Below are 57,671 nucleotides of genomic sequence, written 5' to 3'. Positions count from 1 at the left end.
CCCAAAGCGATGCAGATATCACCTTATCTGTAACGGCAACAAACTCAGCGGGTAAAACGTTCGACGTTGACAATTTCAGTATTTACTACGAAAACTTTAACTCAACGAGCACTCTTGAAAAGCTTGCTATTGCAGAAGTTGAAAACAATATAAACAACGTCATTCGATGGAAAAAAGCGGATACCGTGACCATCAATAAGCAGTTCATTATTGATGCTACTGGCGACAAATTTAATATCGATCAAATGAGACCGATGAACCTTTACGTTCGTGTTGGTAACACGCTTAGTAACGGTATTCAATTTGTTCCATCCTTCGCGCAAAGTACGTCAGGGGCGTTTGCAATAGTCCCAACGAGTGATTGCTCTGTTATCTCAAACACGACAGGTGATTTGCTCGACAATGGCATCAAACAACGCACCTGCGTAGAAGCACACGGTTATAAAATTCCATTGTTGATTGAAGATAAAACTGTAAACAATTCGGAAGCAAAGGTCGCACACGTTAAGAACATCATGCAGTATTACCTTGATAGCTTCCCTGCAGAAGTCACCAAGGCCATTTACGATAGTAAAGCTGCGATGGCATTCTTTTACGATGAAGATTGGGCTGATGGCCCGAATAGAGATGCAGGCGAATATTTAGATGAGAATTACCGTTTCCAAGATTTGTTCGCGACTGAAACCACAACCACGACAACAGGCGAGAACAAGCCGGACTTGGCAATGAAAAGAGACGCTGCGTTTGAAGAGATCATCCACTTTGTACACGATTACGGTGTGATGAATTTAGCGGTACAGTCATCTTCATCGAAATGGGGTGTGATGCAGAAAGAGTTAGATGAACTGAATGAGAAAGCGATTCTTGCAGGCTCTTACTTTCCAAACGGTAAAGACTCAACAATTGTCGAAGCTGATCTAGATGCTGAGTCTTACGATCAAGAGTACTTAGCTTACTCTCTGTATGCCTACTACGACGTGAACTATAAAGGCTACCGTGCTCAAGAGTTAAGTTCTGCGACGTTCACAGAGCTACAAGCAAACGACCCAGAGATGGTGAAGTTTATGGAAAAATACTTCCCTACTCGCGCTAATCTTAAAGCTAAGTTCCCAGGTTACCCGAACAACTAGTTTGGGTTCATGACTCTAACTAGCACACACAAAAAAGCCGAATGTGGTATCCACATTCGGCTTTTAAATAACGTTCTCGCGGATTAACTTAGTACGTTTTAGGGACCAAATTAATCACTGTTCGCTAAGCGCTTACAGCTTGAAGCGGCTGATTTCGCTTTCTAGCTCGTGAGACAGTTCAGAAAGCTGCGCAGCTTGCTCTGCAGCTTGGTGTGCTTCGTCTGCTAGCTCGTTAGATACGTCACGGATTCCTTCAGTGTTACGAGTAATCTCAGACGTTACTGACGCTTGCTCTTCTGCAGCTGAAGCAATCTGTGTCGCCATATCGCTGATGCGTTCAACAGCAGCATGGATTTGCGTCAGGCTTGCAGCCGCTGAGTTAGCGTCATCAACACTTGTTTCAGCAAGTGTACGGCTATCGTTCATGATGTTAACCGCTTTGCCTGTTGTACCTTGTAGCAACTCAATCGTTTGTTGAATTTCTTGCGTTGAACCGTGTGTACGTTGGCTCAGAACACGAACTTCATCCGCTACTACCGCGAAACCACGACCTTGCTCACCAGCACGCGCTGCTTCAATAGCGGCGTTAAGTGCAAGTAGGTTCGTTTGTTCAGCAATACCTTGAATGTTAGACAGGATAGCGTTGATGCTGTTGCCGTGCTCTTCAAGTTCTAGAATCACGTTCGTTGCAATTTGAACTTCTTGAGCAAGGTTTTGGATAGAGCTTTGCGTCTGTGTCACCTGACCAGTACCGTGCTCACACGCGCCAACCGCTTCAGATGAGTTCTGTGCAGTATGGTCTGCGTTACCCGCGATCTCTTGTGTTGCTGCAGCCATTTCGTTAACGGCTGTTGCTACCATGTTGATCTCGTCTTGTTGCATTTGGATACGAGCACTACGTTCTTCAGCTTGAGAAGCCGTTTGACGTGCTTGGTTACCCAGCGCAGCAGATACTTCGCTTAGCTTGATCACCATGGTGTGCATATTGCCCACAAAACGGTTGAAGTTTGCAGCAAGCTGACCAATCTCGTCGTCGCTCTTAGGCTCAAGACGTTGAGTAAGGTCGCCCTCACCTGAAGCAATTTCTTCAAGAGCAGCTGAAACACGGTTTAGGTCGCGGAATAGGAAGCTCACTAACCAAGACACAAGTACGATTACGATTAGCGTGATAATTACAGCAGTGATGATCAGCTGAGTAAGTAGCGTTGAGTGGTTCGCTTCTTCTGTTGCTTTGTCCATCTGAACCGCGAAGATCCAGTTACTGTTAGGCACCTTCGTGAAGTAAAGCAGCTTCTCAGCACCGCGCTCTTTGATGATCTCGATACTACCCGTACGCACTGCGTTCTCGATAATAGGCATAGAGATGTCATTAGAAAGTTGGCTTACCGGCTTCAAGCTTAATGCTGAATCTGGGTGAGCTAGGAATGTGCCGTCAGAGGCATCAATTAGCATTGCGTATGCATTGTCACCAACATCAAGGCTGATTACATCGTTAACCAGTTGGTCGATAAGTACGTCTGCACCAACAACGCCAACAAGCTTACCGTTGTGGCGAACAGGTTCAGCAATCGTTACTAGAAGCGCTTTAGTAATCGCATCTTGGTAAGCAGTGGTGATGATTTGCTTACCTGCAGCGTTTGCTTCTTGGTACCAAGGACGTTGACGAGGATCGTAATCTGCACGATTACGTTCAGGGTGTGAACGGTACATCCCGCCTTCTGGAGTACCTAAAAAGATATCGTCAAAGCCACCCGCTACACGAGCTTGCTTGAGGAAAGGAACAACATCACTTTCTCGTGAAAACTCATTAAATGCTGATGCGATATCGGTACGGATATCAATCCAGTTCTTAATACCTTCAGATGCTGCTTCAGATACGCTTTCAGCTCGTAGGTATACGCCATTACGAGTCTGTTCAAATAATTGGTTTGCTGACAACCAAGTCAACGCTGTAGCCATAACGACAACAGCAGATAGGCTAGCACCTATCAACTTCTGCTTTAGTGTTAGTTTCATGTCAAAGTTTCACGAGTGGTGGGAAATCCCGCGCATACTACCCAATATCAGTATTAAATTCGAGCGATTTCACAATTTAATATCGGAATATAATTTTAAGCAAACCATAAGCTTACCTAATGTCAATTCCTTGGCTTGTCGCCAAATTTAAGGCGCTATTTACTATGTGATTATTAGAAATAATGTCAGATTTAGTACGGTAAAAAAACAAAAAGGCAGAAGAGTTTCCTCTTCTGCCTTCATATTATTTACCGCTCTACTGCGTATAAATTGCAGTAGATTTTAGCTTAGAAAGCCTAGCGTTTTTCTGTACGCATACCCATTAGCAAGCTCACACACATCAGTAATAGAATGATGGTGAATGGCAATGCCGTCGAGATTGCACCCGCTTGTAGAGCTTGTACTGCTTCAGTACCACCAACCCACAATAGAGCGACAGCAATCGCACCTTCAAGGAACGCCCAGAACACACGTTGAGGCACAGGCGTATCAACTTTACCACCCGCGGTGATGCTATCGATTACTAGAGAGCCTGAGTCAGACGATGTAATGAAGAAGACTAAAACCAATACAACCGCAATGATTGAAAGCAGAGTACCAAATGGTAATACATCAAACATTTGGAACATCGCTAGCGATACATCGGTTAAACCTTCTTGACCAAGAATACCAATGTTATTCACGATTTGGTCAATCGCCATACCACCAAACACTGACATCCAAATGATAGTCACGGTAGTCGGTACAATCAGTACTGCTGTGATGAACTCACGAACCGTACGACCTTTAGAAACACGAGCGATAAACATACCTACGAATGGTGACCATGAGATCCACCAAGCCCAGTAGAATACCGTCCAACCGTGTAGCCAAGCTTCATCTTCACGGCCGTGAGGGTTACTCAGCGGAATGATGTTTTCGATGTATGCCATCAATGTTGTTGGGATTGAACCCAGCGTCACTGCATAACCGATTAGCGCAACTAAGATCAGCAGTAAGAAAGCTACTAGCATATTGATATTACTGATAACTTTAACGCCACCATCAATACCACGAAGTACGGAGACAACCGCTAATAAAGTCACCACTGTAATAACAATGACTTGCAGCCCTAAGCCCGCTTCAATACCGAATACATGCTGAATACCACTTGCCGCTTGTTGTGCACCTAGGCCAAGCGATGTCGCCAAACCGAATAGGGTTGCAAGAACTGCAAGAATATCAACAATGTGACCTGCCCAGCCCCAAGCTCTATCACCTAAGATTGGGTAAAAGATAGAACGAATTGAAAGAGGTAATCCCTTGTTGTAAGAGAAGAAAGCAAGTGACAATGCCACTACACCATAAATCGCCCAAGGGTGCAGTCCCCAGTGATACATGGTTGCACCTAGTGCTAGCTTAGCCGCTTCTGGTGTATTCGCTTCAACACCTAACGGCGTTTCATACCAACCTGTGTAGTAAGCAGCTGGCTCCGCCACACTCCAGAACATCAAACCGATACCCATACCTGCAGCGAACAGCATGGACAACCAAGACATGAATGAGTAATCAGCGGTTGCATCAACGCCACCTAGGCGGATTTTACCAAATGGAGAAACAATCAAGCCCAAGCAAAAAATAACGAAAATGTTACCGGACCAGATGAACAGCCAATCAAATGAATTGATAATTTGCCATTTAACACCATCTAGTGCTGCCTTTACTGAAGCGGTATCTGTAAGTAGAACACCGATCAAGAATAAGGCGATAAGTCCCGCACTGATACCAAATACTGGGTTATGAACATCAAAACCCCATTTTTGGACGTTATCTTGACCAACAGTGTAATCCGTACTGTCGATACTGTATTTATCTATACCTTTAGTCATTATCCCTCTCTACGGAATACTAATAGGGTCTATTGACCTCGTATCCCTTACTTACCTGCGACTTAATTACAAACTCGAACATACAATCCAAGTAGTACAAGCTGTTGTCACAATAATTCAAATACTTGGATGTCTGAAGTTTAGCAGGTTAAGTTGTTGTTTTCAGTAAACCAGAATCGGTTCGATGAAATTACAAACAAAATCCACGTAATTACTCAAGTTTATGACGAAAAAAAGGTCGACCATGCCGACCTTTTTATCAAAAATACTTTCAACTCAAAGCATTTTGATGCTTAACCAATTGATTTTCAGTTCGTAAACCTAACAATAAGCTTAGGCACATAAGCAATAATATGAAGGCAAATGGTAGCGCCATTGATACCGTTCCAGCTTGTAATGCTTGAATAGATTCCGTACCACCAACCCACAATAGAACCGCTGCAATCGCACCGCCCATCAACGCCCAAAATACGCGTTGTGGAACAGGGGCATCGACTTTACCGCCAGAGGTAATACTATCGATAACCAATGAACCTGAATCAGACGAGGTGATAAAGAACACCATAATCAACCCAATCGATACCACTGAAAGCACAGAGCTCATTGGCAGTGCATCGTAAGTATGGAAAAGAGAAAGTGTAATATCTTGCAGACCATTCACACCAATCTCACCCACCTTGTTCGCCACTTGATCAATCGCGATACCACCAAAAATAGCCATCCAGATGATGATTACGGTCGTTGGGATGAACAATACAGCAACGATGAATTCACGAATCGTACGACCTTTAGAGATACGAGCGATGAACATGCCTACGAATGGAGACCAAGACATCCACCACGCCCAGTAGAATACCGTCCAACCTTGCATCCACGTTTCATCATCACGACCATGAGGATTACTTAAAGGAATGAAGTTTTCAATGTAGCCCATTAGAGCGGTTGGGATAGCTTTAATACCCGCCATGCCACCAGCGATGGTTACGAAGATAAGCAAGCCCAAAGCAACCAGCATGTTGACGTTACTTAGTACTTTTACGCCACCATTGATGCCACGAACAACGGACATTGTCGCTAAGAAAGTGACCACTGCGATAACAACCAGTTGCATGCCAATACCGCCATCGGTACCAAATACATGGTTAATACCACTTGTTGCTTGTTGAGCACCTAAACCCAGTGAAGTTGCAAGACCAAACAGTGTTGCAAGCACAGCAACGATATCAACAATATGACCAAACCAACCCCAAGTTCTATCACCCAATAGTGGGTAAAAGATTGAGCGAATTGAAAGCGGTAAGCCTTTATTGAATGTGAAGAAAGCGAGGGCTAGAGCAACAACAGCGTAAATCGACCAACCGTGAAGACCCCAGTTGTAGATGGTTGCACCTAATGCCAACTTAGCTGCTTCAGGAGAATAAGCTTCAACACCGAGCGGTGTTTCATACCAACCAGTAAAGTAAGCGACGGGTTCAGCTACACCCCAGAACATCAGGCCAATACCCATTCCTGCCGCGAATAACATCGACATCCAAGACAGGTTAGAGTGCTCTGCTTTGGCATCATTGCCACCAATACGTATCTTGCCATACGGGGAGACAATGAGGGCAAAACAGAAAATTACGAAGATGTTTGCTGCCCACATGAAGAAACCATCGAAGTTACCGATGACTTTCCATTTGATTCCATCAAGCGCCGCTTTTGCGGTTTCAGGGTCTGAGACTAGAAGTGCCAACAGGAAGATAATGATCGCTCCTGCACTGATTCCAAATACTGGGTTATGAACATCGAACCCCCATTTCTGAACGTTATCTTGTCCTACTGTATAATCGGTATTTTCAATACTATACCTATCTTTTACAGGCTCCATGCTTCCTCTCTAATTTGCAGCGCACTGTTTGCAACATTGCATTCGGCGCTTAAATTTCGAAAAGAAGAATATCAACCTGTCGCAAAAATACTAAAAATCCTCCATAAAGGAGGCCTAAATTACACATTTAGTAATTAAATTACACATTTAATGTAATTTAGCGTAAGATCAGTCCACAAGCCCGGAGCTGACTGCGTATTTAGCGAGCTCTGCTGTAGAGTGAATATCTAGCTTATGCTTAATATTTTGTCTATGGGTTTCGACCGTTCGATAGCTGATATTCAGTGCCTTCGCGACCTCTTTACTGCTCTCCCCTTTCGCGACTAATTTCAATACCGCTTCTTCACGTCTGCTCAATGGATTCTTCACAGATTGCGTCGGAGTAATTGGCTGAGTAAACAAATTCTGCGTTACTTTTTCACAGAAATAGGTCGAGCCTTGATTGACGGTTTTGATTGCCTGCACCATTTTTTCAGCCGAAATCTCTTTCAACATATAGCCGACCGCACCCGACTGCATCACCTTCATGATGTATTCACGGTTGTTATGCATGGTCAGCATCAACACCTTGGCTTCAGGGTCTTCTTCTTTAATCAGGTGGGTCGCATCAATACCATTCATGATAGGCATGCTAATATCCATCAGCACCACATCAGGGCGCAGCGTTTTCACTGTCTCAACCGCTTCTAATCCATTACTGGCTGTGCCTATCACGCTAATATCAGGCTCGAGTTCTAATCTCGCCATAAAGCCATCCAGTACGACTTGGTGATCGTCAGCAATCACAACTCGAATAACTTCACTCATTCACTAATCCTTCTAGTGTCAGTAACACTGTAATTTCCGTTCCGAAACCAATCTCACTCATCAACTCAAAATCACCGCCGATGAACTCCACTCGCTCTCTCATGTTACGCAGTCCGATCCCTCGTTTCTCCATCGCTTTATAGGTATTGAAACCAACACCGTTATCTTGGATAAGCAGTTGCAACACGTTGCCAATTTGCTGAGCGATAACCGTTACCTTGGTCGCTTGCGCGTGTTTCTCTATGTTGTTCAATGACTCTTGCACCACTCGATACAAGGTCGTTGCGGCTTCTGATTTTAACTTACCCGGTTGAGTGCTAAATAAAGTTTCCACCTCAATACCGGAGTGCGCCTGAAAATCTAATAACAACGAAGACAATGCCGCTTCTAAGCCTATGTCATCCAGTGAACTTGGGCGAAGTTGATGTGAAATGTGCCTCACCTCTTCAATCGCTCGCATCAGTGAATGCTGTGACTTATTCAAATGTGCTTTGAGATCCTCACTCTGTAGCTTATTACCGAGTAGCTCTAAGTGACAACGACTCGACACTAATAATTGGTTAATACCATCATGTAACTCACGTGCTAGGTGTTTCTTCTCGTCTTCTTGGAACATCACCGTCTTATGCGCCAGTTCTTTGAGGTTGTTATCGGCAATACGATGTTCATGCATGTTGATGGCTAAGGTAAGCACGATAATAACCGCCACCGTCACACTCAAAATCACCACAATAGAAAAGAACGTGGTTTCAATATTCTTGTTTATCTCAGCCTGCATTGAAGCCACTTCTTGGTGCACATCTTCAATATACAAACCGGTGCCAATCATCCAATCCCAGCGTTCTAGCCATGCGGCGTAACTCAACTTAGACACCACCTCACCCGTCGATGGCTTTTGCCACAAATATTGGTGAAAACCACCTCCGGTTTGCGCCTCTCTTAACAGAGCTTCTATCAGAAAGTCGCCATCCTCATCTTGCAGTTGCAGTAGGTTTTGACCTATCAACTCTGGCTGTATTGGATGAACCAAGTTGGTCCCGTGGCGATCATAGGCGAAGAAATACCCATCAGAGCCATATCTAAGTTTAGACAATATGGTTCGAACTTCTTTTTTGGCTTGAGCTTCTTGGATATTTGGATCGTTATAGATGTGTTCTATGGCATCGAACGCAAGGTCAACCGTGTCTTTGAGGGCGTTTTCGCGCGACTTGATTAGGCTATCTCTAAAGATCTCAACTTCTTTATCACCCAATGTCTTGGTTTGATGTAACGAGATCCAGCTGATACTCGCCGTTACGAGTAGCAACGGGAGCAGCGTCAGCAAAATCAGCTTGGCTTTTAGAGGCATTCCTTTCCCTCACAAAAAACGGCTTACTGAACATCAATAAGCCGTTTTACTTTATCAATTTATAGATAGTCGTTGAAACATATCATTCACATTCTAGGCTTCACTCACATTCCATAGAAAGAAGGGAAAGCGAGAAGTGATCCAAGTACGAGGATTTGAATCAGAATGAACGGCATCACGCCACGATAAATGTCCTTGGTCGTCACGCCTTTTGGTGCTACCCCTTTTAAATAGAACAGACTAAAACCAAATGGCGGCGTTAAGAAAGAGGTTTGTAGGTTCATCGCGATAAGGATAGCGAACCATGTCATGTTGATGCCCATCAGTTCAGCAACTGGCGCAATGATCGGCACGATGATGAAACAGATCTCTACGAAGTCGATAAAGAAACCCAAAATCAAAATCACCAACATAGTAATGATCAGGAAGCCCCATTTCTCACCTGGCAGTTGTAGCATCCACTCTTCAACCAGATAATCACCACCCGTGTAGGTAAACGCCATTGAGAATGCCGTCGCACCCAACAAGATAGCGAATACCATCGCTGTGACTTTCACCGTCTCTTTAGACGCGTCATACACCATCGACCAACTGAATTGACCGTATAGCAAAGCAAGTACCATCGCACCTGCACCACCGAGAGCAGCAGACTCTGTAGGCGTAGCAACACCCGCAAAGATTGAACCCAGTACCACTATGATTAACGCGAGAGGTGGAAGAATCGCTTTAAGTGCATCTAACACTTCTTGCTTACGGCTGATTGAATCATCTCGCTCAATCGGTTGAGCCGCTTCAGGGTGGAGCTTGGCGTATATCAAGATATAAAGGATGTACGCGCCAACTAACATCACGCCCGGCCAAATTGCGGCTTGGAACAAGTCACCAACAGGCACGCCAAGAACATCGCCTAATAGAATCAAAACGATAGATGGCGGGATGATTTGCCCTAACGTACCAGACGCACAAATAGTGCCGCAGGCTAAGCCTTTATCGTAATTGTATTTGAGCATTACCGGCAATGAGATAAGTCCCATTGCAACAACAGAAGCACCAACGACGCCAGTAGAAGCCGCAAGCAGTGAACCTACTAGTACGGTTGAAATCGCGATACCACCACGAACACCACCAAACAATCGCCCCATAGACTCAAGCAACTGCTCAGCAAGCTTGGTCTTTTGCAGAACAAGCCCCATGAAAACAAACAATGGAACGGCCATCAGCACCGTGTTTTCCATGATTGATTGAATTCGATATGGCATGAAGGCAAACATTTCGATGCCCTCAGCCCAAACACCAAAGATTAACGCGATACCACCAAAGGTAAACGCTACTGGGAAGCCAAGTAAAAGTGCAAACAAGGCTACGAAAAACATTACTATTCCAATCATGTTCAGCCTCTACTTGTTCTTTGTATGAATATTGTTTGCATGGATAAGGTGCGGATTAAAAATCTTGTTCAGTGAATGCAGGATCAAACCTACGCCACTGAGTGCCATTAAGAAGAATGACAACGGGATCATGGCTTTGATGATCCAGCGATACGGCAGGCCACCCGGATCGCCTGAGGTTTCACCAAGTTCATAGCTCTCTTTGGCCACATCAATACCAAACCAAGCTACCAGCAAACAAAACGGCAGTAGGAAGATAAGCGTACCTAACAGATCAATAATGGCTTGCGCTTTAAAGCTCAACTGCTCATAGAAGACGTCGACTCGAACATGACCACCCGCTTTGATGGCATATGGCACACCTAATAGGAAAACGGCAGAGAACAGATGCCATTCCATCTCTTGGAAGGCGATAGAGACATCGTTGAATGCATATCTCATGACAACGTCATACACGACGTTGGCGATCAGTAAAATAAACAACATACTGGAAAGCCATCCCAGTGCATCACCGATACGATTAAACAGGCGTTCAATATAAATTAGACTTCGCATTCCCGACTCCATGGAATTTGAAAAGACATCGCGCAGTACAGCTAACCCAACTAAAAACGATTCAGTTTATAGCTAGCAATAGGCACGACGTAGAAAGGGTTCTTGGGCATTTAATTATTATGTTTAAAATGAACCCTCGGCTTATTCGCTCTTAAATACTCAATAAGAAAAGCGTCGGGTTCATTTAAATTCAGTTCAACAAGGGGCGATTATTTCGCTTGGCTATTTAGGTAAGCTCTATGTGAAATATCCGTCCATGAGCGCACTTGCTCTAGGTAACTTGCTTGTGAAGCTTGGATCTCTTTCGCCAATTCATCTTTCTCAGCATGTGCAGCAAGTAGGCGATCATTCGCTTCTTTCAGTGCAGACATAACCGCTGGCGGGAAGTCTTTCACTTGTACATCTGGGTACTCAGTCTTCATTGAAACCCAGTTCTTACCACTTTCGTGCGTAGCTTGTGTGTACATGTCGTAAGCCGCGGTACGCATTGCAACACGTAAGATTTCTTGTAGATCTTCAGGCAGCTTGTTCCAAGTGCGCTTGTTCACTAGGAATTGAAGCTCTGAGCCCGGCTCATGCCAACCTGTGTAGTAGTACGGCGCGATTTTGTGGAAACCCATACGCAGATCAAGTGATGGACCTACCCACTCTAGTGCATCAATCGTGCGACGCTCTAGAGACGTGTAAAGTTCACCTGGGGCAATATTCGTCGGTTTAGCACCTAGCTCAGCAAGAATCTCGCCGGCAAAGCCTGGGATTCGCATTTTCAGACCTTGTAGATCTTCAACGCTGTTGATCTCTTTTTGAAACCAACCACCCATCTGAATATCTGTGTTACCACCTGGGAACGACATCAAGTTGTGTGGAGAGTAAACTTGCTCCATCAACTCCATACCACCACCGTGATAGAACCACGCGTATTGTTCTGCTGGCGTCATACCGAAAGGCATAGAAGTGAAGTAAAGAGTGTTTGGAACTTTACCTTTCCAGTAGTAAGAGCCTGAGTGACCCATGTCGTATTGACCAGACTTAACCATGTCAAAAACGCCTAGAGGGGCTTTGTGTTTGTTCGCTGAATCGATTCTGATTTGCAGTCGACCATTCGACATCTTCTCAGCCATCGCTGCCATGTTTTTCGTTGCATCACCGAAAACAGGGAAATTAGGTCCCCATGTTTCAGCAAGTTTCAAACGATAAACCTTATCCGCAGCTGTTGCACCGGTTGCGACCAAAGCTAAACAAGCCGCAGCAGTTACCGCTACGTTTTTAAAAACTCGTGTAAGGGAGTTAGAAATGAGACTCATGTTCACGTCCTTTGTTGGGTTAACACTCTTTCTTTGAGCATTTTTTATGATTCAACCTAAGAGTGCACCGCGATGAAGCAACAAGATATCAGGGAGAGCACGCACGCATGGCGTGAGCAAAGTTACGTATTAGACCAAAGGATTAAGTAGAACTACGTAGGAGATGATTGAATAGTGTCGATTTTAAAGGAGTTTGGATATTCACCAAGGGAATGCGTATTGATAAATACCTAAGTAGTTATAATGAACCGCGATTAACAATTGATTCCCATTTCGTGATGAAGCTCTATCCATTGCTGCATTTTAGGGAAAGTCACCCGCGCTTTTTAGTAAGGCGCCCTACTTTAGGGCTTGCTGATGAGAAGCAAAGCTAGAAGTTAAAGTGAACAAGTTAAACGGTAGATTGGAATGGGAATAACCGGTAAATGAGAATAAGCGATAAATGAAGTTTATGACAGATACAAAAAAGCCTCGAAAATCGAGGCTTAAAAACTTAACGAAGCGAATAGAATCCCAAAGGATTAGATAGCTTTGTAGATAACCTTGTTACCTGCTAGCTGCTCTTTCGCTACTAGGTTTTCTTCAAGAAGTTTTTTCAATGCGCCTGTTGCCCATGAAGCTGCTTTCGCGTCTTCTTGACCAGCTGCTAGGCCGATACCTTTAGGGTTAATGCCTTCAGCATTGCTAACAACGATGTCTAGAACTTGTTGTTGCTTAGGAGTCAGTGCTACTGCAACTTCTTTAGTTGCTGCTACTGCTTTTTCTACCGCTGGTTTTGCTGCTACAGTTTTTTCTGCTACAACTTTCTCTGCGACAGGCTTCGCTTTTTTCGGCGTTGCCACTGCTTTAACTACAGCCGCTTTAGTGCGTTTCTGCAGTTTAGCCTGCACCTTACGCTTATGAGCAAGTCTCATTGAATATTTCTCCAGTTCACTGCTCTTTTCGCAGTGGTGAAAATTTGAAGCGCGATTTATACCAAAAAACAGGAGCTATTTGTAGAGTGAAGCGTCGAAAGTCGACGAAAAATACCGATATTGTCTACTAGCGTCTATTATTTAAACATCGACTTATCAATTCAGGGTCATATACACTGGTTATCCATCCAGACAAAAATATGAAAACTTGGTGTTGCCTATGGACACTCGTCACCTTACTAATTTCTCTTTGCCTTCATTCACTCGCTCGTACCGTATCCTCGCCGTTATTTTAGGCTTCATTTGCTTGATCGTTGCGCTCTACAGTGACAACCCAAAGTTACTGATCGTGGGTGCTTTTTGCAGTATTGCCCTTCTGGGAACCGGCTACTATTTGATGCTGCGCAGCCGAGTGATGTTCACACTCACCCCGACTCATTTTCAACAACATTTTTATAAAGGGGGCTGGGTCTTAAAGTGGAACAACATCCAAAAAATTGGCCTTTGCACCTATGAACAAGATGGTTGGCACCAACCTCTGCCTTGGATTGGTATCAAGGTTAAAGATTACTCGCCCTACCTCGATTCGATCTGCCCCAAAATCACCTGTGAGTTATTGCTGAGCCAACGAGCACTTTTGTATCTAGGTGCTAAACAAGCGGGAAAAGAGTCAAACTTTGAAGATATGGTTTTAGACTCATCGCACTACCACACTCGTTGTACCGAAAACGGGTGTGTTGAATTGAGCCAATATAAAGAATCAAAGAGTAATGACGAGGTGCATTTCAACGCTCAACAAGCACAAATGGATGCGGATTCACACGATGAAGCAAATAATCAAAATGCGATAATCAAAGACTATTCAGGGTTACAGGCGATGCTCGCCAACAGGATGAAGTACCAAAGAGGCTTCCACGGTTATGACATTTTCATATCAACCCATGATTTGAATATTAGTGGAGAAGAGTTTGTTGGTCTGGCTCGACGCTACTTAGCCGCTGCCGAGCGCCTCTCTGATTAAAATCAAACCGGTTCATAAATAAACTCGCACCCAATAAAAAAGCTTAGCTTTCATAACAAAAGCTAAGCTTCATTTTCAATCGTTCTTTTACTAGGTCAGAGGCTTAGTAGAGTGGCATTTCATCTGCGACGAACGGGTTTGATGCACGCTCACGACCGAATGTCGATTCAGGGCCATGACCCGGAACGAATGTTACGTCACTGCCTAGCGGCCAAAGCTTAGTCTTGATTGAAGCGATAAGTGTATTGAAATCACCTTGTGGGAAATCAGTACGGCCAATTGCACCGTTAAACAACACGTCACCTACAAATGCTATACGTGCTTGCTCACTGAACAGTACAACGTGACCTGGCGTGTGGCCCGGCGTGTGAATCACATCGATAACTTGGTTACCAAAAGTCACTTTGTCGCCCTCTTCTAACCAAGTGTTTGGTTCAAAGGCTTTACACAGTGGGAAACCAAACATTTGGCTTTGATTCTCTAGGCCTTGCAACCAGAAATTATCAGCCTTATGTGGGCCAACAATTTCAACGTTCAACATCTCTGAAAGTGGCACCGTACCACCAACATGATCTAAGTGACCATGAGTCAGCACCAAGTTCACCACCTTCACACCTAGCTCTTCGATGATTGCAGCTAGCTGTTGGATGTCGCCACCTGGATCAACAACGATGCCTTCCATGGTTTCATCACACCACACAATCGAGCAGTTTTGAGCGAAAGAGGTAACAGGTACAACTTGATACTTAAGAGACATATACAAACCTTAGAGGGCAAACTGAAATTTGGGCAAACTATGACATTGGATGTCTACTTTGACAAGTGCCTACCGCTTCAGTTCACCACAGAGCCTAGAGCTACCAGCTTCGTACTGGACCAGTATCAATATGGATAAAGTTGCTACGCGCATAATAACCCACACCACCTGCGTTCAGGCTTTTAGCTACGTCTCTCAGCTCTTTCAGATCAACACCATCAATACGGAAGTCGATTGCTTTACCTAACATATGGTAACTCTTTTTAGCCACACCACTCGACTTAGAACGAAGTGCTTCATTGGTCGCTGGAGAACGGTAACCAGAGATGATCTGAACTTCTTTTTGAATACCCAACACGTTTTGAATCTGAGTGATCTGATCAAACAGGTTCTTGTCCATTGGGTGAATTTCATTACGACGGAAATCGCGACATAGTTTGCTAAGGCGTGCCATTTCGTCACCGACATAGTTAGTGCCATCGAAATAACAAGTCTCTAAACGTTCACCAGTGTGAAGATTGTTCATGCTAATCGTTCTTGGTTGATCAGGGTATGAAGCAAAAGCGATAGAAGGAGTAAGAGAGGCGACAACAGCAGTACCACCAGCGTAAGTCAGAAACTGACGGCGTGAAAATAAACTTTGAGACATACAGCAAAAAACCAATTAGATCGAACGAAAAATGCACGATACATAATGGCATTTGCTGCGTCAACGTACAAAAACCGCGCAAAACGTTAGTATTTGTAACCTTTGTACGGTTAGTTATTGATACTAATTATAATTTTATCAATAGAAGCTTGGTTGTCATTTTTTGGTCAAGATCACCTTAGTTGAACTCATTTCAATCAACCACCCTCTTTATCATATTGGTAGATATCACCGCGGTACTGTATGCCGCCCTCTTCAAACAACACGGTTTGATAGATGATATGCACTGGAATCCGCTTCTTGAGGCGAACCTTAGTATTCGGAGCGAGGTCAGCATTTTGGTTCGGGACTTTCCTTACCTTAGTGGCAAACAATAACTCAGCCAGTTCTTCTGCGTGTTCAACACGTATGCAACCTGAGCTATAAGCACGGAAGTCGTCATTAAACAGGCCTTTACTTGGTGTATCGTGCAGGTAAATGGCTCGCTTATTAGGTGTGTTGAACTTATACAAACCTAATGCATTTCGCGAGCCAGCCTGCTGACGCATCCGATATGGAAACGAATTGAAGTTGATTGTCTGCCAATCGATCTCTGTGGTGTCGACCGTTTCCATTGAACGCCAACCGTCAATCACTTGGAAGTTGTTCGTTTCAAGGTAGCTTTCGTCCGCTTTTACTTTAGGCAGTATGTCTTTGACCATGATTTTCCATGGCACATTCCAAGTCGGGTTTAGAATGACAGAATCTAGGTTTATCTCTAAAAGCGGTGTTTTTCGCGATTTTCTTCCCACGACGACTTTAGACTCAAACACCTCTTCGCCATCTTCCCAGTACTTCATGTCAAAACTCGGCACGTTAACGACGATGAGAGAATCTCGGTCTCTTGGCCACAAACGAACACGTTCAGCATTCAGAGCCAATGAGGTTAATCGATCATCAAAGCCCATGTTGACCCACTTTATCGTGTCAGGGCCGATGATCCCATCGTCTGTAAGACCGTGCATACGCTGGAAGGACTTAATCGCCGTTTGCAGATCTCGATCGAACTTAGGGAAATCGACCGCGATCATCGAAGTATCAACACCGACCAAGGCAATACGTTCAACAAGAATGGCTTTATCTGAAAGCTGGTCGCCCAAGCGTTTCAAGCCTTTATGTCTGTACCGATCAATCTTGAGCTCGGACGCGGTTTCTAATACTGAATAAGTCGCCTTGAATTGGTCGAAATCCCCCACTGGCGGTGCGTAAGACAACACCATCTCCAATAAGTAATCATTGGCGACACTGCTTTTCAGTCTCATCAGAATATGGGGCGAAGGCGCTGGTAATTTGGAATGTAGCTTACCCGAAAAGTACCACTCCTTACCGGCAAGTGGCGCATTTTCAACGTAGCTTAGGTAGTAGATAAAGGTATCGGTAAGTAATATGTCCAACTCTTGCCATTGAGCGTAGGATTGATAGTGACGGATTTGCTTAAGTTGTCGTTCAAAGAGCGGTGCCATTTGAGCTTGTTCGAGAAGCGACAATTGAAATTCAAACGCTTTAACCAGTTCTGGCGAATCCCAAAGGATAGGAAGAGAAGTGTCTTGATAAATACTCTGGGTAAGCTCTGGATAAATCAGCATAAAAGAGAGCTCTGAATCAGCCGGAATGAAACGGCTCTCGTCAGAACTCGTATAGCTCCATGCGTGCACAGAAACTAACACCAATAATCCACAGAAGTATTTCGCTAACATGCTTAACTCCATCCCCATAATCTAATAAGTATGGCAAAGAAATGGGAGTAAGCATGTTATTTTTAAGAGGCTTTATGAATCAGATTGAGCTCCAATGGTTATCCCATTGGATCGATGATTGCTGAGTTGATTTCTCATAAGGCTTGCGCTGACTAACCACACTTCCCGCCCCAGAGCTTAATCGAAACTCTCCATCAAGTAACACGGCACCAGAGGCATCAGATAGCGCAGAAAGTTCGACTAACTCTTTACTCTCTTTGGACCAAATACCGTAGCAGTTGCCTCTTGGCGAAGTCGCAATAATCCAATCATCTGACGCCGCAATACTGGCGATATAGTGATTGAACCTTGCCCATTGCTCTGGCTCTGCGTTCAGTGATTCAAACTGCCCGCCTTTAGTATGCATCGCCAATAGCGAAGGATACTCATCTGGTTCACCACGATATTGCTGGCCACAAAGCACGGTTTCAGCACCATCATGGGCTAAGTGTCGAATGCTCAGCTTCTTATCCAACAATTCAACCTGATCAAGCAGCGCGCCTTCAGGAGAAATATAACTCAAGCTCGGCTGCATCGAATCTAGGTTTTTCGGTGTTCTACCATCAGTATGAACGCCACCAACGCCGATCGCGAGATTACCATCCGGCATGATGATCACTTCATGAGGCCCAATACCAAAACCGCTGAACTCTTCGACCTTACGATAGCCTTGCGCGACATCGTAAACGCCAATCACACCTTGGCTGCTGTCCGTTTTCCCTTCAGTGGCATACAGTAACTTACCATCTAATGAGTAAACGCCATGACCATAGAAGTGACGGTTCTTACCTTTCACGACCATTTTGATCTGCTGACCGTTTTTATAGTCAAACACCATAAAATAGTCACCAGGACGACGAGCAAAAACCACCGCATGTGATGAGGTTGGGCAAATCGCGACGCCATGACCACGATCTGGAATCGGCAGTTGACTCAATGGCATTCCATATTCGTCAGCCACAACCGCTGAATATTGACCTCGCCCATTCAGCGCACATCCTATCAGCTGAGGATCATTAGATGAGCTCACAGCACCAGAGCGACTAGCGCAGCCAAACGGAAGCCATGGAACAGCTGCACAACCCAGTGCAGCCTTGAGTAGCGTTCTTCGCGTAGTATCAGTCACCATCGGTAGCATTAAATCCTATTACCACGCCAAGCTCTATCGCCACTTCTTCATGAATCAGGTACTTCAAACGTTCTAGTTTGTTGTATTGAGTCAGCACATCTCGGTAGCCCTCTTTACTCTGCAATAACTCAAACAAGCTTGAGTCTGTAGGCCAAGTATCTAGCGTCAATGTGAACTGGTCAGCAACACGGTCAGCAAGGTCGTTTAAGCCCTTCTCTCTCAACAAGCCGTCTAAGCCATTGCCATCGGCAAGGTACAAATTCTGAAGTGCTGCTACATTCGCTTTTAGTTGAGTCATCGAGGTTTGTGCACGCCATGATTCCGAGAAGTAAGGACGCGGATGACCAATTTTCGCCATCGGGCGACTCAGCTTTTTCATGCTGTAATCAAGTTGGTTGGTCAATAAAGCGATGTATTCAGACTCCCAACGAGTCTCGTCTAGCGCTAACCAAGGGTTAACCTGCCATGCCTCAGCAATAGAGGCCGATTTCATTGCCAAGTTTTGTGCGATCGCTGGTGAAGATAGACAACCAGACGCTTTGTCTTGCAGTAATGGAGATTGCTCGTCGTACAGAGACCACTCCAACGCACCTAGCCCTTGAACCGTCACACTCTGCTGCGCGATTTCGTCTTGAGTCCAAGCTTTGTTCTGCTGAGTTAACTGACGCATCTTAAGACCCGTCGTGTTCTTTTTGTCTGGCCAGAATTGAACATTCCAGCTCTCTTCAAGCGCTGCTGTTGGACCTCTTTCTTGGCCTTGTAGTGCCATCCAACTGTTCATTGTAAGCTGCCACTGAGCTTTCAACGTATCAAGCTCAACACTATTGGTTTGGCAGTAACCCTGCATCAAGACTTCTAGTTCACTGGCTTGCTTGGCAAATAGAACTGCAGAATCAAACTCTTGTTGATAGACACTGCGACTAATATGACTTGCCGTGTCGGCTTGATAGGACACACCGTTAACCTCAGATGAAGCAGTCTGCTCACCCGATGATTGACAGCCTGCCATGATTAATACCGACAAAGGCATTAACAAAAATTTATGTGTCATGCTGTTACCTTACTTCCTAATTTTTCTTTTAATTATATGAGTTCACTAAATATGAAACGACCGCTGAGCTCGTATTCCTACAAGTTCAGCGGTTGTGTTCTTTAGGTTAGCTGAGTAGTTAAACCGCTAAATCTCAGTCCGACTACAGCGAGTTCAAAAACGCCAGCAGTGCTTCACGCTCAGTCGCATTCAAAGACAGTACGTTTTGTTTTGCCATTTCTGCTTCACCGCCATGCCAAAGTACCGCCTCCATAACGTTTCTTGCACGACCATCATGAAGCAGGAACGTATGACCATTCACTTCTTTGGTATAACCTAACCCCCACAATGGCGTGGTGCGCCACTCTTGACCGTTAGCCAGATACTCTGGGCGATTATCCGCTAGGCCTTCCCCCATATCATGCAGCAGCATATCGGTGTATGGGCTAATTAACTGATTAGATAATGCTGGCAGACCTTCTCGCTCTGCCGTGCGGAACTCAGCTTGATGACAGCTTTGACAGCCAACGTCTTTGAACAGTTTTTTACCTTGCACGACAGCAGGGTTATCAACGTCACGACGAATAGGTACTGCTAAGTGCTGCGAATAGAACTCAACAAAATCTAGGATGTTGTCGCTGACTTCTGGCTCACCGCCATTTGGGAAATCATCACAAGTCGATTGTGCAGATGTGCAGTTTTCGTTCGGGAATAAGCTGCTTGTTAGGCCTAAGTCACCATTAAATGCCGCTGCATTTTGCTGCATTAGATTTGGCTGTCCGGCTTTCCAACCGAAACGACCCAGTGCTATTTCGTTTGTGCGAACATCAAGAACGTAATTGGCTTTACCCGATACGCCTTGGTTATCCGCTGCTTGTTGCTTAGCGAAACCAAGAATCGTCTCTTGAGGAATACTCTCGAGCAGACCCAAACCGATCATTGGCGGAGCAACACGAGCTGAGAATTCAGTTTTAGGGTGCATCTCACCGAACGCAAGCTCAGTAATTTTTAAAGTGGGTTTACGCAGAGTAACAACCGTGCCGTCTTTAAATTCAACAGGAACATCGGTATAACTGATGTTCACTTTCCCCTCAGGTTTAACACCTTGAAGTGCGAAATCTTGTAGCTGGCCACCGTAAGTCGGTTCTGGGATGCCACCATCGCGAATAAAGGCTTGTCTTTGCTCTGGCGTTTCAGCCGGAATGCTCAAGCGAACCAACATGGATACCGCGTTCTCATCGCCCTTTTCTGGCGCGTGACCACGACCATCTTTGATGTGGCAGTTTTGGCAGCCGTTGGTGTTAAATAGTGGTCCTAATCCATCACGAGCATCAGTTGATGACGGTGCGGGAACCCAAGGGTTTCTAAAGAAACTGTTGCCTACGCTGAAATCTAAGCGTTTACTCATTGGTAGGTTGGCTGCGGGAAGGGAAAAAGCGTTCGCCCCCTCTTTCTTAACGGTCGTTTTGCCGCCAGAGTAAGTTTCATGGGCATGTAATGGCGATAAGACAAACAGTGCGGTTAATAGTGAGGCTGATAGATACGACTTCATACATTGCCTTGCTGTGTTTTTTGGTTTTAGTTTTTATGTGGGTGTGGCTTTCTTGAGGATCAAACAATTAAGGGCTCAATGAGAGCCCTTATATTTATTTTTGGCTCAGGTTCTTAGAACTCGTGATCCGCTGTGTCTGGGTTCAGGCTATCAATGCCAATCACACCCGCAGCACGCTCAATTGCAGCTGTTTGAGACACTAGCGCAACAATCGTTTTGTTTACTAGTGCGTTACCCGCAGCGTTGTCAGCAGCAATTAGCTGATCGAAGTGCTGGTTGTTTTTCTCAGCAGACATTACCAGTTGGCCTACTTGTGCACGTGCTAGGTCAAACTGCTTTTGAATCTCTTTCGCAGCTTGCTCGTCTTTTTGCTCAACTAGGTCAAACAGGCTTGGACCTGAAAGCAGAGTGCCGTCTTCACGCTTATATAGACCCGTGTAAACGTTGTAGATGCCTTGCTCGTTGTAGTAGTGAGAGTTGTGCGTGTTATCAGAGAAACAATCGTGCTCGTCTTCAGTAGAGTTTGCTTCTAGTGCAACCTTCATACGCTCACCCGCTAGTTCACCTAGAGACAGTGAACCCATGCCGAATAGCATTTTACGTAGGCCATTTTCGCTAGATTCAGAAAGCAGTTCTTGACGGTAGTTACCTTTCTCACCTTCAGCCCACTGCTTTTCCATCCACTCTAGGTCTTGGATAAGCAGCTCAGCAGATGCTTTTAGGTATGCGCCACGACGGTCACAGTTACCGTTAGTACACTCAGCACCAACAACGAAATCAGTGTAAGCACGCTCACCTGCGCCGCTGTTTGTACCGTTTAAATCTTGGCCCCAAAGTAGGAATTCAATTGCGTGGTAGCCAGACGCTACGTTCGCTTCAGAACCGCCGATCTCGTTCAAGTCTGCGATTAGCTCTGGAGTAATGTTAGTTGCATCAACCGTAGTCTGACCGATTTGGAAAGTCTTATTAGCCACGATGTTTGCGCTAGCGCCTTCGTTACCAAGCTCATATTGGTAATCAGAAGAAACGTAGTCAATCAGACCTTCATCTAGTGGCCATGCGTTTAGTTGGCCTTCCCAATCATCAACAACAACGTTACCAAAGCGGAACACTTCAGACTGTTGGTAAGGAACACGAGACTCAAGCCAAGCTTGTTTTACTTGTTCGAAGTTGCTAGCAGAAGGAGAAGCTAAAAAGGTATCAATAGAAGAGTTCAACGCTTTTGCTGTAATTACTGAATCGGCAAACACGGCATGAGCAATATCTGCATAGTGTTCTACAACTTGATCTTGAGTTACTGCTGCAAAAGAAGAAGCAGAGGCAAAAATGAGTGACGAAGTTACTGCTTTTGTCACTAAAGATTTAATGGTCATGAAGCATCCTTGTTGAGCTTTAAATTATTATTCGTAGTAATAGTGCAAACCATTATCATTTGCACTACGGATTGGAATAATACAAACTTACAATTTTATTGCAAGATAAATACAAAAAAACCTCACATATGTGAGGTCTTTAAACATTTTTATGTTAAGCGCAACAAGTAAGCGAATCAGATATCCAGGTTATGCTTACCGTGTGAGACTTTCGCCTTCAGGTAGCTCTCATTACCCGATTTGATATGAGCAGAGGTATTCACCACTTCTTCAATCTCAATACCAAAGGATTTAAGTTCATTGATCTTCTTAGGGTTGTTGGTCACCAAACGGATTTTTGTGGTACCTAAAGCGCGTAACATTTCTGCTGCTTCAGTAAAATCACGTAAGTCATCACCAAAGCCTAGGTGGTTATTGGCTTCGTAAGTGTTCATACCTTCGCTTTGCAGGCGGTATGCATCGATTTTGTTGTATAAACCAATACCACGACCTTCTTGGCGTAAGTAAAGAATCACTCCACCCGTCTCACCCATAATTCTAATGGTTTCGTCTAGCTGCTCGCCACAGTCACAGCGAGATGAATGGAAAACATCACCAGTCAAGCACTCAGAGTGCATACGAACAAGAGGTATATCTTGTGTCTTATCTGCTGATTTAAATATCACAGCAACATGCTCTTTGTCTGTTTTCAATCCATGAAAAGACAGAAGTTCAGCATCAATACTGCTTGTTACCCCTACTTTGAAATCTATTCTGGCACGCACTTCCGCCATAACTATACTCACTTGAAAATTCGATGTATTTAACAACACTACATTATATGTCTAGGCAATATTTTGTAGCTAACTATCTAATGATAGACACTATGAGGCTGTTAACAATTTTTTTCAAGGTCGACCATGCTCAAATTGTTATATTATAACAATAATTTTCAGGTAACAAAAAACCCCACATTGGAATGACCAACATGGGGTTATAAATTAATCAGTTGCGGCTGAAGTTACGATTTTTACAGAACGTTCAGCTTACTTGGGTTTGCTTCCAGATGACAAGTTGAACCCAAGCGTTCTCTAATTCAGTTAACTCTTCTTGAGTAAGCGTAGAAATGCTCGATTTTGCACTGTATTTTTCTGCCCATTTGTCAGATCGGACATGAGTATGGAACTCTTTCTTTAAATTTGAGATTACGTTATCCACAGACACATCCTTATATAACAGTGCTTAGCCTTTATAATCCTTTAATGTTACAAAATACAGGTCAATTGGTAAACAGTAATACATAATTTTTATGAGCTCTTTCTAACACTTTTTACTGATAAATATATAAATAAGAGAAATAATAGGCTTGGAAGTAGCCAAAGTAATAAGTTTGAAACACTCATTGCAGGTTTATAGAGCACAAATTCGCCGAACCTTTCTGTCATATATTGAGTGATTTCATTATTACTCTGCCCTGCTTTCACCATTTTGAATACAACGAGACGTAAGTCTTTTGCTATCGGAGAGTTCGACTCAATCAGGTTTTGGTTCTGGCATTGCGGGCAACGTAGCGTTTTAGCCAATGTAATTGCGCGCTGCTGCTGTTCAGGGTTTTCAAACTCGAATAGTTCAACTTGAATACTGGTGTCTTTATTACTGGCTGTAAACAGGTCTTCCGCCAAAGTCGGAAAACTAACAAACATAAGCGTAGACAGCATAACGAGTGTTTGTATTAAAGACTTCATCATCCATTCGCACCATCAAAATACATCGCAAGTTCTTCTTGCCATACAGATTCATTGACCACGCCCAGTAACTTCTTAATGATTTGGCCATCAGCGTCGACCAGATACGTTTCAGGGGTGCCGATTACGCCCAACTCTAACGCTAGCTTACCTTGAGGATCACTGATCACAGTAGAGTACGGATTGCCATCGCTCAATAACACATTGATTGCTGCCGCAGAGTTATCTCGATAATTGAGCCCAATAATTGGAATACCTTTATCATTAAGTTTGAGTAAAAAAGCATGTTCGGTTTTGCAGATACCACACCACGACGCCCATACATTCACTAGTTGATAAGGGTGCTGAGTGACATCAGTCAACGTAATTTCCTGTTTGCTACTGATGCCTTCGCTATTGACTAACGCAGCAGACACGAATTCAGGAAATGCCCTCTTCTGCTCCGACACAGTCGTAGATTGCTGCTTATTATTGAGTGCAAAGGCAAAACCCAACACCATCACTAATGCCAAGACAATTAACGTGATGAGCTTGTTACGAACGCTGGTATGCATACTGTGACGCCTTAACGGTTTTCTTTTTACGATGAGTTAATGAGAGTAAAGCGCCGAGAATGGAGAACAACCCACCAAACCAAATCCAGCGTGCATACGCCTTGTACTGAACACGGAATGCATAGCCTGTTGAGTCTACTTTCTCTCCCATGGTGATATAAACATCGCCATGCCAGAACCACTTCATTGCGGGCTCACTCATGTTCATGACTCGAACTTGGTAGTGTCTTCTTTCCGGCGAAATAGGAAAGCTCTGCTCGCCAGACTCTAGATTGAGTATCGCCTTCTCTGCGGTAAAATTTGAAGCGACATACAGCTCAGTATCACGATGAGCAAGCGTCCAATCCATGAACTCGACTTCCGCTCCTGGGCTTAACTTATAACTGCGCTCAGACGAGTGGTAGCTATTCATGGCAGCACCTACCGCTAATACCGCAACCCCGACATGGGCAAAGGTCATCACCCAGACTTTGCGTTGGAACTTGGAACTGTGCGTTACTGCCAAGCCATAAACGTGAGTAAGTAAAACCCAAAATGCGAGTGACCATGTCATCAGAGCCATCACTTGAATCTTGTCTACTTGCAAAACGTAACAGGCGGACCCGAGACAAATAGATGCTAGAGCTATCAACATAATAACGCCTTTCGACGCTTGAGGCTTAATACTCAACAAAGGGGCTAAACCTACGACGGCCAACGCAAGCAACGCCAAAGGTGCAATCAATAGATTAAAGTAAGGCGCACCTACCGATATGTTACCCAGTCCAAGCAGTTCAAATACCATTGGATAAAATGTGCCGAAAACGACCACGGCTGTTGCGAGAACAAAAATGAGTACCGCGACTAAACTCAAAAAGCTCTTACTGGCGAAGCTGGTAATAGGGCTTGATTCAAAAGACTCCCCTCTAACGATAAGCAGAGAAAATGAGCTCACCAGTACCAAAACCAATATAAGCAGCAGTGCGATACCTTTGGTTGGGTCAACAGCAAAAGCGTGTACCGATGTAAGTACGCCAGAACGAACAATAAAGGTGCCTAAGATACTCAAACAAAACGTAATAAAAGCAAGACTGAGAGACCATTTCAGTAGTTGTTGTTTGCCCTTTGCAACGCCTAGGCTGTGCAGCAAAGCGGTCGAAGTAAGCCACGGCAACAAGCTGGCATTTTCAACAGGATCCCAGAACCACCAGCCGCCCCAACCTAATTCGTAATAAGCCCACCACGAACCAAGAATGATCCCTGCGGTTAAAAAGATCCAAGCAACCAAACACCAACTGCGACAATGGGCAACCCAATCAAACTCAATTGGATCTACCAGTAAGGCTGCAACGGCAAACGCCAACACCACAGAAAAGCCGACATAGCCAAGATAAAGTAATGGAGGGTGAAAAATCAGACCGACATCTTGCAGCATTGGGTTAAGGTCACGCCCTTCTAGCGGCAAAATCGAATTCATTTCAAATGGGTTTGATGCGAATAAGGTGAACCAAGCAAATATCGCGAGCAGTAGATTCATTACCCACAACACACGGCTTTGATATTCATTCGAATAGTGTTTTTGTAAGGCGATCACGCCAGACCAGACGCTGATCGTCAGCACCCAAAATAACAAGGAACCTTCATGGCCAGCCCATACGGCTGCGAGCTTAAAAAATGAGGGTAATTGAGTATTTGAATGCTCAGCGACATAGAGAATAGAGAAGTCATCACTGACAAAAGCATAGCCAAGCAATGCGACAGAAGTGAGAGAAAGCAATGCACTTGAAAGAGAGAAACTGCGGATTAAACTTATATTTTGCGTCCGTTTGTTTAGCATTTGATAAAACGAATGCACACCAATAATGCTACTGAGTACAGCAACCAACACTAAACTAAACAGCCCCAAAGAACCGACCATATCACCTCAATAAGGCTCCGCTAGAGCAGAGCCGATCTGAACACGCATCTCATGTTTACTAAAAACATGTTCATTAATAAGCAGATGTTTATTATCCGACATCTGCTCACTAATAAACTTGCGCGAAATTAAGCTATCGTTAACTGCCCTGCGTAAAGGACAAAAGTTCGCAGCATTAATACGCCCATTAGGCTTAGTGAAGTCACGGAGAAAATATACACCGAGCTATGGCGGATTGAGGTTGGTGTCACTGCATTCAGCAACAACGGTAAAACCATGCCGACACCGATGACGCCGTACCAGAACCAACTCGCCCAGAAACCACTGCCAATTGCGTTCCATACTGCTTGCTCACTTTGACCACCAGCGAAGATAAGCCCAGTAAAGAAAGTAATAAGAACAAACAACTCAAACATCACGACCGGACGTTCGAATCCGTGGATCCATGAAATACTCGGGCTATGAGGTGATTCCTTAAAGACCAACACACCAAATAAAATACACGCCGCCGCTCCTGAGGATAAGCTCGAGAATAAGAACAAAATCGGCAACACTGGGTTATTCAATAGTGGGAAAGTATTCAAAGCTGACAACAAGAATCCGGTATAAGCGGCAAGCATCAGAGCAAGAACAGCTAAGAAGATTTCCAAAGCATTCTCAAACACTTCCAATTTGCCAATCCAGTTACCTACGAAATCGAGTCGCCCTTTTAACCAAGCTTGGTCATTCAAGAACACGACAATTTGATCTCGGAATATAATGCCGATCCAAAGGAATAGGATCACCATATAAACTTGGAATAAGATCACACCCATCGACATCACAGACGTTGGGTTATAGAAGATCATGATCTTCCAAAAGGATAACGGTTTTGTCAGGTGGAAAACCAAAATAAGCAGACCTGAAATGATCCCAAATGGCGCGAGAAAAGCCGTGGCCTTTAACACCCCATTATGAGCAGGATCGCCTTCAATGACCTTACGTTTTAGGTAAATGGAGATCATTACGGCACCTGCCGACATCCCCGCGAGAAATAGATAGATTGCTATAATCCAGTCCCATACCACAGTACCAGACTGAAAAGCTGTGTCCCATGCACTCATAATCAAATCTCCCCTTTTTGGTGTGGCACTTTGTAGAGTTTTGGCTGAGTGCCTAGATAAGCTTTATCCCTGTAAACCACCTCAGATTTAAGCACCTGGTTTATCTCACTCTTAGGGTCATTTAGATCGCCAAATACTAGCGCCTTGGTCGGGCAAGATTCGACACAAGCAGGCAGCTTCCCTTGTGCAAGATTGGTATCACGACAGAAGTTACATTTATCAGCCGATTTGTTCTCAGGGTGGAAGAAGCGCACTTGATACGGGCACGCTAACAAACAGTAACCACAACCGACACACTTCTCTTTATGCACATCAACGATGCCAGTTTTTTCATCTTTGTAGGCCGCCCCTGTTGGGCAAACCATCACGCAGGGTGCATTATCACAATGTTGGCAAGAGTTACGAGTAAAACGGTAATCAACATTTGGATATTCGCCTTGGGGTTCGCTCTTAATAATTTCTAAGCGCGACACGCCTTCAGGCACTTTGTTTACTTCACGACATGCTTCTGTACAAGCGGTGCAACCAATACACGCGGTCTCGTCATGAATCATTCCATAACGTTTAGCCCCGTCCTCTTGAACATTGGCTAGCGTTTTACGGCTTGTTACCGCCGCCGTTCCCGCAACACCTGTAGTAAAAATAACGGCACCAGCGCCAGCTAAAAAGTTTCTTCTTGAGCAGCTCATAGATTACTCCTCTTCTTTCTTCTGGTTGAAGTCTGAATGGCAATCCACACACAGCTTGATGGTTTGCTTTTTATCTAAGCCCAGCACCTTTGCTTCAGTCGCATGAACATCATGACAGTTTGAACACGTTAAATTTTGCGCGTGAACATCGTGGGTCCAACTCGCTTCGCGCAGATCATCCGGTTTGTGACAATCTATACATTGGCTATTGGCATCTAAAATTAAGCTAGGGTCTAGGAAAACCTTCTCGGTTCCCGGTTGTGATTGAGCCGCGCGATACTTCACCACTTCAGGTGCACCTTCACGGTGATCGGGGCTAATAGAACTATGACAGTCGGTACAATTTACTTCACGACCAAGTAAAGCGTGTGCACTTTCACCATGTGAACCCAATACCGTTTCTTTTGAATCTTTATGGCATTGAACACACTTGTAGTCTTTGTCACGTATTAATTCGACTTCATGTCTTGTTGATTCTCCTACTGGCGTAACAGCAGGCTCAGCAACAGCATGAATGGAATAACCATAGAGGCAGAATGCTAGAAGGGATTTAAGCATTATGACTATGGCCAATTTAATATTGCCCATTTTATCCTTTCCTTATACCGGCATTATTTAACTCTCAACTAAATAATATTCCGGTTAAACAAAAGTACCCTTAAACGATATTATTACCGCTTAAATGATATCAATTCTTATTTTGGATAAGCCACAACGCTTTCTATAGTTAGAATATACCTCTAATTGGGTAATACGAAATTTGAATGGGTTAATCTGTGAACGCAATCACCCTATTTATATCATGGTCAATCTAGGTAATTGATTGTTATATATGATAATAATTATCAATTGAACTTTAATATCCCTACCCAGCAATACCCCTTTAGGGTTATATAAACTTCAACGTGATTGAAGTCACTACCATTAATTGATCTAAGACAAGCTATATCCAACACGTAACAAAATGTGTTTGTTTATGAATTAATATAAACAGGAATTCTCCAGTTCTTAATTTGAATAGCAAACTCACAACGCTTGGTATAAGAATCAGTATATTGGAGATATCACTGTGAAAAAGCATTGGATACGTAATTCGGTCACAGCACTATTAATGGTTAGCGCATCACTAGCAAGCGCAACCAGTTTTGCTGCGTCTGAACAAAAAGAAATTGGCGACCCTCGTAACGACCAGTTCGAGCAAAACCACCCAGATCAATATCATTCATGGAGACAGACTTCAGAAAGCGAAACCATTGAAGACGCACTAAAAGAAGATCCCAACATGGTTATCATGTGGGCTGGCTACGGCTTCGCAAAAGATTACAACAAGGCACGTGGTCACTTTTATGCGATTGACGATGTACGACAAACACTTCGTACTGGCGGCCCAACGGACGAAAACTCTGGCCCTATGCCAATGGCGTGCTGGAGCTGTAAAAGCCCAGACGTAGCACGTGTTATCGAAGAGCGTGGTGAAGACGGTTACTTTGAAGGTAAATGGGCACGTCTTGGCAACGAGATTGTGAACCCTATTGGCTGTGCCGACTGTCACGATACCCAAAGCGAAGGCTTTAAAAATGGTGAGCCAGCACTGAAGGTGACGCGTCCTTATGTTGAACGTGCGTTCGATGCGATTGGTAAGAAGTTTGAAGACCAAGGTCGCTTAGATCAACAAGCTTCCGTTTGTGCTCAATGTCATGTGGAATACTACTTCACAGGGCCAACAAAAGGCGTGAAATTCCCTTGGGACAAAGGGACTCGTGTTGAGCAAATGGAAGAGTATTACGATGGAATCGGCTTTAAAGATTGGACGCACAAAGTATCTAAAGCGCCAATGCTAAAAGCACAGCACCCTGGCTATGAAACGTGGCGTGAAGGCATTCACGGCAAAAACAAAGTTGCTTGTGTTGACTGTCATATGCCGAAAGTGACCAAAGAAGATGGCACCGTTTATACCGACCATAAAGTGGGTAACCCATTCGACCGCTTCGAAGATACGTGTGCAAACTGTCACACTCAATCTAAAGAAACCATGCGTAACATCGTTTCAAGCCGTAAAGCTCAAGTGCTAAACATGAAGCTGACCGCTGAGAAACAAATCGTTGCCGCTCACTTTGAAGCAGGCGCGGCATGGGAAGCAGGTGCGACAGAGCAAGAGATGGAGCCTATCCTACTGGATATCCGTCACGCTCAATGGCGTTGGGACTACGCTATTGCGTCTCACGGCGTACATATGCATGCACCTGAAATCGCTCTAGAAGTGCTAGGCACTGCCGTTGACCGCGCAGCCGATGCTCGTACTAAGATTGTTCGTCTACTGGCGAAGAAAGGCATCACTGATCTAATCGAGATTCCAGACATCTCAACCAAAGAGGCGGCTCAAAAAGCGCTTGGAATGGACATGGATAAGATGAACGCTGAAAAACAACACTTCTTAGACACAGTTGTTCCTAAATGGGAAGAGCAAGCTGAAAAGCGTGAAGCCAGCTACGAATACTAGTTTCTTCAATTAGACCATTACGTAAAAACCAGTCACACTATTATTGTGTGGCTGGTTTTTTAGGTTTGGGGCAATACACATTAATATCTCCCCCCCAATCCACTCGCCAATTCAAGGAATAGATAATGAAAACCTTACTTTCACTTTCAGCATTATGTATCGCACTACTCAGTTCAGGCGTTCAAGCCTCTGAGCGTGCTGAGACAGGGTGGGAATTAATAGAGAAAGGCGCATTAGTGGTTGATGTCAGAACACCTGCAGAGTTCGAACAAGGGCATCTGAACAACGCCATCAACTACCCTCTTTCTGAAGTCGCTACTCACTTCGCCAAGATAGATAAAGACCAACCGATCGTTTTGTATTGCCGCAGTGGTAATCGTTCAGGACAAGCCTATCAATTCTTGCGAGCTCAAGGATTTACTCAAATCCACAACGCAGGTGGGTTAATAGAAATGCAAGAAAGCCAATAGCTTGAGAGATTAATGGCTTTAGAGGCTAAACGCTTCAAAGGTAAGTCGTTTCAAAAGCTAATCGTTTCAAAGACAAATAGCTTCAAAAGCTAATCAGGAAGAACAGCCTATTGACCAAGCTTAGCGGATCATCTGTTTGGCTTGGTTGATCGAGTGAATAATCGAAACGCGATCAATCCCCTTTTGATTGGAGTCGAGGATTTGAGTCCAGGCATCAATCGCTTGTTGATAGCGCATGCTGATGAAGTGATCGGTCGCAATCAGCATCAATGCCGTACGATCGTTGGGATCAAGCTGTATTGAGTGATCCAACAACGCATTCACGTCATCGCTCATAGCTTGGGAGCTAAGATAGTAAAGTGCGGTTGCTTTGGCCGCATAAAGGCCCGATGGTGCTTGAGGATCTAATCGAATCGCGTAGTCATAACAAGTATACGCTGCATCAAACTCCCCTTTCTGCATATACACACCACCCAGCTTAAACCACAAGTCAGATTGATTCGGGTCTTGTTTGAGGCTTTGTTGAAGCTCACCTTCGAAATCTGTTGCCGTGTAACTATTGCTCTCATCTAAAGGAAGTTGAGGTGTCTCCTGTTTCAGTTGAGACCAGACAAGCACACTCAGAGCCACTGCAGTAAGGGAAATCACCACATTGCCTTTTAGATGACTGCCATTGTTGCTTGCGGCAATAACGACCACGATCAAAAACAGGCTCATTAATACTAACGCAACCAACAACCAGATGTCCATTCCACACTCCTTTATCAACCCTTTAAGTTTACCACTTTCCCAGTCAGGCAATATTGATCGAGACTTAGCTATTAGGATTTACGCGATCAGAATGAACGAGCAGACAATAAAAAACCGAGCACTTAGGCTCGGTTTTTTCAATGGTAAGCTTAATTACTTAACGTAATCGAGATTACTCAGTATCTTGCTCGTTATCACTTTCAGAGTCAGAAGCATCTGATGCTTGCTCTTCACTTGATTCAGAAACTTCAGTGTTGATAGTTTCAGCATTTGCTTCTTCAGCTTCGCCTTCTACAATCTCAGCTTCTTCTACTTCGTCGATACGTTGTAGACCTACAACATTCTCGTCATCAGCAGTACGAATCAGTGTTACACCTTGAGTGTTACGACCAACTTGGCTTACTTCCGCTACGCGAGTACGTACTAGTGTACCTGCGTCGGTGATCATCATCATCTCATCGCCTTCTTCAACTTGAACAGCGCCAACAACTGGGCCATTACGTTCAGAGACTTTGATAGATACTACACCTTGCGTTGCACGGCCTTTCGTTGGGTACTCTGCTAGCTCAGTACGTTTACCGTAACCGTTTTGAGTCACAGTTAGGATATCGCCTTCGTTAGAAGGAACAATCAGTGAAACCACTTGATCGTCTTCTGGAAGCTTCATACCACGAACACCAGAGGCAGTACGGCCCATTGCACGTACTTTGTCCTCGTTAAAGCGAACAACTTTGCCCGATTTAGAGAACAGCATGATGTCGCTATCACCGTTAGTGATGTCAACGCCGATCAGTGAATCGTCGTCACGTAGGTTAACAGCGATTAGGCCGTTAGCACGTACGTTTGCGAATTGATCCAGTGATGTCTTCTTAACTGTACCGTCACCCGTTGCCATGAAGATGAATTTCTCGTTAGAGAACTCAGAAACAGGCAGGATAGCTGTGATACGTTCACCTTCTTCTAGAGGAAGAATGTTCACGATAGGCTTACCACGAGCAGTACGACTTGCTAATGGCAGTTGGTAAACTTTCAGACGGTATGTCTTACCACGAGTAGAGAAACATAGAATGTTATCGTGAGTATTAGCAACAAGCAGACGCTCAATGTAATCCTCATCTTTCATCTTAGTTGCACTCTTACCTTTACCACCACGACGTTGAGATTCGTAGTCGCTTAGGATTTGGTACTTAACGTAACCTGCGTTAGAAAGTGTTACTACAACGTCTTCTTGAGCGATCAGCTCTTCCATGTCGATGTCATGAACTGCAGCTGTGATTTCTGTACGACGCTCGTCGCCATAGATTTCACGTACCGCTTCAAGTTCTTCACGGATAACTTCCATCAAACGCTCAGTGCTTGCAAGGATGTGCATTAGCTCAGCGATTTCTTCTAGAAGTGCTTTGTACTCGTCTAGAATCTTCTCGTGCTCAAGGCCAGTTAGGCGGTGAAGACGAAGTTCTAGAATAGCTTGTGCTTGTGTTTCCGTTAGGAAGTATTGGCCATCGCGGATGCCGTATTGGTCTTCCAACCAATCAGGACGAGCCGCATCAGTACCAGCACGCTCAAGCATTGAAGCAACGTTACCAAGATCCCAACCGCGTGCAACTAAGCCAGCTTTTGCTTCAGCTGGTGTTGGAGCGTTACGAATAAGCTCAATGATTTCGTCGATGTTAGCAAGTGCTAGAGACAACGCTTCAAGGATGTGTGCACGATCGCGCGCTTTCTTCAGTTCGAAGATAGTACGACGTGTAACAACTTCACGACGGTGGTCTACGAAGCACTTAAGCATGTCTTTGATGTTGAACAACTGTGGTTGACCGTTGTTCAACGCAACCATGTTGATACCGAAAGTCGTTTGCAGTTGAGTTTGAGCGTATAGGTTGTTTAGAACCACTTCGCCTACTGCATCACGCTTACATTCAATAACAATACGCATACCATCTTTATCAGATTCGTCACGCAGTGCACTGATGCCTTCTACTTTCTTATCTTTAACCAGTTCAGCAATCTTCTCGATCAAACGAGCTTTGTTTACTTGGTAAGGGATCTCAGTAACGATAATGGTTTCTTTACCATTCTTCTCTACTTCGATATCCGCTTTTGAACGCATGTAAACCTTACCGCGGCCAGTCTTATAAGCATCGACGATGCCTTTACGACCACTGATAAGTGCTGCTGTTGGGAAGTCAGGACCAGGAATGTAGTCCATTAGCTCATCAATAGTGATCTCTTCATTATTGATGTAAGCCAAACAGCCATCAACAACTTCACCAAGGTTATGTGGTGGAATGTTGGTAGCCATACCTACTGCGATACCAGAAGCACCGTTTACCAATAGGTTAGGAATTTTTGTAGGAAGTACTGCTGGAATTTGTTCTGTACCATCGTAGTTCGGTACGTAATCCACAGTTTCCTTATCAAGGTCAGCCAGTAGCTCGTGAGCAATTTTCGCCATACGAACTTCGGTATAACGCATTGCAGCCGCGGAGTCGCCATCGATAGAACCAAAGTTACCTTGGCCATCAACTAGCATGTAACGCAGTGAGAACGGTTGCGCCATACGAACAATTGTATCGTATACAGCACTATCACCATGCGGGTGGTATTTACCGATTACATCACCTACTACACGAGCAGACTTTTTATATGGTTTGTTCCAATCATTACCTAGTACATTCATCGCGAACAAAACGCGGCGGTGTACTGGTTTTAGGCCATCACGCACATCTGGAAGGGCACGACCAACGATGACGGACATCGCGTAGTCTAGGTATGAACCTCTAAGCTCATCTTCAATATTTACGGGCGTGATCTCTTTCGCTAGATCGCTCATAGAGCCATTTTCCCTCTATAGTCAGATCGTATTTTTGAATACGTATAAGACCGAAAAATATAACACAAATTTACCTACGGAGGCATCACTTTCCCTCTCCTTTTACCATCTTGTGACCCTTGTAGCCAATCAATTGATGAGAAATTGCACCTCCGCATCATATCTTGCTGAAACATGGTCACTTTACATCCAATAAACTAGCAAAATTGTAGATCTTCTGGTCAGCGCGAAAAGGCAAGTTATAATGCCTGCAATTTCATGGATGCATTATTTAACTTGGAAATGCCGATTATGACTAAATCACAGAACGTAGACCCAGCAGAAATAAAGAAATTCGAAGACATGGCGTCACGCTGGTGGGATCTAGAAGGCGAATTTAAGCCGCTACATCAAATCAACCCACTGCGCCTAAATTACGTGTTAGAGAAGACGGAAGGCCTGTTTGGCAAGAAAGTCCTCGATGTTGGCTGCGGCGGCGGTATTCTTGCAGAAAGCATGGCGGTTGAAGGTGCGATAGTGACTGGCCTAGACATGGGTAAAGAGCCGCTAGAAGTAGCGCGCCTTCACGCATTGGAAACTGGCACCAAGCTCGATTACATCCAGAGCACTATCGAAGACCACGCAGACCAGAACCCACAGACGTACGATGTGGTAACGTGCATGGAAATGCTTGAACACGTTCCTGATCCGCAATCTGTTATCACTGCCTGTTCGAAATTGGTGAAACCGGGCGGCCACGTGTTCTTTTCTACATTGAACCGTAACTTCAAATCTTACTTGTTTGCGATTGTTGGTGCAGAGAAGCTATTGAAGATTGTTCCTGAAGGCACTCATGAACACGAGAAATTCATTCGCCCTGCTGAACTTATCAAGATGGTTGATAACACGCCGCTGCAAGAATTAGGGATTACAGGACTGCACTACAACCCTCTTACGGACACTTACCGTTTAGGCACAAATGTAGACGTAAACTACATCGTCCACACGCAAAACTTCGACTAAAAAATATCGGTAGCCCTACCGTAAAACCTTTTGTAAAAAAGACGAATGAAAAGAGTTGCAATTACCATAAGTTTGCGACTTTTTTCAGTCTAAATTTCGTGCGCTAGCTTCCATTTTGACCACCTCGATTTAAATTTAATCGCCCAAAATCCATCGCCTATTTTGGTCAAAGATCAAGGGATTTTTTTTTATGGGCGTGCAAAAATAAAGCATCATTAAAAGCCGACTTTTATACAATCAAGTGACATCTAACCTCATCAGTTAGTGGTCACTTACAGTTTTTTTTCAATCCACCACTTATCCACAAGCAACCCAATTTCTTTACCTTGAAAAATATCAGTTGTAGCACTATCTTGTAACCCAACAAACAAATGACCCCTATATGTTGTGTTTGAACTACAATATATGGGTAGACCAAGATCACAAAGCCGAAACGTAATTTACAAAAGTTACACAGAAATACACAAAAACACGGCCTTGTTCAGTTTTGTTAGGGAAATTAAGCAGAATGAACCAACAACTTACTGTTACCAAGCGTAACGGGCGCAAAGAAACGATCGATCTAGAGAAGATCCATCGCGTGATTACATGGGCAGCTGAAGGCTTGCACAATGTTTCTGTATCACAAGTAGAATTGAAAGCTCACATTCAGTTTTACGATGGCATCACCACTACTGACATTCATGAGACTATCATCAAGTCGGCAGCGGATTTAATCTCTGAAGAGACTCCTGATTACCAATATCTAGCAGCACGTCTGTCTGTATTCCACCTACGTAAAAAAGCGTACGGCGAATACGAGCCGCCTGCACTGTATGACCACGTTGCAAAACTGGTTGATATGGGTAAATACGATAGCCACCTTATGGAAGACTACACGAAAGCTGAGTTTGACGAGCTTGACGAGTACATCGACCACAAACGTGACTTAGACTTCTCTTACGCAGCGGTTAAGCAGCTCGAAGGTAAATACTTCGTGCAAAACCGTGTAACGAAAGAAATCTACGAGAGTGCTCAGTTCCTTTACATTTTAGTTGCTGCGTGTTTATTCGCTAAGTACCCGAAATCGACTCGTCTTGACTACATCAAACGTTTTTACGACGCATCGTCTACGTTTAAGATTTCTCTACCTACACCGATCATGTCTGGTGTACGTACGCCTACTCGTCAATTCAGTTCTTGTGTACTGATCGAGTGTGGTGACAGCCTTGATTCTATCAACGCAACAGCAAGCTCAATTGTTCGTTACGTATCTCAACGTGCTGGTATTGGTATCAACGCAGGTCGTATCCGTGCGCTTGGTTCTGAAATCCGTAATGGTGAAGCGTTCCACACTGGCTGTATCCCTTTCTACAAATACTTCCAAACAGCAGTAAAATGTTGTTCTCAAGGTGGTGTTCGTGGTGGCGCAGCAACAGTGTTCTACCCACTATGGCACGGTGAAGTTCAGTCTCTATTAGTACTGAAAAACAACCGCGGCGTTGAAGAGAACCGTGTTCGTCACATGGATTACGGCGTACAGCTGAACAAGCTTATGTACTCTCGTCTTGTTCAAGGTGGCAACATCAGCCTGTTCTCACCTTCTGACGTACCTGGCCTTTACGATGCGTTCTTCGAAAACCAAGACCGTTTTGAAGAGCTATACGTTAAGTACGAAAACGATCCATCAGTGAAGCGTGAAACAGTAAAAGCTGTTGAGCTGTTCTCTCTGCTAATGCAAGAGCGTGCTTCTACTGGTCGTATCTACATTCAGAACGTTGACCACTGTAATACACACAGCCCGTTTGATTCTGAAGTTGCACCTGTTCGTCAATCGAACCTATGTCTAGAAATCGCGCTTCCTACTAAGCCACTTTCTAACGTAGAAGATGACGAAGGCGAAATCGCACTATGTACACTTTCAGCGTTCAACCTTGGCGCAATCAATGAACTAGACGACTTAGCTGAGCTTTCTGAGCTGGTTGTTCGTGCTCTAGATGCACTTCTTGATTACCAAGACTACCCGCTTCCAGCAGCATACAAGTCGACAATGAACCGTCGTACTTTAGGTGTGGGTGTAATCAACTACGCATACTACCTAGCGAAGAATGGTGTTAAGTACTCTGATGGCAGCGCGAATGGCCTGACTCACCGTACTTTTGAAGCTATTCAATATCACTTGCTAAAAGCGTCTGTTGAACTAGCGAAAGAGCAAGGTCGTTGCCCATCTTTCCACGAGACCAACTACGCGAAAGGCCTACTGCCAATCGATACTTACAAAAAAGATATCGACTTAGTATGTGAAGAGCCACTGCACTACGATTGGGATACTCTACGTGAAGAGATCATGGAGCACGGTCTGCGTAACTCTACGCTAACTGCGCTGATGCCTTCTGAGACATCGTCTCAAATCTCGAATGCGACTAACGGTATCGAGCCACCACGTGGTTACGTATCAGTCAAAGCATCGAAAGACGGCATCCTTAAGCAAGTTGTTCCAGATTTCCTAAATCTTAAAGAGAACTACGAGCTACTTTGGAACATTGGTTCTAACGACGGTTACTTACACCTAGTGGGTATCATGCAAAAATTCGTTGACCAAGCTATCTCTGCAAACACTAACTATGATCCAAGTGTTTACGACAGCGGTAAAGTACCAATGAAGAAGCTGCTTCAAGACCTACTAACAGCGTACAAGTACGGTGTTAAGACGCTTTACTACCATAACACTCGTGATGGTGCTAAAGACGACCAAGGCGATGCAGTTCAAGTGCCGGAAGAAGATTGTGAAGGCGGCGGTTGTAAGATCTAAACCGCAATAAACATTAAGACCCCAGAGAAGAGTTATCTTCTCTGGGTTTAAAGCATTAACAGGGTCCGTTTTATTACGGGTCTTTAAAGGATTTGAGGCATTTATGGCTTACAGTACTTTTTCTCAGACTAAAAATGACCAACTAAAAGAACCAATGTTCTTGGGTCAGTCAGTTAACGTTGCACGTTACGACCAACAAAAATTCGAAATTTTCGAAAAGCTTATCGAGAAGCAGCTTTCTTTCTTCTGGCGCCCAGAAGAAGTAGACGTGTCGAGCGATCGTATCGACTACAACAAACTTCCTGAGCATGAAAAACACATCTTCATCTCTAACTTGAAGTATCAAACGCTTCTAGATTCTATCCAAGGTCGCAGCCCTAACGTTGCCCTACTTCCATTGGTATCTCTACCAGAAGTGGAAACTTGGATTGAGACATGGTCTTTCTCTGAAACGATTCACTCTCGCTCATACACGCACATCATCCGTAACATCGTGAACGATCCAGGTGTAGTATTTGATGACATCGTTGAAAACGAAGAGATCCTTAAGCGTGCTAAAGACATCGCTTTCTATTACGACGACCTAATCAAGCTAACGGCTGACTACCACCGCTACGGTGAAGGCAACCACAGCATCAACGGCGAAGACGTTAAGATTTCACTTCACGACCTGAAGAAGAAACTTTACCTATGTCTAATGTCGGTAAACGCGCTAGAAGCAATCCGTTTCTACGTTAGTTTTGCTTGTTCATTCGCGTTCGCTGAGCGTGAGCTAATGGAAGGTAACGCTAAAATCATCAAGCTAATCGCTCGTGATGAAGCACTTCACCTTACTGGTACTCAGCACATGATCAACTTGCTACGTAACGGTCAAGACGACTTCGCATTCATGCAAATCGCTGAAGAGTGCAAGCAAGAGTGTTTCGACCTATTTAAAGAAGCAGCAGAGCAAGAGAAAGAGTGGGCAGAATACCTATTCAAAGACGGCTCTATGATTGGCTTGAACAAAGACATTCTTTGCCAATACGTTGAGTACATTACCAATATTCGTATGCAGGCTGTTGGCCTAGGTACCGCTTACCCAGAAGCAACATCAAACCCAATTCCATGGATCAACGCTTGGTTGTCTTCAGATAACGTTCAAGTTGCTCCACAAGAAGCAGAAATCAGTTCTTACCTAGTTGGCCAAATCGACAACGAAGTAAAAGCTGACGACTTTGAAGGATTTGAGCTGTAATGCCAACAATCAAAATCAACAAGCTGATTTCAATTGAATCTAACCCTTCAAACACTCTGTTGGAAACAATGGAACAAGCGGGATTAGAACCAGAATACAACTGCCGAGATGGCCACTGTGGTGCATGCCGCTGTACGTTGGATTCTGGTGAAGTCGAGTACGTTGGTTTTGCTATGGCTTACACGCAAGGCAACGAAATCTTGCCTTGTATCTGTAAAGCAAAAACCGATTTATCGCTGAGTAATGTGATTCATCGAAGTAAACAGAAGCGCGCCTGATCCATTCGGCTCAAGTTCGCTTGGCTTTATTTAGAATGACCATTTAATCAGAGATGATAAGTATTAAAAAGGGTCCGCCTCCAGTTGGAATGCGGACCCTTTTTCTATTGGTGTCTTTAGGTATAGGAGACCAACTCACCGATAACAAAACCTGAGTCTTACTGGCGTTCACAACCAAACTAAACGTTTATTGCTGAGTCAGGTTAAGAGTCACAGAGCCAATATAACAAGCGCTTCGGCACTCTCCACAGCCGTTACACGTATCTTTGTCCAGCATAGGCAATTCTCCTACCTCGATGTATATCGCACCTGCTGAACAAGCAGTTTGGCATGCCGAGCAGTCCATTTGCATGTAGTTATTGCAGCTATCAGCAAAGCTAGGCTTGAGGTCGATATAAGGCGTGACCGTTGGATGGAGCGCGCCAGTCGGACACACTTCACTGCACTTGTTACACAGAGAACAATGGTTGTAATCCAAATTCAGCAGCGCTCTGTCCTCTAGCATCTCAATAACGCTATTCGGACATGCTTGCTCACAAAGCCCACAACCGTCGCAAAGACGCTCAAACAGCACTTCATCAACTGCTCTTGGCGGCCTGGCGTGCAAGCGCTGTGATATCTCTTCATAATTCGCGGCTGCTTTAACCGGTTTAGAAAGTCGAGTTAAGAAACCGCGTCTATTTGAATTTATTTGTTCAGACATTAGTCGATATATAACTTTTTAGTAGCAACGTTTAAATTATATTCAGATGTTAAGTACTTAAACCAACCTATTACATCAACCGATAGCTTTTTATAAAAAGATAGCTCTGATGCTTTATTTAGTTTTTCTAAATAAACAGAAGACCAAGTTAATAAGTGACCTTCAAGTAATTCACCAGCTGAATTAATATTATTATTTTCTAACAAATATGCATGAGCGAATAACATTAAACCAAATTGATCTTCCGGCTCTCTTAACCCAGTGTCTAATTCAATCTGATTCAATTCTAAAAACTGGCGATACTCTACAGTAGAAGCGCCGAACACAACACGGTCTTTATCTAGGTACACTGAACCCCAAGGTGGCGCTGGCATGTCTCCCACGCCTTCAAACAGGCGACTGAACTCTGCTGCGAGTGCATCTTCGTCTTCACTTCTCAATGCCAGCAAGCATTCTTGAGAGAGTACTTCGCTCTCAACCAAGGCTTCAACAATGGTGATTAACTGTTCTTTACTTGTCGCTTGATAAAATAGCGAACCCAACAATTTATGCGTATCGATAATCATTATTATTTATAACGTTATAGGTTTAAAGATAATTATATTAATTAATCCATTTTATTCTTTGATCCATTTTATACATTCAATTAATAAACTTTAAACTCCACACTTATTTGACGCCTATCAATCAACATTTAAATATTAAAAGACAAAAACAAAACTACCTATAAAGTGCTAGCCATCAATAGCAAAAGGCATCTTAGAATGACGAATAAAAAAGAATCTGGGGTAATGAATCTTACTCGAAGAGGCTTCATGAAAGCTTCTTCTGCGGTAGGTAGCGCAGCCGCACTCGCGGGCGGTATCGCTTTACCTTTCAAATCCAAACCAGTAGCGGCTGCGGTTGCTGAGAGTGTGGATGAGAAAATCGTATGGAGTGCATGTACTGTAAACTGTGGCTCTCGCTGCCCACTGCGTATGCATGTGCAAAACGGTGAAATCAAATACGTAGAAACCGACAACACTGGTACTGACGAATACGGTCATCACCAAGTTCGTGCTTGTCTACGTGGTCGCTCTATGCGCCGCCGTGTTTACAACCCAGATCGCCTGAAATACCCGATGAAACGTGTGGGCAAACGTGGTGAAGGTAAATTCAAACGTATTAGCTGGGAAGAAGCTTACGATGAAGTTGCTGGCACCATGCAACGCCTTATCAAAGACTATGGTAACGACACTATCTACTTAAACTACGGGACAGGTACACTTGGCGGTACAGTAACTAAGTCTTGGCCACCAGCTCAAACGCTGATTGCTCGCCTAATGAACCTAAGTGGTGGTTACCTAAACCATTACGGTGACTACTCAACAGCGCAAATCGCGAAAGGCTTGAGTTACACCTACGGTGGTTGGGCAAACAACAACTCTTTCTCTGACCTAGAGAACACCAAGCTTAACATCCAGTTTGGTAACAACCCTGCCGAGACACGCATGTCTGGCGGCGGTCTGATCCACCACTATGTAGAAAGCAAAAACAAGTCGAACGCAAGAACGATCATCATCGACCCTCGCTACACCGATACTGCCGGTGGCCGTGAAGATCAATGGATCCCAATTCGTCCTTCTACAGATGCTGCATTGGTAGCGGGTCTTGCACACGTAATGATCACTGAAGACCTTGTCGATCAACCGTTCCTAGACAAATACTGTGTCGGTTACGACGAGAAGACTCTGCCTGCATCAGCGCCTAAAAACAGCGACTACAAATCTTACATCTTAGGTTTAGGTGAAGATGGCGTAGAGAAAACACCTGAGTGGGCCTCTAAGATCACAGGTATTCCAGTTGATACTATCGTTAAGCTTGGCCGTGAAATGGGCACAGCAAAACCATGTGCAATCCACCAAGGTTGGGGCCTACAACGTACTGCGAACGGTGAACTAGCTTGTCGTGCAATCGCGATGCTGTCGCTACTCACTGGTTCTGTGGGTGTATCAGGCGGTTCAACAGGTGCTCGTGAAAGTGACATCAACATTCCGTTTGTTCGCTTCCCTACTGTGCCAAACCCAGTTGAAACGTCTATTTCAATGTTTATGTGGACAGACGCAATTTACCGTCATCATGAGATGACCGACATCACTGATGGTGTTCGCGGTGCAGAGCGCCTTAAGAACCCAATCAAGATGATCTGGAACTACGCAGGTAACTGCATCATCAACCAGCACTCAGACATCAACAAGACACACGCGATTCTTCAAGATGAAAGTGCGTGTGAAATGATTGTCGTGGTTGATAACCATATGACGTCTTCAGCAAAATACGCTGACATCATCCTGCCAGACTTAACAACGTCTGAGCAAGACGACTGGTGTATGGATGGTAAAGCATCGAACATGCCTTACTTCATCTACGCGCAGAAAGCGATTGAGCCTCAGTTTGAAGCGAAATCTATCTACGAGATGTGTACTGAGCTTGCTAAACGCATGGGCGTTGAAAAAGAGTTCACGGAGGGTCGTACTCAAGAGCAATGGATTGAGCACCTGTACGCAGAAACTCGTAAGAACGATCCAACCCTGCCAACCTTCGAAGAGATGAAAGAGCTGGGTATCTACAAACGTAGCTACGACCATCACTACATCGCTTACGAAGACTTCCGCAAAGATCCAGAAGCGAACCCACTGACCACACCAAGTGGCAAGATCGAGATCTACTCAGAGCAACTGGCTGATATAGCGAAGACTTGGAAGCTGAAAGAAGACGAAGTGATTCACCCACTTCCTATTTACGCGGATTCTTTTGAAGGCCATAACGATCCACTAGCAGAGAAGTACCCGCTTCAGCTGACCGGTTTCCACTACAAGGCTCGTACGCACTCAACTTACGGCAACGTTGCAGAAATCAAAGCAGCAGCACCACAAGAGTTGTGGATCAACCCAATCGATGCAAAAGAACGTGGTATTGAAAGCGGCGACATGGTGAGTATTTTCAACGACCGTGGCGAAGTACACATTCCAGCGAAAGTGACACCAAGGATTCTTCCTCGAGTTGTCGCACTAGGCGAAGGTGCATGGTACGCACCGGATGGTCAGAAGATCGACCATGCAGGCTCTATCAACGTGTTGACGACTCAGCGCCCGAGCCCACTTGCTAAGGGTAACCCTCAGCATACAAACCTAGTTCAAATCAAAGCGCTAAAGAAAGCATAAGGTAGGTTGGAATGAAACAATACGGCTTTTACATTGATTCAAGTAAATGCACGGGTTGTAAAACCTGTCAGCTTGCTTGTAAAGATTATAACGATCTAGACATCAAAACGAACTACCGTCGCGTATACGAATACGCAGGTGGTGGCTTCACTCAAGATGGTGATACCTGGGTTCAGAAAGATGTCTTTTCTTACTACCTGTCTATCGCTTGTAACCACTGTACTAACCCAGCGTGTGTGAAAGTGTGTCCTTCGGGCGCGATGCACAAACGTGATCAAGACGGTTTGGTTGTGGTTGATGAGAGCGTTTGTATTGGTTGTCAGCACTGCAGCAATGCGTGTCCTTACGGCGCACCACAATACAATGCTAAGAAAGGTCACATGACTAAATGCGATGGTTGTTACCAACGTGTTTCTGAAGGCAAACAGCCTATCTGTGTTGAATCTTGCCCACTTCGTGCATTGGAGTTTGGTGAAATCAATACACTTCGCGAGAAGTACGGCTCTGGTGCGGATGTGGCTCCACTGCCACCTTCAACAGAAACGCTACCAAACATCGTGATTAAGCTGAACAAAAACGCGAAGCCGACTGGCGATACCAGCGGTCACCTAGCAAACCCGAAGGAGGTGTAAGATGATTTTTCATGAGTGGTCTTTAATCTTCTTTACGGTGCTGGCGCAAACTGCAGTTGGTGGTTACTTACTTATTGGTGCTCGCGCACTGGTACTTGGTCATGACGAAGAGAAGCTAAACAGCTACAAGGTTCCAATGTTCATTCTATGGGCACTGATGGGGCTTGGCTTCATGTTCTCGACAACGCACCTTGGCTCTCCACTGCGCGCGTTTAACGCTTTTAACCAACTAGGCTCTGCTTGGCTGTCTAACGAAGTATTTTTCGGTGCGGCATTCTTCACAGTAGGTGGCCTTCAATGGTTACTGTCTGTGGTTAAGAAAGGTGGCGTAGCTATCCAGAAAGCACTGGTGGTTGGCGCGATGGTGTTGGGTGCAATCTTCATGTACGCGATGATCAACGTATACATGATCAACACAGTACCTACGTGGGACAACATCTACACACCACTGAGCTTCATCATGACGATGGTTGTGGGCGGTTTATTGCTGTCTCAATTCGTGATTGTATTTGCTAACGACAGTCGCTTTGCGGTTGACCGTAACATCACCATGCTGGCTGTGATTGCTGTTGCGATCAGCTTGCTTGTGACAGTAGGAAAACTGAACCTAATCGGTGACATCCAAACTTCAGCTGCAAAAGCGTCTGAGTTAGTCGATGGTTTAGGTAGCTATGTGATTCTTCAAGTGGCACTGCTGATGGCAAGCTTGTTGATTTGGATTCTACCTATGCTGAACAAAGCCAAAGTGAACCCAGTTAACCTTGGCTTAGCACTAGTACTGTTCTTGGCTTCAGAGTTAATCGGCCGTGGTTTGTTCTACAGTCTACATATGACAAGCGGTTTGTAATCACGCATTACGTGTAAACATCACTGCTTGTTTGGTTATCTAGAAGGCTAGATAAACAAAAGGCCCAACACCTATTTAGATGTTGGGCCTTTTTATTTCATTTTTCTAACGTTTTTAGTACAGACTTAACGAGTTCGCTTACATACTTACTTAATGATAGCTGCTGGAATAAACATGTCTTTCAATCGCTTAGCCGAAGAGTAAGTGCCAAACATCGGTTTGTTGTCTAGGTGCCTTCTCAGCATATCGGCTGCTACGGTTTTGATGATGGTACGTGCATCTTCACGCTTGTATTGACGGTAGAACTCCAGCACTTGCCCCCACTCGCCTGCTTCGCTCGATAACGCAATACTAAAAGTATTACCCTCTAACTTACCCGTTACTAAGGCTAACTCTGTGCCGCACTTTTCTCTTGTTGCACCAGCCAATGCAAACGTAGCCGCTAGTGGATCGCTCTTTTCAAGCTCACTCTCTTTTGGCTCCGCCATAACCCAAGAGTGGCCGAAGCAATCTTCAACTTGCTCATTCGATTGCAGCCAAGCCGATAGCGCACCTTTAGTTGACACTTCCGATACCGACAGCGTCTTCTTTCTCTCAGCCATAATGTGGCCGATATGATCGATCATCGGCTCATCAACACTGACAACGTTGCTCTCTAATAGCTTGTACACCATTTGCAGCAGCTTAACGCGAGTTTCTAAATCCGACTTAGGTCCAAATAGTTTCACTTCAATAAACGGCAGATAAGAGCGGTAACCCAATTCATAACCTTGAGGCAATTTCAGCTGGTCTAACACGTCTGATATGCCAGATTCGGACAAACCAAAGGTAAACAACCTGCTGCATTCAGAAACGACCACTTGAGGATAAGTACGAGCGAGGTCAGGGATAATTTCAAAGCTCACCATGCGCTTAAACTCACTGGGCACTCCCGGAGTGAAATAGAAAGTCGCATCGTTAATCTTAAGTTTGAAGCCACAAGCCGTCCCTACAGGGTTATCGACAATCTCTGAACTCGCAGGTAACAAAGCTTGTTTAAGGTTGCTGTCTGGCATTGGCATGCCACGTCCAGAGAACATCTCTTCCATACGAGCAAGCCATTCAGGGAACATGACGAGTTTCTGCTCGGAAGCAGCTGCAGCGGCGGCAGCACTCATATCATCGGTTGTCGGGCCTAAACCACCATTAACGATAACCACATCATAGTTAAAGCTCAGCATCAGCAGTTCTTCAACAAGAGCATTCATTTGATCACCCACAGTTGAGCGCTTAGCAAGCGCAAAACCATGCTGATAAAACTCAGCAGACATCCAAGCTGCGTTTGTATCTACAATGTCTCCATGAAGAACTTCTTCACCTGTGCTTAACATTGCGATTTTCGTCATATTTCTATCCCTTGTTGTCATAAAAAGACACTGCATTATTTACAAACTGGTCTATGGTTGAATTTGGAGCAATTCGCCTTTTCACTAATATTAATAATGTTAAACCTAAGGTTTTCTTAGGAAAAGCTATAAATTATTAGTTCCCTAAATCAGGCATTTAATAGATAATTGTGACCCTGATCAATTCCAAACTTTCTCATGGAGACCCTTGTGGCCAAATCACCGTTACTAGCAAAGGTTACTGCCGCATTTTCAATGCTAATGTCAGTTAACTCGGTTGCAAGCCAATACGACTTCGACCAGCCAATCAACCTTTCTTACTCGGATGAATGTGCTCAAGATTACTGTTTTAATGACAACTTGTACACCTACAAGCCTAGTACCAATTACGCACTGAGCGAATCGAGTGATGAGTACGACTTCTCAATCCAACAACCAAAACACATGTTGGTGAGTCAGGAGAAAGATTGGGATTACCTAATGGGTCAAACCTACACCATTCTTGGCTTGAGTGTCGCGACAGTGGGTCTAATGACTCTGCTCCCTGAAAGTATTACTAAGTGGGATGATGACCAACGTGATATCAGCTCATTAGGTAAAAAGTGGAAAGATAACGTTTCTGCTGGTCCAACATGGGACCGTGACGAACACTTCCTAAACTACGTAATGCACCCATATTTCGGTGGTGTTTACTACACCGCAGCTCGACACGCAGGTTACGACGAGTTTGAGTCATTCTTATACTCTTGGACTATGTCGACGTTCTTCTGGGAATACGGCGTAGAAGCGTTTGCAGAAGTACCTTCATGGCAAGATCTCTTCATCACACCTTTCTTCGGTGCGGTTGTCGGTGAAATGATGCTAGAAGCAGAGCAGGATATCATTGCTTCAGGTGGCGAAGTGATGGGCTCTCAAACCATGGGTGATGTGTCGCTATTCTTCCTTAACCCTGTTGGACACATTCACTACTGGGTAAGTGACGCATGGGGCGGTGATGCAGAAGTTAACCTGAATACTAACCCTTGGTGGGATAACCAAGACGCTGCACGTTTTGCTTACGATGCTGGCGCACCATACGACTCTCAGTTTGTTGGTATGAACTTCAAAGTAACGTTCTAATTCGTCTCTAGTACTACTCAATATAAGTTATTGAATATAAGTTGCTGAATCATCAATCACAGTGACAACTCTTCTAAAAAGCGGCTCTCTAGCCGCTTTTTTTGTGCCCTACTCTTCATTCTCTTTTTTTGCATCGAAGCTTAGTTTCAAAAATTGACCTAGGTCAAACATTGTTCGATGTAACCTTCTACACTGAAATTAAAGAACTTTATCGCGCGATATCAAACATTTAATTAGCAAATAATAATTGAAACTTTGGGGGCTGATATGAACAGTACATTTATCGTAAACTTTATCGGAAAAGCATCACCAGCAACAATCAAACAACTTGCTGCGGTTACTCACGAAAACGACGGCAAATGGCTCATCAGTAAAGTGAACTTTATTGAAGACCAAGTCGCAGGCGTACTCAAGGTTCAACTTCCAGCCATCAACGAATCGATTGTAAAAGAAGCTTTCAGCGCCAACCCGGATCTCATCGTACAGTTTGTCGATTCAGATCATACGCACAATGCTCAAGACACAATCCATCACTTAAGGCTCGACTCTAACGACCGAGCAGGTATCGTCAACGAAGTGACACATGTATTGGATAGACAAGGGATCAGCATTCTAGATATGGATTGCCACCGAGTCTTTATCGCTGGTGGTGGTGGTGTTAGTTCAAGCTTATTCACTTCAAAAATCGCCGTTAAGCTACCAATCGAAGTTCAAATCGATGATGTAGTTAATGAACTCGAAACACTCAGTGAAGACACTCGAGTAATGATTGAAAGCTAATTTAACTTACCTCCTGACGATACCTTAATCGTTGGGAGGCCACCTCATAAATAAGACCTCTCTTACATTACTTACAAAAAAAACGCATCAAAACACCCAAAACACATAGCCATAGAATATGAAATTAAGTATTTATATAATTTTTTTGATACGATAGATATCTTATATAATTTAGTAGCTTAGGTTCATACATGGAAAGAAAAAGGTCGAGCTGGCAACTCAATGTCATCTCAGCAATCCTTCTTACGACACTTTTTAGCGGTTGTAAAAGTGGTCATGAAAATAACGATAGTGGAACAACTACTACGGGAACAACTTCAAGTACGTCATCTTCCCCTATTACGCTTAGCATCCCAAATAGTGTCTCATTTTCTGAACCACAATCAGGGTCGAAAACAGAATCCATTACCGTTTCTCTTTCCGAAGCATTAGCTCAAGAACTCACCTTAACGATCTCAACTAGTGACGTGACAACTCGCTCTAATGGCACCTTCAAAAACTACGATGCTATCTCAAGCCAAAACGTCAAAATTGCGGCAGGTACAACCAGCGCAGCTCTACCACTAAACCTTGTGCACAATAATCTGTATGAGGGCAGTAAAACACTTCATTACTCTATTAGTGCTGATAACGGTGCAAATTACACTCTTTCAAACGAACGAACTGTAGTAACTATTGATGATAGCGATACTCAACCAACCGTTAGTTTTAGTAACGACTTAAGTACCGTTGTAGAAGGTGACAGCATTATTCAACAAGCTGTTTTGAGTCATTACACATCTCAAGATGTAACACTTACCCTAACTCAAACCGGTATTGCCGCGCCTGAGGACTTTACTGTTGATATATCAGAGTTAACTCTTAAATTGCCAGCAGAAACCCTATCAACAAATATCACTTTTTCTGCTCGTGATGATAGCTTCGATGAAGGTGGCGAATCGGTAATCTACACGATAGCTTCCGTTGGTAACGCGACTATCGATTCGAGTAAAAACACTCTCGCGTTCTATATTCCGGGGCAGAAAAGTTTTAATGATACTGGGTATGTCACTTATTTTGATGGAACAGACTACGACAGCGTCACTCCTCCAGTATCACATCCAAATCAAGATGCCGATTTTGGTTTAGATGTCACAAATGGAAGTGAACATTCGGATGGGGAATATGGCTTCCGCTACACCAAGCTAGATGCTCACGGGAACCCTCTAATACCTAGCTCTACTGATTGGCGCTGTGTTAAAGATGAGCATACCGGATTATATATTGAAGCAAAACAAGATCCGGTAGCACTGCCGAGTCAGTCCGCGGTCGATACCTGGGTTAAGAACCATAAAGACAACCCTGATGCCCACCCTTATCCATGGGACAGTCAATCAAGCTCATGGCGAAGCGCTTCGTACACATATACTTGGCACGACTCTGATAATACAACCAATGGTGGCTATGCCGGAGCACGCAATGATCTATTGTACAGCGCCGGCCCGATCTCTTCTCAATGTGCATACATTAACGATGGTTCAGGAAGTAACTACTGTAATACAAGTAGTTATATTAGTAGTCTGAACAGTCGCTCTATTTGCGGTATTACAGATTGGCGCTTACCTTCACCTGTTGAAGCTCGTTCATTTATCAACTTCAATGTCGGCACTGCACCAGTAGGAGCCATTGATTTCTTTCCTAATCTTGGAGACCGACTCTTCACGCACTCTAGCTCTGTTAAACAAGATGGTAGTGCTAGATGTATCGACTCTCAAAATGGAGAGCTTGAGCTTTGTAATAAAAACATCGCAGGCTCAACAGGAATTGTGGCTGTAAGTGGAGGTATTGAGTAATGAAACTAAAACTATGCTTAGGTGTAATTGCCTCTCTGTTAAGTGCAAATGCCATCGCGCAAACCTGCGTGCAAACTCAAACTCCCTCTCACCAAGACGGGCAATTTATTGACCGTAAAGATGGGACATTACTCGACGTAACGACTAATTTGCTTTGGTCAAAATGCAACCTAGGCGAAATCTACAATCAATCCAATGACACATGTGATGGTACCGCGATTAAATATCAAAATTGGCAGGATGCACTCATCGCAACTGAAGATTCGAATCTGACCACTATCGCAGGTCAGGTTGGTTTTAGGTTGCCTAATATCAAAGAGTTAAGTTCAATCGTTGACTATAGCTGTACTAGACCAGCAATCAACCTGACACACTTCCCGACTACAACCAACGAACCATATTGGACTAATACTCCTGACGCTCATAAAATCAACAGTGACTATGATGGTTTAATTATTGATTTTGAAGAAGCTTTAGAAGTCATTACAGACCCAGATGATATTCCACATCCTCTTGTTCGCTTAGTGAAAACATTTAATTAGGTTTATCACTGTACAGAACAAAAGAGCAGCTCATCGGCTGCTCTTTTGTTCTAATGCAATGTTCAGTTACTTAATCGACCATTGTGATAATGAGCGTTTGAAGTCTTCATAGCCGAATTCATTTAGCTTCTGAACTTCACCACTGCTGCGTTCGCAGTAGATTGATGGCATTTTCAGACCATTGAACCAGTTCAGTTTCACCATGGTGTAACCTGCACTATCCAATAGGTGAAGCTTTTGACCTATTTTCAGCGGCTCGTCAAAGCTTGTTTCACAAAACTGATCGCCCGCCAGACATGAACACGAACCAATCACGTAGTCATGACTTCCGTTTTCAGACGCTTCCAATACCGATGCAGGCTCGTTGTAGATAAGCGTGTCAAGGCGGTGAGCCTCGGTAGCTGAATCCACAATCGCCGTTTTCTTCACGTTCTCAACAATATCAACCACTGTCACAACTAAATCTGTCGTTTTAGTGATGATAGCTTCACCCGGCTCAAGGTATATCTGCACGCCGTGTCTTTCAGAGAAGGCTTTTAGCGCAAGACCAAGTTTCTCGATGTCGTAGCCCGGCCATGTGAAGAACACGCCGCCGCCCATGCTCACCCAATCTAACTTATCTAGGTGATCCCCAAACTGTTCTGAGATTGAATCAAGCAAACCAATAAAGGCATCGACGTCTTTGTTCTCACAGTTCATGTGGAACATCACGCCATTAATCTCATCAAAGATTTCAGGCTTGATATGGTCAGCTTGTACGCCCAAACGCGAGAATTGACGCGCAGGGTTTGCTAAGTCTTGTCCTGCGTAGCTTACGCCCGGATTTAGACGTAAACCCAGCGAGGCTTTACCTTCAACAATATGACGGTAAGCTTCGAATTGGCTTTGCGAGTTGAAGATCATCTTGTCGCAAATATCCGCAACTTCTCTCACGTCATCTTCGCTGTAACCCACACTGTAAGCGTGCGTTTCACCGCCAAAGGTTTCATGACCAAGTTTTACTTCGTACGGGCCAGAGCTTGTCGTGCCATCGAGGTAAGGCTTGATGATGTCAAACACACCCCATGTAGAGAAACACTTCAGTGCCAATACTAGCTTCACACCTGAAATCTCTTTCAGCTGCTTCGCTTTCTCTAGATTCGCAATCAACTTGTCTTCGTTGATCATGAAATAAGGCGTTTTTAGTTCGTTGTTTTGCATGTTAATACCTTGCGGCCCTCGAGTTCACGAAGGCACATGATAATCGAACAAAGCCGACGCTAATGCATCGGCTTGTAGTTATACGTTCTCGTCATTCATATGACTTTGAATTGAATTCGCAGAGCTTTGACCTTGTCGCTAGGGCAACGCAACGAGGGCAAAGAGCCAAAATTACTTCAAAGTATGGATTAGAGGTAGACCTTGCCCAGGTTCTAGCTCTTGAACGTGCCAGTCTAGACCGATTTCAGGCATGGTTGCTAGGAACGGGTCTGGGTTTAGCTGTTCCATGTTGAACACGCCTTTATCAGCCCATTCACCACGGAAGAACTGAAGTGCAGCAGTAATTGCTGGAACACCGGTTGTGTAAGAGATCGCTTGGTGTTCTACGTCTTCGTAAGCCACTTCGTGGTCTGCGTTATTGTAGATGAATACGCTGCGCTCTTTGCCATCTTTCTTACCTTGAACCCAAGTACCGATACACGTTAAACCTGTGTAACCCGGAGCCAAAGACGTTGGGTCTGGCAATAGAGCTTTAAGAACATGTAGAGGTTGAACAACAGTGCCATCGTGCAGTGTTAGCGGATCTGAGCTCAGAAGACCGATATCACGCATGCAGTTGAAGTAGTTCAGGTAAGCATCACCAAAGCCCATCCAGAATTCGATACGCTTAGCTGGGATGAATTCCTTCATTGAACGAACTTCATCGTGCGCCATTGAGTAAACTTTGTGAGAACCACAGTTCGGGAATTCAAACTCAAGCATACGAGAGTGACACGGTACTTGTTTCCACTCTTCATTTTCCCAGTAGAAAGAGTCACCTTGGATCTCAAGCATGTTGGTTTCTGGGTCAAAGTTTGTCGCAAACTTCTTGCCGTGGTCACCTGCATTCACGTCCATTACATCAATTGAGTCAATCTCATCGAACAAGTGCTTAACCGCGTACGCAGCAAAGATTGATACCACACCAGGATCGAAACCAGCGCCAAGAATACCTGTGATGCCCGCTTCTGCGAACTTCTCACGATAACCCCATTGCCAATCATAAGCTTGTGGTACTTGTTGGCCTTCAGAACATAGGTCAACCGCTACCGATGTATCTAGGTAAGAGACTTTAGTTTGGTAACACGCTTCCATGATTGCCATGTTTACCCAAGGAGGACCAGCGTTGATAACAAGATCTGGCTGAACTTCTTTAATCAAAGCAACAAGCGCATCAACATCATCAGCGTCTACTGAACGTGCTTCTAGTTTCTTAGTTGAATCTTTAAGGTTGTTTTTGCCCTTGATAGATTCGATGATTTTTTCACACTTCGCGATGGTACGAGAAGCGATTGTGATATCACCCAGTACTTCGTTATTTTGTGCTGCTTTGTGTGCAACAACCCAACCAACGCCGCCTGCACCAATTTGTAGAATAGCCATAGTTTTAATTACCCTTGTTGTTCTGCTAGCTCAATAGCTAAAGTTTGAATTTTGTTAATTAGAGATTTGAAATCTGATGTCGTTAAGCACGGATTCAAGATAGTGAATTTCAGCGCGCTTTTACCATCCACTACCGTTTCGCCAAGTACGGCAACACCACGAGTCAGCGCTTCCAATCTTAACGTTTGATTCAGTTTGTCTAAATCCATAGCACTGTTTGCTGATTGCTCATTGCTAAGCACCGAACGGAACAGCACCGTCGATAGTGAAGGCTCCGCTAATAGCTCTAAATCCGCTTGATTTTGAATCAGGTCGGCAACTTGAAGCGTCTGCTCTAGGAGATGATCGTACATATCACCCAGCTGCTTTGGCCCAACGCTTTGCATCGTCATGAAGACTTTCAATGCATCGAAACGCTTGGTGGTCGCAATAGACTTATCGACTAGATTTGGCAGCTCATCGTGCTCGCGATTCAAGTAGTCTGCGTGATGCAGTAGGTACTTAAAGTTCGCTTTGTCTTTCAGCAGCACAGCACCACAGCTGATTGTTTGGAAGAACAACTTGTGGAAGTCAACGCTGACAGAGTCCGCTTTCTCGATGCCTTTCAGACGAGCTTTATGGCTACTTAAGATAAGCGCGCCGCCGTAAGCGCTGTCGACATGGAACCAAAGGCCTTGTTGGTTTGCGATGTCTGCAATCGCATCAAGGTCGTCGATAGCACCATGATCGGTTGTACCCGCCGTACCAACTACAGCAAAAGGAATCAACCCTTGGGCTTTAAGCGCTTTTACTTCTGCGTCTAAGTAATCCGGTTTGATGGTGCCGTTTGCGTTGGTCTCAACACAGCACACCGCGCTCTCGCCTAAACCGAGCAATGAAGCGGATTTTTGAACCGTGAAGTGAGATTTATCTGAACACAAGATGCGAAGCTTCCTCGCGTAATCCGGTAAACCCAGCTTTTGGATAGAGTGACCATCGTGCTTATCCGCAACCCAGTCTCTCGCTAGCAATAAGCCCATTAGGTTACTTTGCGTGCCACCACTAGTGAAAACACCGTCCGCTTGTTCACCTAGTTGGTACTTGTCACACATCCAATCAACCACGCGCTGCTCAACATAAGTCGCAGCAGATGCTTGGTCCCATGAATCCATAGATTGATTCAGAGCCGCGATAATTGATTCCGCTGCTACTGATGCCATTAGAGGAGGCGTATGAAGGTGTGCGATACAGTCAGGGTGCTGCACAAAGATAGAGTTTGCTGCAACTAGGTCAGCGGTGCTATCTATAACGTCAACCAAAGCGTGTTGGTTGTTGTCTAGGTCGACAGCCTTGATAGAAGCCTCTAGCACTTTTGGTTCTAGACCTGAGTATGGAGTTTCAACCTGCTCAAAAACCGCTTTCATTGCCTGAGTGGTTTGGTTCATCACGTTAGCGAATTCGTCGCTACCGCCTAGGCCTGTGTGAATGAAGTGCTTGCTCCACTCTTGATTTGCTTGCTTATCTGAAGCTGGGTCTTGTTGTAAACCACCGCCCGCTGCGATGATGGCTTCTTCCATCACTCGCAGGGCAAAGTCTATCTGTTCGAAAGAGATAATCATTGGTGGCAGGAAGCGAATCACAGATCCATCACGACCGCCCTTCTCGACCATCAAACCACGCTCTAATGCCGCGCGTTGAATAGCTAGGGTCAGGTCACCGTCTGATTTCGGCTCACCAAATTTATTGAGTTCACCGTTTGGTTGCTTGATCTCGGCGCCAAGCATTAAACCTTTACCACGAACTTCAGCAATACAGTTAACGCGAGATTGAATCTTCTCTAACCCATGACGTAGGTATTGGCCTGCAATGTTCGCGTGCTCCACCAAACCATCTCGCTCGATGATTTCCAGTGCTTTAGCACCAGACACCATTGCTAACTGGTTACCACGGAATGTACCGGTATGTTCACCCGCTTTCCAAGTATCGATGCTCTTGTCGAATACAAGCAGCGACATAGGCAGTCCGCCACCGATCGCTTTAGACAAACATAAGATATCAGGGTTAACGCCTGACTCTTCAAACGCGAATCGATGTCCTGTTTTGCCGACACCACACTGAATTTCATCAAAAATCAGTAGTATACCGTGCTCATCACAAATGCGACGTAAACCTTGTAGCCAAGATGCCGGAGCTGGAATTACACCACCCTCACCTTGCACGGGCTCAACGATCATCGCAGCTGGTTTCATGATGCCGGATTCATCGTCATTCAACATACGCTCGATGTAACGAATGCTCGCGTTGGCACCCGCTTCACCACCAATGCCAAACGGGCAACGGAGGTTGTATGGGAAAGGCATGAAATGTACGTCAGACATCAAGCCGCTACGACGCTCTTTAGTGCCAAGGTTACCCATCATGCCCATGGTGCCGTTCGTCATGCCATGGTAAGCACCACGGAAAGCAAACATGGTGTTACGACCTGTTGTTTGCTTGGCTAGCTTGATAGCCGCTTCCACAGCGTCAGCACCAGATGGGCCACAGAATTGCAGAACCGAGTTATTTGAAAAGTCTTGAGGAAGAAAAGCTTTAACTCGCTTGATAAACGTCTCTTTTGCTTGAGTCGTAATATCAAGAGTTTGGTATGGCAAACCAGAATCGAGCTGGTCTTTCAGTGCTTGATTAATCTCAGGGTGGTTGTAACCCAAAGAAAGTGTACCGGCACCGGCTAAGCAATCGAGAAAGAGTTGGCCACGAGTATCTTCAACTAAAGCGCCACATGCTCGCTTAATAGCAATAGGAAGACGTCTTGGGTAAGAACGTACATCCGACTCATGCTGTTCTTGCTCAAGCAAAATAGCGTCAGGTGTTAGGTCGTAAGTTCCCTCGACGATAGGAACCATAGTTGAAAATGAATTTGCGATAGTATTGATATCGACTTCAAAGGCGGTAGTCATAAAAGTCCCCTTGAATGTGTTCATACTCACCTCCATCAGACGCAACTATCCACCAACCCTCTTTAAATTTGGAGAGAGTTCATAGTTAAGTACGCGTATTGTCTAGAAATGAGATATAGCTGTACGCTCGCATAAGTCAAATGACAAATACGAAATTAAGCCGTCTTAAGACAGCGATAAGTTGTTATCGTGAGCTCAAGGTTCAGTAATGCTACTGTTTTGAAGAATTGGACATTTTTGCAGGATCGGGCAGCTATGAGGAGCTGGTCCCTTTGGAAATGCAGAGCTGATTAGCAATGTTGTAATTAGTGTGTTCAATGTTGGGTTTCCCATTAACATGGCGAACTGCGCCATAAGTATCCCGTCTATCAGCTAAAGGACTAGCCAATACCTACCCTACGTAATGTCCCAATCAGCAAGAATGGTCACTACGCGTATCCCCCAGAAGCAATCGTTGCTCTTCTTGAACATTGTTCATTCCGAGATTGCGCGGAAAAGTAACATAAAGTGAAATGAACGATCAATAGTTTTTAATAATAGCTTGATAAATAGCAGTGGTGGCTAAGCAATTGCTGTAAATATCGTCAACACTATCGTTTAAGAAAGAGCTCCCCTGTTCATTCGTTCCTCGAGCCCAAGGCTGACGAGGCAGGTATACAGGCGGCGTTAGTGATAGCTTCGAGGCTGTGGCATCTTTTCGTCATATATGGACCCACCCAGTTTGCAAGTAATTTTACACGTTTGGTAATAGAGTCA

The 57,671-nt window shown here is 44.5% G+C and carries 47 protein-coding genes (1 of these 47 running past the window's edge); 15 read left to right on the top strand and 32 right to left on the bottom strand.

The genetic code is table 11. The features are described from left to right. Positions 1-1,130 carry the 3' portion of a hypothetical protein gene (locus ACED45_RS13265; protein ID WP_371714224.1) on the top strand. The gene continues 286 nt to the left of window position 1, outside the view, so the window shows 1,130 of its 1,416 coding nt (coding positions 287-1,416); its start codon lies beyond the left edge, outside the window; it ends in the stop codon at positions 1,128-1,130. 132 nt (positions 1,131-1,262) lie between these two features. Here the strand turns inward: ACED45_RS13265 and ACED45_RS13260 are convergent, their stop codons facing one another. The 9 genes from ACED45_RS13260 to ACED45_RS13220 form a co-directional block, all read right to left on the bottom strand. Then, positions 1,263-3,146 carry a methyl-accepting chemotaxis protein gene (locus ACED45_RS13260; RefSeq protein ID WP_371714223.1) on the bottom strand — a complete coding sequence of 628 codons (1,884 nt, stop codon included), beginning with the start codon at positions 3,144-3,146 and terminating at the stop codon, positions 1,263-1,265. Between the two features lie 296 nt (positions 3,147-3,442). Next, positions 3,443-5,014 (bottom strand): BCCT family transporter, encoded by a 1,572-nt coding sequence (locus tag ACED45_RS13255; RefSeq protein ID WP_371714222.1) that lies wholly within the window; start codon positions 5,012-5,014, stop codon positions 3,443-3,445. Positions 5,015-5,285: 271 nt separating this feature from the next. After that, entirely contained in the window at positions 5,286-6,884 is a 1,599-nt protein-coding gene (locus ACED45_RS13250) for a BCCT family transporter (protein WP_371714221.1), read from the bottom strand. Between the two features lie 168 nt (positions 6,885-7,052). Continuing rightward, positions 7,053-7,691 (bottom strand): response regulator transcription factor, encoded by a 639-nt coding sequence (locus ACED45_RS13245; protein WP_048659561.1) that lies wholly within the window; start codon positions 7,689-7,691, stop codon positions 7,053-7,055. Beyond that, the gene (locus ACED45_RS13240; protein WP_371714220.1) at positions 7,684-9,039 is read right to left on the bottom strand and encodes a cache domain-containing protein; all 1,356 of its coding nucleotides are present in this window, start codon (positions 9,037-9,039) and stop codon (positions 7,684-7,686) included. Before ACED45_RS13240 ends, ACED45_RS13245 begins: the two co-directional genes overlap by 8 nt. A gap of 104 nt (positions 9,040-9,143) precedes the next feature. After that, a complete protein-coding gene (locus tag ACED45_RS13235; protein ID WP_123309824.1) occupies positions 9,144-10,427 on the bottom strand; it encodes a TRAP transporter large permease in 1,284 nt (427 codons plus the stop codon). A 9-nt stretch (positions 10,428-10,436) separates the two neighbouring features. After that, the gene (locus ACED45_RS13230) at positions 10,437-10,982 is read right to left on the bottom strand and encodes a TRAP transporter small permease subunit (protein WP_017060958.1); all 546 of its coding nucleotides are present in this window, start codon (positions 10,980-10,982) and stop codon (positions 10,437-10,439) included. Between the two features lie 209 nt (positions 10,983-11,191). Then, positions 11,192-12,286 (bottom strand): TRAP transporter substrate-binding protein, encoded by a 1,095-nt coding sequence (locus tag ACED45_RS13225; protein WP_123295016.1) that lies wholly within the window; start codon positions 12,284-12,286, stop codon positions 11,192-11,194. Between the two features lie 521 nt (positions 12,287-12,807). Continuing rightward, on the bottom strand, positions 12,808-13,200 hold the full coding sequence (locus ACED45_RS13220) for a hypothetical protein (RefSeq protein ID WP_004733388.1): 393 nt from the start codon (positions 13,198-13,200) through the stop codon (positions 12,808-12,810). Positions 13,201-13,420: 220 nt separating this feature from the next. Between ACED45_RS13220 and ACED45_RS13215 the strand changes: the two genes are divergently transcribed. After that, a complete protein-coding gene (locus ACED45_RS13215; RefSeq protein WP_123422889.1) occupies positions 13,421-14,221 on the top strand; it encodes a DUF2982 domain-containing protein in 801 nt (266 codons plus the stop codon). Positions 14,222-14,324: 103 nt separating this feature from the next. Here the strand turns inward: ACED45_RS13215 and ACED45_RS13210 are convergent, their stop codons facing one another. The 15 genes from ACED45_RS13210 to nrfB all read right to left on the bottom strand — a co-directional run bounded on the left by ACED45_RS13210 (position 14,325) and on the right by nrfB (position 29,041). Further along, on the bottom strand, positions 14,325-14,978 hold the full coding sequence (locus ACED45_RS13210; protein ID WP_102432395.1) for an MBL fold metallo-hydrolase: 654 nt from the start codon (positions 14,976-14,978) through the stop codon (positions 14,325-14,327). A gap of 100 nt (positions 14,979-15,078) precedes the next feature. Continuing rightward, on the bottom strand, positions 15,079-15,627 hold the full coding sequence (locus tag ACED45_RS13205) for a YcbK family protein (RefSeq protein ID WP_102432394.1): 549 nt from the start codon (positions 15,625-15,627) through the stop codon (positions 15,079-15,081). A 197-nt stretch (positions 15,628-15,824) separates the two neighbouring features. After that, positions 15,825-17,363: a L,D-transpeptidase family protein gene (locus tag ACED45_RS13200; RefSeq protein WP_371714219.1), complete on the bottom strand. Its 1,539-nt coding sequence runs from the start codon at positions 17,361-17,363 to the stop codon at positions 15,825-15,827. 79 nt (positions 17,364-17,442) lie between these two features. Next, complete coding sequence (locus ACED45_RS13195) at positions 17,443-18,531, bottom strand: DUF1513 domain-containing protein (protein WP_371714218.1); 1,089 nt, start codon at positions 18,529-18,531, stop codon at positions 17,443-17,445. Then, positions 18,521-19,582 (bottom strand): imelysin family protein, encoded by a 1,062-nt coding sequence (locus ACED45_RS13190; protein ID WP_371714217.1) that lies wholly within the window; start codon positions 19,580-19,582, stop codon positions 18,521-18,523. Before ACED45_RS13190 ends, ACED45_RS13195 begins: the two co-directional genes overlap by 11 nt. A gap of 142 nt (positions 19,583-19,724) precedes the next feature. Continuing rightward, on the bottom strand, positions 19,725-21,113 hold the full coding sequence (locus tag ACED45_RS13185) for a di-heme oxidoreductase family protein (RefSeq protein ID WP_102480658.1): 1,389 nt from the start codon (positions 21,111-21,113) through the stop codon (positions 19,725-19,727). Positions 21,114-21,226: 113 nt separating this feature from the next. Continuing rightward, positions 21,227-22,486: an imelysin family protein gene (locus ACED45_RS13180; protein ID WP_102530457.1), complete on the bottom strand. Its 1,260-nt coding sequence runs from the start codon at positions 22,484-22,486 to the stop codon at positions 21,227-21,229. 176 nt (positions 22,487-22,662) lie between these two features. Then, the gene (locus ACED45_RS13175; protein ID WP_009848836.1) at positions 22,663-23,259 is read right to left on the bottom strand and encodes a GTP cyclohydrolase II; all 597 of its coding nucleotides are present in this window, start codon (positions 23,257-23,259) and stop codon (positions 22,663-22,665) included. A 247-nt stretch (positions 23,260-23,506) separates the two neighbouring features. After that, on the bottom strand, positions 23,507-23,683 hold the full coding sequence (locus tag ACED45_RS13170; RefSeq protein ID WP_017063565.1) for a hypothetical protein: 177 nt from the start codon (positions 23,681-23,683) through the stop codon (positions 23,507-23,509). Positions 23,684-23,772: 89 nt separating this feature from the next. Beyond that, positions 23,773-24,213: a heme lyase NrfEFG subunit NrfF gene (gene nrfF, locus ACED45_RS13165; RefSeq protein ID WP_048669252.1), complete on the bottom strand. Its 441-nt coding sequence runs from the start codon at positions 24,211-24,213 to the stop codon at positions 23,773-23,775. After that, positions 24,210-24,764 (bottom strand): DsbE family thiol:disulfide interchange protein, encoded by a 555-nt coding sequence (locus ACED45_RS13160; RefSeq protein ID WP_048664733.1) that lies wholly within the window; start codon positions 24,762-24,764, stop codon positions 24,210-24,212. Before ACED45_RS13160 ends, nrfF begins: the two co-directional genes overlap by 4 nt. Continuing rightward, positions 24,745-26,661, bottom strand: a complete 1,917-nt coding sequence (locus ACED45_RS13155) for a heme lyase CcmF/NrfE family subunit (RefSeq protein WP_285953952.1) — start codon at positions 26,659-26,661, stop codon at positions 24,745-24,747. Before ACED45_RS13155 ends, ACED45_RS13160 begins: the two co-directional genes overlap by 20 nt. Positions 26,662-26,789: 128 nt before the next feature. Next, positions 26,790-27,764, bottom strand: a complete 975-nt coding sequence (nrfD, locus tag ACED45_RS13150; protein WP_048607198.1) for a cytochrome c nitrite reductase subunit NrfD — start codon at positions 27,762-27,764, stop codon at positions 26,790-26,792. 2 nt (positions 27,765-27,766) lie between these two features. Next, the gene (gene nrfC, locus ACED45_RS13145; RefSeq protein ID WP_060982429.1) at positions 27,767-28,453 is read right to left on the bottom strand and encodes a cytochrome c nitrite reductase Fe-S protein; all 687 of its coding nucleotides are present in this window, start codon (positions 28,451-28,453) and stop codon (positions 27,767-27,769) included. A 3-nt stretch (positions 28,454-28,456) separates the two neighbouring features. Beyond that, positions 28,457-29,041: a cytochrome c nitrite reductase pentaheme subunit gene (nrfB, locus tag ACED45_RS13140; protein ID WP_017101427.1), complete on the bottom strand. Its 585-nt coding sequence runs from the start codon at positions 29,039-29,041 to the stop codon at positions 28,457-28,459. A gap of 481 nt (positions 29,042-29,522) precedes the next feature. Here nrfB and nrfA point away from each other — a divergent pair, with 481 nt between their 5' ends. Continuing rightward, the gene (gene nrfA, locus ACED45_RS13135; RefSeq protein WP_371714216.1) at positions 29,523-30,953 is read left to right on the top strand and encodes an ammonia-forming nitrite reductase cytochrome c552 subunit; all 1,431 of its coding nucleotides are present in this window, start codon (positions 29,523-29,525) and stop codon (positions 30,951-30,953) included. A gap of 125 nt (positions 30,954-31,078) precedes the next feature. Continuing rightward, positions 31,079-31,423, top strand: coding sequence for a rhodanese-like domain-containing protein (locus ACED45_RS13130; RefSeq protein ID WP_048659578.1), 345 nt, complete (start codon positions 31,079-31,081; stop codon positions 31,421-31,423). Positions 31,424-31,543: 120 nt separating this feature from the next. On the opposite strand, the gene ACED45_RS13125 is transcribed toward ACED45_RS13130, so the two are convergent. Further along, positions 31,544-32,173 carry a TPR domain-containing protein gene (locus ACED45_RS13125; RefSeq protein WP_146489869.1) on the bottom strand — a complete coding sequence of 210 codons (630 nt, stop codon included), beginning with the start codon at positions 32,171-32,173 and terminating at the stop codon, positions 31,544-31,546. A gap of 172 nt (positions 32,174-32,345) precedes the next feature. Next, positions 32,346-35,006, bottom strand: coding sequence for a DNA topoisomerase (ATP-hydrolyzing) subunit A (gyrA, locus tag ACED45_RS13120; RefSeq protein ID WP_060982425.1), 2,661 nt, complete (start codon positions 35,004-35,006; stop codon positions 32,346-32,348). A gap of 258 nt (positions 35,007-35,264) precedes the next feature. Here gyrA and ubiG point away from each other — a divergent pair, with 258 nt between their 5' ends. The 4 genes from ubiG (at position 35,265) to yfaE (ending at position 40,314) form a co-directional block, all read left to right on the top strand. Then, on the top strand, positions 35,265-36,008 hold the full coding sequence (gene ubiG / locus ACED45_RS13115) for a bifunctional 2-polyprenyl-6-hydroxyphenol methylase/3-demethylubiquinol 3-O-methyltransferase UbiG (protein ID WP_371714215.1): 744 nt from the start codon (positions 35,265-35,267) through the stop codon (positions 36,006-36,008). A 508-nt stretch (positions 36,009-36,516) separates the two neighbouring features. Next, positions 36,517-38,799 (top strand): class 1a ribonucleoside-diphosphate reductase subunit alpha, encoded by a 2,283-nt coding sequence (gene nrdA / locus ACED45_RS13110; RefSeq protein WP_061018354.1) that lies wholly within the window; start codon positions 36,517-36,519, stop codon positions 38,797-38,799. A gap of 103 nt (positions 38,800-38,902) precedes the next feature. After that, positions 38,903-40,036 carry a class Ia ribonucleoside-diphosphate reductase subunit beta gene (gene nrdB, locus ACED45_RS13105; protein ID WP_060982424.1) on the top strand — a complete coding sequence of 378 codons (1,134 nt, stop codon included), beginning with the start codon at positions 38,903-38,905 and terminating at the stop codon, positions 40,034-40,036. Further along, positions 40,036-40,314, top strand: a complete 279-nt coding sequence (gene yfaE / locus ACED45_RS13100; protein ID WP_285953950.1) for a class I ribonucleotide reductase maintenance protein YfaE — start codon at positions 40,036-40,038, stop codon at positions 40,312-40,314. Before nrdB ends, yfaE begins: the two co-directional genes overlap by 1 nt. A 187-nt stretch (positions 40,315-40,501) precedes the next feature. Here the strand turns inward: yfaE and napF are convergent, their stop codons facing one another. Then, a complete protein-coding gene (gene napF / locus ACED45_RS13095; protein WP_371714214.1) occupies positions 40,502-41,017 on the bottom strand; it encodes a ferredoxin-type protein NapF in 516 nt (171 codons plus the stop codon). Beyond that, the gene (locus tag ACED45_RS13090; protein ID WP_146489864.1) at positions 41,017-41,583 is read right to left on the bottom strand and encodes a TorD/DmsD family molecular chaperone; all 567 of its coding nucleotides are present in this window, start codon (positions 41,581-41,583) and stop codon (positions 41,017-41,019) included. Before ACED45_RS13090 ends, napF begins: the two co-directional genes overlap by 1 nt. 198 nt (positions 41,584-41,781) lie before the next feature. Here ACED45_RS13090 and ACED45_RS13085 point away from each other — a divergent pair, with 198 nt between their 5' ends. The 3 genes from ACED45_RS13085 to ACED45_RS13075 are packed head-to-tail and all read left to right on the top strand — an operon-like array spanning position 41,782 to position 45,699. Further along, a complete protein-coding gene (locus ACED45_RS13085) occupies positions 41,782-44,220 on the top strand; it encodes a DmsA/YnfE/YnfF family dimethyl sulfoxide reductase (RefSeq protein ID WP_371714213.1) in 2,439 nt (812 codons plus the stop codon). 11 nt (positions 44,221-44,231) lie between these two features. Next, entirely contained in the window at positions 44,232-44,852 is a 621-nt protein-coding gene (locus tag ACED45_RS13080; RefSeq protein ID WP_371714212.1) for a DMSO/selenate family reductase complex B subunit, read from the top strand. Between the two features lies 1 nt (position 44,853). Further along, positions 44,854-45,699 (top strand): dimethyl sulfoxide reductase anchor subunit family protein, encoded by an 846-nt coding sequence (locus ACED45_RS13075; RefSeq protein WP_371714211.1) that lies wholly within the window; start codon positions 44,854-44,856, stop codon positions 45,697-45,699. Positions 45,700-45,845: 146 nt separating this feature from the next. Here ACED45_RS13075 and ACED45_RS13070 read toward each other — a convergent pair whose 3' ends face one another. After that, positions 45,846-47,084, bottom strand: coding sequence for a CinA family nicotinamide mononucleotide deamidase-related protein (locus ACED45_RS13070; protein WP_371714210.1), 1,239 nt, complete (start codon positions 47,082-47,084; stop codon positions 45,846-45,848). A gap of 210 nt (positions 47,085-47,294) precedes the next feature. Between ACED45_RS13070 and ACED45_RS13065 the strand changes: the two genes are divergently transcribed. From ACED45_RS13065 to ACED45_RS13050, 4 genes are all read left to right on the top strand, one after another. Continuing rightward, the gene (locus tag ACED45_RS13065; protein ID WP_017069173.1) at positions 47,295-48,203 is read left to right on the top strand and encodes a DUF3943 domain-containing protein; all 909 of its coding nucleotides are present in this window, start codon (positions 47,295-47,297) and stop codon (positions 48,201-48,203) included. A 267-nt stretch (positions 48,204-48,470) separates the two neighbouring features. Further along, positions 48,471-48,983, top strand: a complete 513-nt coding sequence (locus ACED45_RS13060) for a glycine cleavage system protein R (protein ID WP_050646057.1) — start codon at positions 48,471-48,473, stop codon at positions 48,981-48,983. 191 nt (positions 48,984-49,174) lie between these two features. After that, on the top strand, positions 49,175-50,815 hold the full coding sequence (locus ACED45_RS13055) for a DUF1566 domain-containing protein (RefSeq protein ID WP_371714209.1): 1,641 nt from the start codon (positions 49,175-49,177) through the stop codon (positions 50,813-50,815). Continuing rightward, positions 50,815-51,357 (top strand): Lcl C-terminal domain-containing protein, encoded by a 543-nt coding sequence (locus ACED45_RS13050; protein ID WP_102432891.1) that lies wholly within the window; start codon positions 50,815-50,817, stop codon positions 51,355-51,357. Before ACED45_RS13055 ends, ACED45_RS13050 begins: the two co-directional genes overlap by 1 nt. A gap of 66 nt (positions 51,358-51,423) precedes the next feature. On the opposite strand, the gene nspC is transcribed toward ACED45_RS13050, so the two are convergent. The 3 genes from nspC to ACED45_RS13035 all read right to left on the bottom strand — a co-directional run bounded on the left by nspC (position 51,424) and on the right by ACED45_RS13035 (position 56,939). Further along, complete coding sequence (nspC, locus tag ACED45_RS13045; RefSeq protein WP_371714208.1) at positions 51,424-52,557, bottom strand: carboxynorspermidine decarboxylase; 1,134 nt, start codon at positions 52,555-52,557, stop codon at positions 51,424-51,426. Between the two features lie 171 nt (positions 52,558-52,728). Continuing rightward, positions 52,729-53,979, bottom strand: a complete 1,251-nt coding sequence (locus ACED45_RS13040) for a carboxynorspermidine synthase (RefSeq protein ID WP_371714207.1) — start codon at positions 53,977-53,979, stop codon at positions 52,729-52,731. 8 nt (positions 53,980-53,987) lie between these two features. Continuing rightward, a complete protein-coding gene (locus tag ACED45_RS13035; RefSeq protein WP_371714206.1) occupies positions 53,988-56,939 on the bottom strand; it encodes a pyridoxal phosphate-dependent class III aminotransferase in 2,952 nt (983 codons plus the stop codon). Between the last annotated feature and the right edge of the window lie 732 nt (positions 56,940-57,671).

This window comes from Vibrio crassostreae, assembly GCF_041439375.1.
Taxonomy (GTDB): domain Bacteria; phylum Pseudomonadota; class Gammaproteobacteria; order Enterobacterales; family Vibrionaceae; genus Vibrio; species Vibrio crassostreae_D.
The sequence above is the reverse complement of the archived record's forward strand: the minus strand, read 5'-3'. Positions and strand labels throughout refer to the sequence as shown.

Bases quoted from the DNA above. Each gene is read 5' to 3' on its own strand.
- ACED45_RS13035 (WP_371714206.1), bottom strand. From the start codon at position 56,939: ATGAACACATTCAAGGGGACTTTTATGACTACCGCCTTTGAAGTCGAT.
- ACED45_RS13070 (WP_371714210.1), bottom strand. From the start codon at position 47,084: ATGACGAAAATCGCAATGTTAAGCACAGGTGAAGAAGTTCTTCATGGA.
- ACED45_RS13040 (WP_371714207.1), bottom strand. From the start codon at position 53,979: ATGGCTATTCTACAAATTGGTGCAGGCGGCGTTGGTTGGGTTGTTGCA.
- ACED45_RS13245 (WP_048659561.1), bottom strand. From the start codon at position 7,691: ATGAGTGAAGTTATTCGAGTTGTGATTGCTGACGATCACCAAGTCGTA.
- ACED45_RS13210 (WP_102432395.1), bottom strand. From the start codon at position 14,978: ATGTCTCTTAAGTATCAAGTTGTACCTGTTACCTCTTTCGCTCAAAAC.
- nrdA (WP_061018354.1), top strand. From the start codon at position 36,517: ATGAACCAACAACTTACTGTTACCAAGCGTAACGGGCGCAAAGAAACG.
- ACED45_RS13230 (WP_017060958.1), bottom strand. From the start codon at position 10,982: ATGCGAAGTCTAATTTATATTGAACGCCTGTTTAATCGTATCGGTGAT.
- ACED45_RS13180 (WP_102530457.1), bottom strand. From the start codon at position 22,486: ATGACCATTAAATCTTTAGTGACAAAAGCAGTAACTTCGTCACTCATT.
- ACED45_RS13235 (WP_123309824.1), bottom strand. From the start codon at position 10,427: ATGATTGGAATAGTAATGTTTTTCGTAGCCTTGTTTGCACTTTTACTT.
- nrdB (WP_060982424.1), top strand. From the start codon at position 38,903: ATGGCTTACAGTACTTTTTCTCAGACTAAAAATGACCAACTAAAAGAA.
- ACED45_RS13075 (WP_371714211.1), top strand. From the start codon at position 44,854: ATGATTTTTCATGAGTGGTCTTTAATCTTCTTTACGGTGCTGGCGCAA.
- ACED45_RS13090 (WP_146489864.1), bottom strand. From the start codon at position 41,583: ATGATTATCGATACGCATAAATTGTTGGGTTCGCTATTTTATCAAGCG.
- ACED45_RS13255 (WP_371714222.1), bottom strand. From the start codon at position 5,014: ATGACTAAAGGTATAGATAAATACAGTATCGACAGTACGGATTACACT.
- nspC (WP_371714208.1), bottom strand. From the start codon at position 52,557: ATGCAAAACAACGAACTAAAAACGCCTTATTTCATGATCAACGAAGAC.
- ACED45_RS13205 (WP_102432394.1), bottom strand. From the start codon at position 15,627: ATGTCTCAAAGTTTATTTTCACGCCGTCAGTTTCTGACTTACGCTGGT.
- ubiG (WP_371714215.1), top strand. From the start codon at position 35,265: ATGGATGCATTATTTAACTTGGAAATGCCGATTATGACTAAATCACAG.
- ACED45_RS13215 (WP_123422889.1), top strand. From the start codon at position 13,421: ATGGACACTCGTCACCTTACTAATTTCTCTTTGCCTTCATTCACTCGC.
- ACED45_RS13175 (WP_009848836.1), bottom strand. From the start codon at position 23,259: ATGGCGGAAGTGCGTGCCAGAATAGATTTCAAAGTAGGGGTAACAAGC.
- ACED45_RS13160 (WP_048664733.1), bottom strand. From the start codon at position 24,764: ATGCATACCAGCGTTCGTAACAAGCTCATCACGTTAATTGTCTTGGCA.
- ACED45_RS13130 (WP_048659578.1), top strand. From the start codon at position 31,079: ATGAAAACCTTACTTTCACTTTCAGCATTATGTATCGCACTACTCAGT.
- ACED45_RS13190 (WP_371714217.1), bottom strand. From the start codon at position 19,582: ATGACACATAAATTTTTGTTAATGCCTTTGTCGGTATTAATCATGGCA.
- napF (WP_371714214.1), bottom strand. From the start codon at position 41,017: ATGTCTGAACAAATAAATTCAAATAGACGCGGTTTCTTAACTCGACTT.
- ACED45_RS13260 (WP_371714223.1), bottom strand. From the start codon at position 3,146: ATGAAACTAACACTAAAGCAGAAGTTGATAGGTGCTAGCCTATCTGCT.
- nrfD (WP_048607198.1), bottom strand. From the start codon at position 27,764: ATGAGTGCATGGGACACAGCTTTTCAGTCTGGTACTGTGGTATGGGAC.
- ACED45_RS13125 (WP_146489869.1), bottom strand. From the start codon at position 32,173: ATGGACATCTGGTTGTTGGTTGCGTTAGTATTAATGAGCCTGTTTTTG.
- ACED45_RS13250 (WP_371714221.1), bottom strand. From the start codon at position 6,884: ATGGAGCCTGTAAAAGATAGGTATAGTATTGAAAATACCGATTATACA.
- ACED45_RS13155 (WP_285953952.1), bottom strand. From the start codon at position 26,661: ATGGTCGGTTCTTTGGGGCTGTTTAGTTTAGTGTTGGTTGCTGTACTC.
- yfaE (WP_285953950.1), top strand. From the start codon at position 40,036: ATGCCAACAATCAAAATCAACAAGCTGATTTCAATTGAATCTAACCCT.
- ACED45_RS13185 (WP_102480658.1), bottom strand. From the start codon at position 21,113: ATGAAGTCGTATCTATCAGCCTCACTATTAACCGCACTGTTTGTCTTA.
- nrfF (WP_048669252.1), bottom strand. From the start codon at position 24,213: ATGATGAAGTCTTTAATACAAACACTCGTTATGCTGTCTACGCTTATG.
- gyrA (WP_060982425.1), bottom strand. From the start codon at position 35,006: ATGAGCGATCTAGCGAAAGAGATCACGCCCGTAAATATTGAAGATGAG.
- ACED45_RS13200 (WP_371714219.1), bottom strand. From the start codon at position 17,363: ATGTTAGCGAAATACTTCTGTGGATTATTGGTGTTAGTTTCTGTGCAC.
- ACED45_RS13085 (WP_371714213.1), top strand. From the start codon at position 41,782: ATGACGAATAAAAAAGAATCTGGGGTAATGAATCTTACTCGAAGAGGC.
- ACED45_RS13240 (WP_371714220.1), bottom strand. From the start codon at position 9,039: ATGCCTCTAAAAGCCAAGCTGATTTTGCTGACGCTGCTCCCGTTGCTA.
- ACED45_RS13225 (WP_123295016.1), bottom strand. From the start codon at position 12,286: ATGAGTCTCATTTCTAACTCCCTTACACGAGTTTTTAAAAACGTAGCG.
- nrfB (WP_017101427.1), bottom strand. From the start codon at position 29,041: ATGGGCAATATTAAATTGGCCATAGTCATAATGCTTAAATCCCTTCTA.
- ACED45_RS13195 (WP_371714218.1), bottom strand. From the start codon at position 18,531: ATGGTGACTGATACTACGCGAAGAACGCTACTCAAGGCTGCACTGGGT.
- ACED45_RS13055 (WP_371714209.1), top strand. From the start codon at position 49,175: ATGGAAAGAAAAAGGTCGAGCTGGCAACTCAATGTCATCTCAGCAATC.
- ACED45_RS13060 (WP_050646057.1), top strand. From the start codon at position 48,471: ATGAACAGTACATTTATCGTAAACTTTATCGGAAAAGCATCACCAGCA.
- nrfC (WP_060982429.1), bottom strand. From the start codon at position 28,453: ATGAGCTGCTCAAGAAGAAACTTTTTAGCTGGCGCTGGTGCCGTTATT.
- ACED45_RS13050 (WP_102432891.1), top strand. From the start codon at position 50,815: ATGAAACTAAAACTATGCTTAGGTGTAATTGCCTCTCTGTTAAGTGCA.
- ACED45_RS13080 (WP_371714212.1), top strand. From the start codon at position 44,232: ATGAAACAATACGGCTTTTACATTGATTCAAGTAAATGCACGGGTTGT.
- ACED45_RS13220 (WP_004733388.1), bottom strand. From the start codon at position 13,200: ATGAGACTTGCTCATAAGCGTAAGGTGCAGGCTAAACTGCAGAAACGC.